At 62.3% G+C, this 53915-nt stretch carries 64 protein-coding genes (1 of these 64 running past the window's edge); 10 read left to right on the top strand and 54 right to left on the bottom strand.

The annotated features are described in order from the left end of the window. The 7 genes from eno to AC0L2Z_RS21985 form a co-directional block, all read right to left on the bottom strand. Positions 1-1055, bottom strand: the 5' portion of a protein-coding gene (gene eno, locus AC0L2Z_RS22015; RefSeq protein ID WP_023799239.1) for a phosphopyruvate hydratase. The gene continues 220 nt to the left of window position 1, outside the view; only the first 1055 of its 1275 coding nucleotides appear in the window; the start codon lies at positions 1053-1055; its stop codon lies beyond the left edge, outside the window. Between the two features lie 403 nt (positions 1056-1458). Continuing rightward, on the bottom strand, positions 1459-1824 hold the full coding sequence (locus AC0L2Z_RS22010) for a PRC-barrel domain-containing protein (RefSeq protein ID WP_023799241.1): 366 nt from the start codon (positions 1822-1824) through the stop codon (positions 1459-1461). 97 nt (positions 1825-1921) lie between these two features. Next, the gene (locus tag AC0L2Z_RS22005; protein ID WP_023799242.1) at positions 1922-2125 is read right to left on the bottom strand and encodes a dodecin family protein; all 204 of its coding nucleotides are present in this window, start codon (positions 2123-2125) and stop codon (positions 1922-1924) included. A 101-nt stretch (positions 2126-2226) separates the two neighbouring features. After that, complete coding sequence (gene kdsA / locus AC0L2Z_RS22000; protein ID WP_473629288.1) at positions 2227-3057, bottom strand: 3-deoxy-8-phosphooctulonate synthase; 831 nt, start codon at positions 3055-3057, stop codon at positions 2227-2229. Continuing rightward, a complete protein-coding gene (locus tag AC0L2Z_RS21995; RefSeq protein ID WP_473629287.1) occupies positions 3054-3965 on the bottom strand; it encodes a VOC family protein in 912 nt (303 codons plus the stop codon). The genes kdsA and AC0L2Z_RS21995 overlap by 4 nt, the downstream gene beginning before the upstream one ends. A 210-nt stretch (positions 3966-4175) precedes the next feature. Further along, positions 4176-4466: a Dabb family protein gene (locus tag AC0L2Z_RS21990; RefSeq protein WP_473629286.1), complete on the bottom strand. Its 291-nt coding sequence runs from the start codon at positions 4464-4466 to the stop codon at positions 4176-4178. A 105-nt stretch (positions 4467-4571) separates the two neighbouring features. Next, positions 4572-4706: a hypothetical protein gene (locus AC0L2Z_RS21985; RefSeq protein WP_023799246.1), complete on the bottom strand. Its 135-nt coding sequence runs from the start codon at positions 4704-4706 to the stop codon at positions 4572-4574. 237 nt (positions 4707-4943) lie between these two features. Between AC0L2Z_RS21985 and AC0L2Z_RS21980 the strand changes: the two genes are divergently transcribed. Beyond that, the gene (locus AC0L2Z_RS21980; protein ID WP_473629285.1) at positions 4944-6200 is read left to right on the top strand and encodes a class I SAM-dependent methyltransferase; all 1257 of its coding nucleotides are present in this window, start codon (positions 4944-4946) and stop codon (positions 6198-6200) included. Between the two features lie 207 nt (positions 6201-6407). Here AC0L2Z_RS21980 and AC0L2Z_RS21975 read toward each other — a convergent pair whose 3' ends face one another. Beyond that, complete coding sequence (locus AC0L2Z_RS21975) at positions 6408-7673, bottom strand: NAD(P)/FAD-dependent oxidoreductase (protein WP_473629284.1); 1266 nt, start codon at positions 7671-7673, stop codon at positions 6408-6410. A 225-nt stretch (positions 7674-7898) separates the two neighbouring features. Between AC0L2Z_RS21975 and AC0L2Z_RS21970 the strand changes: the two genes are divergently transcribed. Further along, positions 7899-8558, top strand: a complete 660-nt coding sequence (locus AC0L2Z_RS21970; RefSeq protein ID WP_473629283.1) for a 5-formyltetrahydrofolate cyclo-ligase — start codon at positions 7899-7901, stop codon at positions 8556-8558. Here the strand turns inward: AC0L2Z_RS21970 and AC0L2Z_RS21965 are convergent. Continuing rightward, on the bottom strand, positions 8555-9028 hold the full coding sequence (locus tag AC0L2Z_RS21965; RefSeq protein ID WP_023799250.1) for an Lrp/AsnC family transcriptional regulator: 474 nt from the start codon (positions 9026-9028) through the stop codon (positions 8555-8557). The two genes, AC0L2Z_RS21970 and AC0L2Z_RS21965, sit on opposite strands and share 4 nt — an antisense overlap. A 159-nt stretch (positions 9029-9187) precedes the next feature. Here AC0L2Z_RS21965 and ald point away from each other — a divergent pair, with 159 nt between their 5' ends. Beyond that, positions 9188-10303, top strand: a complete 1116-nt coding sequence (ald, locus tag AC0L2Z_RS21960; RefSeq protein ID WP_091591151.1) for an alanine dehydrogenase — start codon at positions 9188-9190, stop codon at positions 10301-10303. A 201-nt stretch (positions 10304-10504) separates the two neighbouring features. Continuing rightward, complete coding sequence (locus AC0L2Z_RS21955) at positions 10505-11806, top strand: outer membrane protein (protein ID WP_473629282.1); 1302 nt, start codon at positions 10505-10507, stop codon at positions 11804-11806. 229 nt (positions 11807-12035) lie between these two features. On the opposite strand, the gene AC0L2Z_RS21950 is transcribed toward AC0L2Z_RS21955, so the two are convergent. From AC0L2Z_RS21950 to AC0L2Z_RS21925, 6 genes are all read right to left on the bottom strand, one after another. Continuing rightward, the gene (locus AC0L2Z_RS21950; protein WP_473629281.1) at positions 12036-12503 is read right to left on the bottom strand and encodes a DUF1203 domain-containing protein; all 468 of its coding nucleotides are present in this window, start codon (positions 12501-12503) and stop codon (positions 12036-12038) included. 77 nt (positions 12504-12580) lie between these two features. Then, the gene (dapB, locus tag AC0L2Z_RS21945; protein WP_473629280.1) at positions 12581-13387 is read right to left on the bottom strand and encodes a 4-hydroxy-tetrahydrodipicolinate reductase; all 807 of its coding nucleotides are present in this window, start codon (positions 13385-13387) and stop codon (positions 12581-12583) included. A gap of 112 nt (positions 13388-13499) precedes the next feature. Then, positions 13500-14063 (bottom strand): GNAT family N-acetyltransferase, encoded by a 564-nt coding sequence (locus AC0L2Z_RS21940; RefSeq protein WP_473629279.1) that lies wholly within the window; start codon positions 14061-14063, stop codon positions 13500-13502. Between the two features lie 5 nt (positions 14064-14068). Continuing rightward, positions 14069-14920 (bottom strand): 3-mercaptopyruvate sulfurtransferase, encoded by an 852-nt coding sequence (gene sseA, locus AC0L2Z_RS21935; RefSeq protein ID WP_473629278.1) that lies wholly within the window; start codon positions 14918-14920, stop codon positions 14069-14071. Positions 14921-14971: 51 nt separating this feature from the next. Further along, positions 14972-15712 (bottom strand): alanyl-tRNA editing protein, encoded by a 741-nt coding sequence (locus AC0L2Z_RS21930; RefSeq protein ID WP_473629277.1) that lies wholly within the window; start codon positions 15710-15712, stop codon positions 14972-14974. Further along, a complete protein-coding gene (locus tag AC0L2Z_RS21925; protein WP_287067797.1) occupies positions 15712-16746 on the bottom strand; it encodes a cysteine synthase A in 1035 nt (344 codons plus the stop codon). The genes AC0L2Z_RS21930 and AC0L2Z_RS21925 overlap by 1 nt, the downstream gene beginning before the upstream one ends. Positions 16747-16960: 214 nt before the next feature. On the opposite strand from AC0L2Z_RS21925, the gene AC0L2Z_RS21920 reads away from it, so the two are divergent. Further along, entirely contained in the window at positions 16961-17782 is an 822-nt protein-coding gene (locus AC0L2Z_RS21920; RefSeq protein WP_473629276.1) for an SDR family oxidoreductase, read from the top strand. A gap of 96 nt (positions 17783-17878) precedes the next feature. Then, positions 17879-18853, top strand: a complete 975-nt coding sequence (locus AC0L2Z_RS21915; protein ID WP_473629275.1) for an alpha/beta hydrolase — start codon at positions 17879-17881, stop codon at positions 18851-18853. Between the two features lie 96 nt (positions 18854-18949). On the opposite strand, the gene AC0L2Z_RS21910 is transcribed toward AC0L2Z_RS21915, so the two are convergent. After that, positions 18950-20371: a DEAD/DEAH box helicase gene (locus AC0L2Z_RS21910; RefSeq protein ID WP_091591164.1), complete on the bottom strand. Its 1422-nt coding sequence runs from the start codon at positions 20369-20371 to the stop codon at positions 18950-18952. Positions 20372-21118: 747 nt separating this feature from the next. On the opposite strand from AC0L2Z_RS21910, the gene AC0L2Z_RS21905 reads away from it, so the two are divergent. Next, positions 21119-22651: an acyl-CoA carboxylase subunit beta gene (locus AC0L2Z_RS21905; RefSeq protein ID WP_473629274.1), complete on the top strand. Its 1533-nt coding sequence runs from the start codon at positions 21119-21121 to the stop codon at positions 22649-22651. Between the two features lie 35 nt (positions 22652-22686). Here the strand turns inward: AC0L2Z_RS21905 and AC0L2Z_RS21900 are convergent, their stop codons facing one another. Both AC0L2Z_RS21900 and AC0L2Z_RS21895 read right to left on the bottom strand, forming a co-directional pair. Then, positions 22687-24690 (bottom strand): hypothetical protein, encoded by a 2004-nt coding sequence (locus tag AC0L2Z_RS21900; protein WP_473629273.1) that lies wholly within the window; start codon positions 24688-24690, stop codon positions 22687-22689. Continuing rightward, positions 24687-26219 (bottom strand): NAD(P)H-hydrate dehydratase, encoded by a 1533-nt coding sequence (locus AC0L2Z_RS21895; protein ID WP_473629272.1) that lies wholly within the window; start codon positions 26217-26219, stop codon positions 24687-24689. The genes AC0L2Z_RS21900 and AC0L2Z_RS21895 overlap by 4 nt, the downstream gene beginning before the upstream one ends. 437 nt (positions 26220-26656) lie before the next feature. Between AC0L2Z_RS21895 and AC0L2Z_RS21890 the strand changes: the two genes are divergently transcribed. Both AC0L2Z_RS21890 and glnA read left to right on the top strand, forming a co-directional pair. Continuing rightward, positions 26657-26995 carry a P-II family nitrogen regulator gene (locus tag AC0L2Z_RS21890; protein WP_006205430.1) on the top strand — a complete coding sequence of 113 codons (339 nt, stop codon included), beginning with the start codon at positions 26657-26659 and terminating at the stop codon, positions 26993-26995. Positions 26996-27049: 54 nt separating this feature from the next. Continuing rightward, positions 27050-28459, top strand: coding sequence for a type I glutamate--ammonia ligase (gene glnA / locus AC0L2Z_RS21885; protein ID WP_023799265.1), 1410 nt, complete (start codon positions 27050-27052; stop codon positions 28457-28459). 168 nt (positions 28460-28627) lie between these two features. Here glnA and AC0L2Z_RS21880 read toward each other — a convergent pair whose 3' ends face one another. Then, complete coding sequence (locus tag AC0L2Z_RS21880) at positions 28628-29668, bottom strand: glutamine synthetase beta-grasp domain-containing protein (protein WP_473629271.1); 1041 nt, start codon at positions 29666-29668, stop codon at positions 28628-28630. A gap of 317 nt (positions 29669-29985) precedes the next feature. Here AC0L2Z_RS21880 and AC0L2Z_RS21875 point away from each other — a divergent pair, with 317 nt between their 5' ends. Beyond that, positions 29986-30180 (top strand): DUF2735 domain-containing protein, encoded by a 195-nt coding sequence (locus AC0L2Z_RS21875; RefSeq protein WP_473629270.1) that lies wholly within the window; start codon positions 29986-29988, stop codon positions 30178-30180. Between the two features lie 92 nt (positions 30181-30272). Here the strand turns inward: AC0L2Z_RS21875 and AC0L2Z_RS21870 are convergent, their stop codons facing one another. The 35 genes from AC0L2Z_RS21870 to AC0L2Z_RS21700 form a co-directional block, all read right to left on the bottom strand. Beyond that, a complete protein-coding gene (locus AC0L2Z_RS21870) occupies positions 30273-32162 on the bottom strand; it encodes an MFS transporter (protein ID WP_473629269.1) in 1890 nt (629 codons plus the stop codon). Between the two features lie 261 nt (positions 32163-32423). Continuing rightward, complete coding sequence (locus AC0L2Z_RS21865) at positions 32424-33215, bottom strand: ATP12 family chaperone protein (RefSeq protein WP_473629268.1); 792 nt, start codon at positions 33213-33215, stop codon at positions 32424-32426. Between the two features lie 11 nt (positions 33216-33226). Further along, positions 33227-34141, bottom strand: coding sequence for a DMT family transporter (locus AC0L2Z_RS21860; RefSeq protein ID WP_473629267.1), 915 nt, complete (start codon positions 34139-34141; stop codon positions 33227-33229). 11 nt (positions 34142-34152) lie between these two features. Next, the gene (locus AC0L2Z_RS21855) at positions 34153-35133 is read right to left on the bottom strand and encodes an RluA family pseudouridine synthase (RefSeq protein ID WP_091591186.1); all 981 of its coding nucleotides are present in this window, start codon (positions 35131-35133) and stop codon (positions 34153-34155) included. Positions 35134-35266: 133 nt separating this feature from the next. Continuing rightward, positions 35267-35644, bottom strand: coding sequence for a fluoride efflux transporter CrcB (gene crcB, locus AC0L2Z_RS21850; RefSeq protein ID WP_029352249.1), 378 nt, complete (start codon positions 35642-35644; stop codon positions 35267-35269). A 67-nt stretch (positions 35645-35711) separates the two neighbouring features. After that, positions 35712-37022: a replication-associated recombination protein A gene (locus tag AC0L2Z_RS21845; protein WP_473629266.1), complete on the bottom strand. Its 1311-nt coding sequence runs from the start codon at positions 37020-37022 to the stop codon at positions 35712-35714. A gap of 51 nt (positions 37023-37073) precedes the next feature. Then, complete coding sequence (locus tag AC0L2Z_RS21840) at positions 37074-38561, bottom strand: DegQ family serine endoprotease (protein ID WP_473629265.1); 1488 nt, start codon at positions 38559-38561, stop codon at positions 37074-37076. A gap of 195 nt (positions 38562-38756) precedes the next feature. Continuing rightward, complete coding sequence (gene rplQ, locus AC0L2Z_RS21835; RefSeq protein WP_023799277.1) at positions 38757-39188, bottom strand: 50S ribosomal protein L17; 432 nt, start codon at positions 39186-39188, stop codon at positions 38757-38759. A gap of 144 nt (positions 39189-39332) precedes the next feature. Continuing rightward, a complete protein-coding gene (locus AC0L2Z_RS21830) occupies positions 39333-40343 on the bottom strand; it encodes a DNA-directed RNA polymerase subunit alpha (protein ID WP_023799278.1) in 1011 nt (336 codons plus the stop codon). Between the two features lie 205 nt (positions 40344-40548). Next, positions 40549-40938 (bottom strand): 30S ribosomal protein S11, encoded by a 390-nt coding sequence (gene rpsK / locus AC0L2Z_RS21825; protein WP_023799279.1) that lies wholly within the window; start codon positions 40936-40938, stop codon positions 40549-40551. Between the two features lie 131 nt (positions 40939-41069). Then, entirely contained in the window at positions 41070-41438 is a 369-nt protein-coding gene (gene rpsM, locus AC0L2Z_RS21820; RefSeq protein WP_023799280.1) for a 30S ribosomal protein S13, read from the bottom strand. Positions 41439-41629: 191 nt separating this feature from the next. After that, positions 41630-42250, bottom strand: coding sequence for an adenylate kinase (locus AC0L2Z_RS21815; RefSeq protein WP_287176086.1), 621 nt, complete (start codon positions 42248-42250; stop codon positions 41630-41632). Continuing rightward, positions 42247-43587, bottom strand: a complete 1341-nt coding sequence (secY, locus tag AC0L2Z_RS21810; protein WP_023799282.1) for a preprotein translocase subunit SecY — start codon at positions 43585-43587, stop codon at positions 42247-42249. Before secY ends, AC0L2Z_RS21815 begins: the two co-directional genes overlap by 4 nt. 190 nt (positions 43588-43777) lie before the next feature. Continuing rightward, a complete protein-coding gene (gene rplO / locus AC0L2Z_RS21805; protein WP_027154037.1) occupies positions 43778-44251 on the bottom strand; it encodes a 50S ribosomal protein L15 in 474 nt (157 codons plus the stop codon). A gap of 22 nt (positions 44252-44273) precedes the next feature. Then, entirely contained in the window at positions 44274-44471 is a 198-nt protein-coding gene (rpmD, locus tag AC0L2Z_RS21800) for a 50S ribosomal protein L30 (RefSeq protein ID WP_006205449.1), read from the bottom strand. A 25-nt stretch (positions 44472-44496) separates the two neighbouring features. Next, the gene (gene rpsE / locus AC0L2Z_RS21795; RefSeq protein WP_006333394.1) at positions 44497-45060 is read right to left on the bottom strand and encodes a 30S ribosomal protein S5; all 564 of its coding nucleotides are present in this window, start codon (positions 45058-45060) and stop codon (positions 44497-44499) included. Between the two features lie 156 nt (positions 45061-45216). After that, positions 45217-45576 carry a 50S ribosomal protein L18 gene (rplR, locus tag AC0L2Z_RS21790; protein WP_023799284.1) on the bottom strand — a complete coding sequence of 120 codons (360 nt, stop codon included), beginning with the start codon at positions 45574-45576 and terminating at the stop codon, positions 45217-45219. A 192-nt stretch (positions 45577-45768) separates the two neighbouring features. Beyond that, positions 45769-46302: a 50S ribosomal protein L6 gene (rplF, locus tag AC0L2Z_RS21785; protein ID WP_023799285.1), complete on the bottom strand. Its 534-nt coding sequence runs from the start codon at positions 46300-46302 to the stop codon at positions 45769-45771. Positions 46303-46412: 110 nt separating this feature from the next. Next, on the bottom strand, positions 46413-46811 hold the full coding sequence (rpsH, locus tag AC0L2Z_RS21780; RefSeq protein ID WP_006205453.1) for a 30S ribosomal protein S8: 399 nt from the start codon (positions 46809-46811) through the stop codon (positions 46413-46415). A gap of 12 nt (positions 46812-46823) precedes the next feature. After that, positions 46824-47129 carry a 30S ribosomal protein S14 gene (rpsN, locus tag AC0L2Z_RS21775; RefSeq protein ID WP_023799286.1) on the bottom strand — a complete coding sequence of 102 codons (306 nt, stop codon included), beginning with the start codon at positions 47127-47129 and terminating at the stop codon, positions 46824-46826. Between the two features lie 27 nt (positions 47130-47156). After that, complete coding sequence (gene rplE / locus AC0L2Z_RS21770; RefSeq protein ID WP_023799287.1) at positions 47157-47735, bottom strand: 50S ribosomal protein L5; 579 nt, start codon at positions 47733-47735, stop codon at positions 47157-47159. Continuing rightward, positions 47728-48042: a 50S ribosomal protein L24 gene (gene rplX / locus AC0L2Z_RS21765; RefSeq protein WP_013531428.1), complete on the bottom strand. Its 315-nt coding sequence runs from the start codon at positions 48040-48042 to the stop codon at positions 47728-47730. The genes rplE and rplX overlap by 8 nt, the downstream gene beginning before the upstream one ends. Positions 48043-48054: 12 nt before the next feature. Further along, entirely contained in the window at positions 48055-48423 is a 369-nt protein-coding gene (rplN, locus tag AC0L2Z_RS21760) for a 50S ribosomal protein L14 (RefSeq protein ID WP_006205457.1), read from the bottom strand. A gap of 72 nt (positions 48424-48495) precedes the next feature. Then, complete coding sequence (gene rpsQ, locus AC0L2Z_RS21755) at positions 48496-48735, bottom strand: 30S ribosomal protein S17 (RefSeq protein ID WP_023799288.1); 240 nt, start codon at positions 48733-48735, stop codon at positions 48496-48498. An 11-nt stretch (positions 48736-48746) separates the two neighbouring features. Next, positions 48747-48947, bottom strand: coding sequence for a 50S ribosomal protein L29 (gene rpmC, locus AC0L2Z_RS21750; protein WP_023799289.1), 201 nt, complete (start codon positions 48945-48947; stop codon positions 48747-48749). A 12-nt stretch (positions 48948-48959) separates the two neighbouring features. Continuing rightward, positions 48960-49373 carry a 50S ribosomal protein L16 gene (gene rplP, locus AC0L2Z_RS21745; RefSeq protein ID WP_023799290.1) on the bottom strand — a complete coding sequence of 138 codons (414 nt, stop codon included), beginning with the start codon at positions 49371-49373 and terminating at the stop codon, positions 48960-48962. 27 nt (positions 49374-49400) lie between these two features. Further along, positions 49401-50126 carry a 30S ribosomal protein S3 gene (gene rpsC, locus AC0L2Z_RS21740; protein WP_091591196.1) on the bottom strand — a complete coding sequence of 242 codons (726 nt, stop codon included), beginning with the start codon at positions 50124-50126 and terminating at the stop codon, positions 49401-49403. Continuing rightward, positions 50126-50515, bottom strand: coding sequence for a 50S ribosomal protein L22 (gene rplV / locus AC0L2Z_RS21735; protein ID WP_023799292.1), 390 nt, complete (start codon positions 50513-50515; stop codon positions 50126-50128). The genes rpsC and rplV overlap by 1 nt, the downstream gene beginning before the upstream one ends. A 2-nt stretch (positions 50516-50517) precedes the next feature. Next, positions 50518-50796 carry a 30S ribosomal protein S19 gene (rpsS, locus tag AC0L2Z_RS21730; protein WP_006205463.1) on the bottom strand — a complete coding sequence of 93 codons (279 nt, stop codon included), beginning with the start codon at positions 50794-50796 and terminating at the stop codon, positions 50518-50520. Between the two features lie 16 nt (positions 50797-50812). Continuing rightward, positions 50813-51646: a 50S ribosomal protein L2 gene (gene rplB, locus AC0L2Z_RS21725; RefSeq protein WP_027154041.1), complete on the bottom strand. Its 834-nt coding sequence runs from the start codon at positions 51644-51646 to the stop codon at positions 50813-50815. 23 nt (positions 51647-51669) lie between these two features. Further along, on the bottom strand, positions 51670-51963 hold the full coding sequence (locus AC0L2Z_RS21720; RefSeq protein WP_010909275.1) for a 50S ribosomal protein L23: 294 nt from the start codon (positions 51961-51963) through the stop codon (positions 51670-51672). Then, complete coding sequence (gene rplD / locus AC0L2Z_RS21715) at positions 51960-52580, bottom strand: 50S ribosomal protein L4 (protein WP_027154042.1); 621 nt, start codon at positions 52578-52580, stop codon at positions 51960-51962. Before rplD ends, AC0L2Z_RS21720 begins: the two co-directional genes overlap by 4 nt. Continuing rightward, entirely contained in the window at positions 52580-53326 is a 747-nt protein-coding gene (gene rplC / locus AC0L2Z_RS21710) for a 50S ribosomal protein L3 (RefSeq protein ID WP_091591200.1), read from the bottom strand. The genes rplD and rplC overlap by 1 nt, the downstream gene beginning before the upstream one ends. A gap of 141 nt (positions 53327-53467) precedes the next feature. Further along, a complete protein-coding gene (gene rpsJ / locus AC0L2Z_RS21705) occupies positions 53468-53776 on the bottom strand; it encodes a 30S ribosomal protein S10 (protein ID WP_006205468.1) in 309 nt (102 codons plus the stop codon). 63 nt (positions 53777-53839) lie between these two features. Further along, a partial coding sequence (locus tag AC0L2Z_RS21700) for an EF-Tu C-terminal domain-related protein (RefSeq protein WP_454589835.1) occupies positions 53840-53915 on the bottom strand: 76 nt, incomplete at its 5' end.

Raw genomic sequence — 53915 nt, 5'->3', positions numbered from 1 at the left:
GTCTCGACGGCATCGAGCGTTTCGGTCAGTGAGCCGATCTGGTTGACCTTGACCAGGATAGAATTGGCGACGCCCATGCGGATACCGTCGCGCAGCCGGGCCGTATTGGTGACGAACAGATCGTCGCCGACCAGCTGGGTCTTGTTGCCAATGAGGTCGGTCAGCGTTTTCCAGCCGTCCCAGTCGTCTTCGGCCAGCCCATCCTCGATGGTGATAATCGGATAGTCCGCGGCGAGCTTGGCCAGATACTTGGCCTGGGTCTTCGGATCGCGGGTCTTTTTCTCGCCTTCATAGACGTAGTTGCCGTCCTTGAAGAATTCGGTCGCGGCGCAGTCGAGGCCGAGCGCAACCTCTTCGCCCGGCTTGAAGCCGGCCTTCTCGATCGATTCCATGATGAAATCGAGCGCTGCGGGCGCGCTTTTCAAGTTAGGAGCGAAGCCACCCTCGTCGCCGACATTGGTGTTGTGGCCGGCGTCCTTCAGCCGCTTCCTCAGCGTATGGAAAATTTCCGAACCCCAGCGCAAGCCGTCACGCAGTGTCGGCGCACCGATCGGCAGGATCATGAATTCCTGGAAATCGATCGGGTTGTCGGCATGGGCGCCACCGTTGATGATGTTCATCATCGGTACCGGAAGCACATGCGCCTTGGTGCCGCCGACATAGCGGTAGAGCGGCAGGCCAGCCGCTTCCGCCGCAGCCTTGGCCACCGCCAGCGACACGCCAAGGATCGCATTGGCGCCGAGGCGGCTCTTGTTGGGTGTGCCGTCGAGCTCGATCATGGTCTGGTCGATGTGGATCTGGTTCTCGGCTTCCATCCCGCCGATCGCCTCGAACAGCTCGCCATTGACGGCCTCTACCGCCCGCAGGACGCCCTTGCCGAGGTAGCGGGCGCCGCCGTCGCGCAGTTCGACCGCCTCATGCGCGCCGGTCGAGGCGCCGGAAGGCACCGCAGCGCGGCCCATCGAGCCGTCTTCGAGCACGACGTCGACCTCGACGGTCGGGTTTCCGCGGCTGTCCAGGATTTCGCGCCCGACAATGTCGATGATGGCAGTCATTGCGATGTCCCCGATTGATCTGACGAAGCGTCGCGCACGTCTTAGCCAAAGTGCCGCAAAACGCAATCGGGGCGTCCGCAAATAGTGCCGCCACTTCCGCCACATCGAATCACGAAGCACAAATTGCTGTCATCATAAGTCATGTCAGTCATAGGCCTTGGCGGCATGCGGCTTTCTGGTTTATGCTCACAGCTGCGCGGGGCGAAACAGGAGGAGTTTCGCCATGTCTCAGTTGAGCGGTATTGTGAGTTTGTTCCTGATCGCGGCGGCGTTTTTGACGTCGTGTGACACTCAGCAGCCTCAACAGGGCGCGGTAGAGTTGTCCACCCTTGCAGCGGAGTAGATATCCCAGAGAAAAGGCCCCCGGTTCAACCGGGGGCCTTTTGATTCCGGCAGAGCAAGATCAATGCCAATAAGGCTCGACCCTGTAGTAACTGTATGAAGCATCACGCGCGGCCTCGCCGTCGGCGCCCGTCAATTCGTTGATCGAATAGGCGGGAGCTGCCTTCAGTTGCTCCTTGGTGAACGGCACGACATAGCCGCCCTTGTTCTCGTCATAGTCGAGGCTCGCCCACGGAATGGCGTGGTATTTCTCGCCGATGCCGAGAAATCCGCCAAAGCCGATCACGGCAAACATGATTCCATTCGACAATTTGTCGAGCATGACATCCTCGATGTCGCCGATGTGCGTGCCTTCCGTGTTGTAGACGGAAGTGCCGATCACCCGCGAGGCAGCGATGGCTTCAGTGTGTCCTGTCTGGGTTGTCATGATGTGCTCCTCTTGTCGTTCACTTCAGCTTCGACAATGAGGAGAGGGCTGCGAAGGTTCCAGACTTTTATGGACGCGGTCATACGTACAGGGCTGATCACTCAGCGAGGATGAAGGTGACCTTCATGTTGACGCGGTAGGCGGAGATCGTGCCGTTCTCGACGACGACCTTCTGGTCCTGGATCCAGGCGCCTTCGACGTTCTTCAATGTCTTTGCGGCGCGGGCAATCCCCTGTTCGATGGCGTCCTGAAAGCTCTTATTCGACGATGATGTGATTTCGGTGACGCGGGCGACGGACATGGCTTCCTCCTCCAAGGCACTCGGTTGCCTGGGCAGCGTACAACTGGCGCCTGTTGATCACAAGTTTCGGGTCGGACTTAGGGCTGGGCCGCTGAACTTGCTCAGCCCTTGGCGACGCGATCGAATGCCATCAGCCTTTCAAGCAGCGCCCGAAGGTCCTTCAGCGGCACCATGTTGGGACCGTCGGAGGGGGCGTTGTCGGGATCCTGATGCGTCTCGATGAAGACGCCGGCGACACCGACCGCAACCGCGGCGCGCGCCAGCGTCTCGACGAAGCGCCGATCGCCGCCTGACGAGCCGCCCTGCCCGCCCGGCTGCTGCACCGAATGCGTGGCGTCGAAAATCACCGGCGCGCCGATCTCGGCCATGATCGGCAGGGCGCGCATATCGGACACCAGCGTGTTGTAGCCGAAGGACGCGCCGCGCTCGGTGACCAGCACATTGGCGTTGCCGGAACCGGTGACCTTGGCGACGACGTTCTTCATGTCCCACGGCGCGAGGAACTGGCCCTTCTTCACATTGACGACCTTGCCGGTTCTAGCCGCCGCGATCAGCAGATCGGTCTGGCGGCTGAGGAAAGCCGGAATCTGCAGGATATCGACATGCGGCGACACGAGCGCGCACTGTTCCTCGGTGTGGATATCGGTCAGGATCGGCAGCGAAAACGCCTTGCGCAAATCGTCGAAGACGGGCAGCGCCGCATCGAGCCCGGCGCCGCGCGTGCCGCCAAGCGAGGTGCGGTTGGCCTTGTCGTAACTGGTCTTGTAGACGAGGCCCAGCCCGAGCTTCTCGGTCAGTTCCTTCAGCGCGCCAGCCATGTCGAAGGCATGCTGCCGCGATTCAAGCTGGCACGGGCCGGCAATCAGCGACAGCGGCGCGGTGTTGCCGAAGACGACATTGCCGACGGTTACGGACGAATTGGGCTTGCTCATGCTTTCTCCTGGAAAACGAAGGCCGCACCCTGCCCGGATGTCGGCCACACGACAATATCATCGTCGCGTATGTCATGTTCTACGGAACTTGCTGCAAGCAGCTTGGCGACCGTGTCGGCGGAACCAACTGAAAAGACGATCGCCGCGAAGCGGAGTTCCGATGGCGCGCCGGCAGGTATGCCGAAGCGCGATTCGAAAGCGACGGGGTCAAGCAGGGTCAAGGTCGCGTTCGGCAGCTCAAACGCAGTGCTGCTCCCCGGCACGGTCGCCGGACTGTGCGTCGCGATCGAAATCAAACGGCGCTGTTCGGATGGCTCGGTGCTGACCGCCACGACCTCGACAATGCCGTTTGCGCCATTGGCCTGGACCTGCAACGCGCTGCGGTCCACTTTCGGCGCATTGATCCGCTCGCAGGCAAACAGGAATGCGTCCGTCGCCCCGGTGCCGGAGGCGAAGGCCAGTTTGAACGATGCCGTGTCGCTGCTTCCCGCCGCGTCGGTGAAGGCGCGCGAAAAGCTCAGCATGTCTCCAGCCGACAGGCCGGCTTCGACATAGCGTGCGTGGTCGGCATCCGCACTTTGGGTGCCCAGGACAAGGGCGGAAAATCCCTCATTGCCGCAGCTGTCGCGATAGGCGCGATCGCGCGCGACGAAGGCGTTATCGTCGGCGATCGCTTTCGCCGCCGCTTGCGCATTGCCCACTGCCAGCAACTCGAGATAGGTGCCGTCCTCAAGGAAGACGCAGCAGTTTTCCGTGCCGAAAGGATGGATGCCGGTCGGCGCCACGACAAAGCCAAGCGAAACCAGCCGCGCCCGTGCCACGTCGAGGCTCGCGGTCGGCAGCACAAGATGGTCAAGCGGACAGGGGCCGGGCGGATAAGCGCCGGGCGAATGAGGGCGTGCTGGCATCGTCTCGATCATGCCGGCGCGGTGTGCATCATTCCGGAAGTTGGTTCAAGAGCCCTCGCCTGACGCGCAGGGATTTCATATAGCGGCAGCGGTCGTCGCGATGGCTGTTCTTGGCCACGCTGCCTTGGCGACGCGCGAAAGCGGCAGGGCGCTGATCCGACCGAACCAACGGCCGCAGACGGGTGCGCTCCAGCTTCGATCAGTTTCACTTCAAGTCGCAGCCACAATGTCCGCCGAATAGCGCAATTCGCGCAGCGGTTTGACCTGGCTGGTCGTCTCGGCATAGAGCGGATGCGCCTTGTAGGCGGCCAGAGCGGCGGTGTCCTCGAACTCGGCATAAACGACCACGTCGATCTCGTCCGAAAGCGGGTCGACCTTGCTGTTGAGCGTCACCTCGAACCGACGGGAATGGGGAATGTTGCCCAGCGCCAGCAAGCCCGTCCGTACGGCCTCGACATCCTCTTTGTGCCGTGCGCTGAAGAAAACGATATGCCGGATCAACCCCAGCCTCCTCGATCGATGTGCAGCCATGTTTTGTGTGGGTGAGACGATCGCGTCAACCGGCAACGATGTCGCGGCAACGACGCGTTGGGCGGGGAGAGGAAACTACATCATGCTGGTGATGTAGCGCACGATGCGGTTTATCTCCCTGACCGTGGTGTCGAGATAGCTGCCCTGATTGTAGAGCCCGTCCCAGATCAGGAAGAACGTGACGGCGCAGATGACGATGACATAACGCATGGCTAAAACTACTGCATCCGGGTGGCTGCAACCATAGTGATTCCGGCGTTGATCAGCGCCCTCCCCAAAATCTTTCCATTGATCCGTGCTCGCTTGCCTTGGCTCTTGAAGTTCCCCTTGATGACGTGAAAGATTGCTGCGGGGATTCATCGGGAAGCGGCGCGCCCCGGCCATGAACTGCGAGAGAGTGGAAACCGGCCATTTTGCGCCCGCGCCGCAGAAGTCCGGGGGCGTGACATGGCTCACAAGGAAGACACAGGCGTTGCGTCGGGCGACGCGGTCAAGTTGGACGAATTCAATTTCGCCGAGACCGTCAAAGGCCTGCCGGCCAAGGCGCGCGTGGTGCTGTCGGCGGCGATGAACCTGCCGCGTGGCTCGCTCAAGGTGAGGATGCCGGACGGCCGCGCCGTCCTCGTCGGCGGCAAGGGCCCGGGTCCGGACGCCGAACTGGTGCTCAAGAACTGGCGCTTGCCCGGCCGTGCCTTCACCGGCGGCACCATCGGCATCGCCGAATCCTACATCGACGGCGATTGGGACAGTCCCGATGTGACCAGTTTCCTGGAACTGTTCGTAGTCAATTCAGAAATCGGAGAGCGCATCGCCGGCGGCGCCAGCTGGCTGATCAACGCCGTCCAGCGTGTCCGCCACTGGTTCAACCAAAACACCCGCACCGGCTCGAAGCGCAACATTTCGGCGCATTACGATCTCGGCAACGCCTTTTACAAGGAATGGCTGGATCCGAGCATGACCTATTCGTCGGCGCTCTATGCAGCTGGCGCCAACGATCTGGAAAGCGCGCAAGCCGCCAAATATCGCGCGCTGGCCAAGGACACGGGCATCGGCGCGAACGACCACGTGCTTGAAATCGGTTGCGGCTGGGGCGGCTTTGCCGAATTCGCGGCGCGCGAGATCGGCTGCCGCGTCACCGGGCTGACGATCAGCCGCGAGCAGCATGACTTCGCCAGAGCACGCGTCCAGAAGGCTGGATTTGCCGACAAGATCGACATCAAGCTGCAGGACTACCGCGACGAAACCGGTTCCTACGACCGCATCGCCTCGATCGAGATGTTCGAGGCGGTCGGCGAAAAGTACTGGCCCGTGTTTTTCGGCAAGATGAAGGATTGCCTGCGGCCTGGCGGTACCGCCGGCCTGCAGATCATCACCATCAACGAGAAAGCCTACGATACCTATCGCGCCCGGCCGGATTTCATCCAGCGTTACGTCTTCCCGGGCGGCATGCTGCCGACGCCGTCGATCCTGAAAACGCTCGGCAAAGACCATGGCCTTGCTCATCTGCGCGAGCGCATTTTCCCGGACGACTATGCCCGCACGCTCGCCGAATGGCGGCACCGTTTTTGTGGGTCATGGGAAAAGATCGTCCCGCTCGGTTTCGACGACCGCTTCAAGAAGCTCTGGGAGTTTTACCTGCATTATTGCGAAGCCGGCTTCCGCGCCAGCTACATCGATGTCCGCCAGGTGGTTTACAGGGCTTAGGGTGGCGACGACTAATTTCCGCATGGGATCAATTGGTTCTCCGTCGAACATCAAGTCGATGATGCGGTTCGAGCCGGCTGCTGTTCAACGGCGTGCCAGCCTTCAACAGCGTGCCAAGTCCTGACCGAAGCAGAGCTTCGCGCCTGAATCCGGTCGAGTCCATAAGGGAACAGATGACGTGCGGATGCATGTGCGCGGGGAGAGACGTCAGTTCCTGTCGTCGTCGCCTTGGGTGATCAGCCGCGCGCTGCGCTGCCCTGTCAGGTAGATCCATAGCCAGCTCAGCGAAACCGCAAGCCGGTTACGGAAGCCGATCAGGAAATAGATGTGCGCCAGGCCCCAAAGCCACCAGGCCAGCCGGCCGGTGAGCTTGATCCAGCCGAAATCGATCGCGGCGGCGCGCTTGCCGATCGTCGCCAGGTCGCCGTCATGCCTGTAGCGGAAAGGCCGCGGGGCTGCGTCGCCGGCAAGCCGGGCCTTGATCGTCGCGGCGACATGCCGGCCCTGCTGCTTGGCGGCGGGTGCTACGCCGGGCACCATGCGGCCATCCGGCCGCAGGACGTGTGCAGCGTCACCGACGACGAAAATTTCCGGGCTGCCCGGCACGGTCAGATCGGGCTCGACCAGCACCCTGCCCGCGCGGTCCGCTGCCGCCCCCAGCCATTCGGCGGCCGGCGAAGCGGCGACGCCTGCTGCCCACAGGATAGTCCTGGCCGGCAGATGCGTTTCACCGAAGACGACACCCTCCGCGTCGCAGCATGTCACGGGCCGACCGAGTTCGACCGTCACGCCAAGCCGCTCGAGCGCCTTGCTGGCATAGTCGGAGAGTTCAGGCGCGAAATTGGGAAGGATACGGTCACCGGCCTCAATCAGCACCACGCGCGTCTGCCGCGTATCGATGTTGCGGAACTCGCCGCGCAGCATCTCGTGCGCCAGTTCGACAATGGTGCCGGCCAGTTCCACGCCGGTCGGTCCGCCACCGACGATCGCCAGTGTCAGCAGCGCCTGGCGCCTGGCGGGATAGGTCTCCCGCTCGGCCTGCTCGAAGGCGAGCAGGATACGCCGTCGAATGGTGGTGGCGTCCTCCAACGTCTTCAGCCCCGGTGCGAAAGGCTCCCACTCGTCATGGCCGAAATAGGCGTGGCGGGCGCCGGTGGCCAGCAGCAGCGTGTCGTATCCAACTGCGCCGCCATCATCGAGCAGCACGTTTCTGCCGGCGCGGTCGACGCCGCTGACGGTGGCCAGCAGTGTCGTCACATCCTTGCGCTTGCGCAGGAGATGGCGGATCGGCCAGGCGACTTCCGAGGTCGCCAGCGCCGTGGTCGCCACCTGATAGAGCAGCGGCTGGAAAAGATGATGGTTGCGCTTGTCGATCATGGTGATGCGCACCGGCGCACCGTCAAGCGCGCGGGTGAATTCGAGACCCCCAAAGCCCGCTCCGACGACGACGACATGATGTCTGGTTTCGTTCAATTCATTCACTCCGGGAGCAGGTTGGCCGGGAGAGCAGGTGGGCCGGGAGGGCCGTTGGCCGCGAGAGCAGACTGGAGAGCAATTCGTCAAGGCTGATGTAGCTATTTTTGTGCACCGCAACAACATCCGACTTTGCCGACTGCCCGCCCTGAGATGTCGCTGTTGTACATGCCCCCATCCTGCCGCCGAGTATAATTTCATCGAAGCAGATGACAGGAGTGAAAGTTGGCTAGCGATCATGACGACGACGGTCCGGGGCAATATTCCTCGCCGCCTTGCTTCATGCACGAGCTCGACCCGGAATTCCGGCCGCCCCTATCCGACTGGAACGACGTGAAACGATGGCGCAAGGCCGAGCGCGAGCGGCTGATTGCGGCGCGCCTCGCTGTCCCGGCTGACGTGCGGACGGCAATGTCGCAGCGCATCGGCGAAAACCTCGACGCGGTGATCGGCGACATTGCCGGCCGCATGGTCAGCCTCTACTGGCCGTTCCGCGGCGAGCCGGATTTGCGGGCCTGGATAGCTTCCGTCAATGAGCGCGGCGGCCGTACCGCACTGCCTGTTGTCGTCGAAAAAGCCCGCCCGCTTATCTTTCGCGCCTACGCACCGGGCGACCGGCTTGAAAAGGGTGTCTGGAACATCCCGATCCCGGCTGGAGGCGATCCGGTGCTGCCCGACATCGTCATCTCGCCTGTCGTCGGCATCGATCCGAGACAGTATCGGCTGGGCTATGGCGGCGGCTTCTTCGACCGCACGCTGGCGGCGATGCCGTTCAAGCCGCTGGTCATCGGTGTCGGCTACGAACTGCAGCGCATCGCCACCATCTACCCGCAGCCGCATGACATCCCGATGGACCGGGTGGTAACGGAGGCTTTCAAAGCCTAGGCAAGTTCCGGCTTCATCCCGACCGCCGTCCGGTCGACGATCTCGCGCAAGGCGAACGACGAGTTGATCTTCGTCACATGCGGCATCGCCGACAGCCATTCCTTGTGGATGCGCTCATAGTCGACGAGGTCCTTTGCCGCGATGCGCAGGATATAATCGTATTCGCCCGACATCAGGTGGCAGGACAACACATTCGGGCAGCGCTTTATCGCCGCCTCGAAATCCGACAGTGTCTTCTCGAATTGCCCCGACAGCGATATATGCACGATCGCCGTCATCTGGTGGCCAAGCGCGGCATTGGAAAGCCGGGCGTGGTAGCCGCGGATGGTTCCGGATTTCTCCAGATTGTCCAGCCGCCGCGAGCAGGCCGACTGTGACAGGCCGACCTTCTCGGCAAGCGCCGCGTTGGGTATCCGCCCATCCCGTTGCAACGTTTCGAGGATGGCGATATCAATCCTGTCGAGCGGCATTTTTCGGGATTCCTGCGACAATCCAGCTGTTTTGCGCAACGATTATCGAACCGCACCGTCTTGCGCAAGCGTATTCGCAAACACCTACGCGACGATTCGTGGTTCACTGTCTCTCAACAGCGAACATGCCCCAAAAGGCTGGATCAGGAGGAGAAGAAGATGCGCGTCGGCTGCCCCCGGGAAATCAAGAACCACGAATACCGCGTCGGCCTGACGCCGGGATCGGTCCGCGAATATGTCGCGCATGGCCACGAAGTGCTGGTCGAGACCGGCGCCGGCGCCGGCATCGGCGCCGACGACAACGCCTATCGCGCCGCCGGCGCCACCATCGCCAAGACGGCCGCCGACGTGTTTGCCAAGTCCGACATGATCGTCAAGGTCAAGGAGCCGCAGCCCAACGAATGGGTCCAGCTCCGTGACGGCCAGATCCTCTACACCTATCTCCATCTCGCTCCGGATCCGGAGCAGACCAAGGGCCTGCTGGCCTCGGGCGTGACGGCCATCGCCTACGAGACGGTCACCGACGACCGCGGCGGCCTGCCGTTGCTGGCGCCGATGTCGGAAGTCGCGGGCCGCCTGTCGATCCAGGCGGGCGCCACCGCGCTGCAGAAGGCCAATGGCGGCCGCGGCGTTCTGCTCGGCGGCGTGCCCGGCGTGCTGCCTGGCAAGGTCACTGTGCTCGGCGGCGGCGTCGTCGGCCTGCATGCCGCACGGATGGCGGCCGGCCTTGGCGCCGACGTCACCATCATCGACCGCTCGATCCCGCGCCTGCGCCAGCTCGATGATATCTTCGGCGGCCGCGTCCACACCCGCTACTCGACGGTCGAGGCGCTGGAAGAGGAATGTTTTTCGGCCGACATCGTCGTCGGCGCCGTGCTGATCCCGGGTGCCGCCGCGCCAAAACTCGTTTCGCGCGAAATGCTGTCGGGAATGAAGAAAGGCTCGGTGCTGGTCGATGTTGCCATCGACCAGGGCGGCTGCTTCGAGACCTCGCACGCCACAACTCATGCCGACCCGACCTATGAGGTCGACGGCGTCGTTCACTATTGCGTCGCCAACATGCCGGGCGCGGTGCCGGTCACCTCGGCCCAGGCGTTGAACAACGCGACGCTGCATTACGGCCTGCAGCTTGCCGACAAAGGCCTGAAGGCGCTGGTCGACGATCATCATTTGCGCAACGGCCTCAATGTCCACAAGGGCAAGATCACCAACCGCGCGGTGGCCGAATCACTCGGCTATGAGTTGGTCGAGCCGAAGGCCGTTCTCGCCGCCTGAACCCGCCGCTGATTCTCTCCCGAAAGAGCCGCCGACGCCCCCGGCGGCTCTTTTTTTCCACAAGAAAATTTCACGGTTTGCGTTCAGCAGACCGGCTTTACCCGTTTTGCTTGCAATGTGTCATTCCTGTGGCTTTTTTGTTACATCCGCCGGCGTGGGCAGGTGCTAGACGGCTGACGGGTTTTTCAAAAGGCAGGGGCAATGACCAGCAAACGATTCGCAAAATCTCTTCTTCTTGGCGCAGTTTCCGTTCTGGCGCTTGGTTCGGCTTCTCATGCCGCCGACGCGCTTGTGCCGGTCGTCGAGACGTCGGCCTTCAACTGGAGTGGCATCTATGTTGGCTTTGGCGTCGGCGCCGGCGCCAATGTCCACGAGCTCAGCAGCGATTTCCTTCCCGGCTTCTCGTTGAACGGCATTGGTGGTGAAGGCGTATACGGTGAGTTGACCGTTGGCTACGACTATATGGTGTCGCCGCGCTTCCTGATCGGCGGACTCCTGGACGCCCATATTGGCAACATTGAAACCACGCTCGACGTAGCTGGACTAGAGGCTTCGGTCCGCGAGACTTACGGTTTCGACGCTGGTCTGCGGGCCGGTTACCTGTTCACGCCGAACACGCTGGGCTATGTGCTCGGCGGCTATTCCTGGCAGAAATACGAACTCGACACCAACGCTGGTATTGACCTGGATTGGGACCAGAGCGGTTACTTCGTCGGAGCCGGCGTTGAAACGGCCATCAACAGCAACTGGACCATCAAGACTGAGTATCGCTATACCCGCTTCGGTACCAATGATGATCTGCTTTCCGAGTTCGGTTTGCCGGATGGCGCCCTCAATATCGACACGTCGCGGCATACGTTCCAGGTCGGGGCCAACTATCGCTTTGGCGCCCAGAATGGCGGCGTCGCCTCTTTTGAAGCGCCTGCCTACAACTGGACCGGCTTCTACGTCGGCGGCGCCGCCGGCGCGGGTGCATCGGTGCATCAGATCGAGGTTCCGCCGCTTGGCGGGCTCGAGTTCAACGGGCTCGGCGGCGAAGGTGTGTTCGGCGAATTGAACGTCGGCTATGACCATGATTTCGGCAGCTGGGTCGCAGGTGTCATGGTGGATGCCCGCTACTCCGGCATGACTTCCGAGCTGGAAGTTCCAGGCGGATCGATCAATCTGGATACCGATTACGGCTTCGATGTGCTTGCCCGCGTCGGCATGAAAGTCAACGAATCGACACTTGCCTATGTGCTCGGCGGTTACAGCTGGCAGCATTTCGATCTGAATGCGTCCTCGCCCATCGGCGACATCCTCGATTGGGACTCCAGCGGCTTCTCGGTGGGTGGTGGTCTGGAAACGGCCATGTCCAGCAACGTGACCGTCGGCCTCGAGTACCGCTACTCGCAGTTCTCCGAGAAGGATTTCTCGTCGGAACTTGGGCTGCCGGACGACACTCTCACCTCCACGCCTTCGTTCCACACCGTTCGCATTGGTGCGAAGTACAAGTTCAACTAATTTTCGAGCCGTCCAGACAACAGTCAAAGCCCGTCGGTCATTCCGGCGGGCTTTTTCTTTCGGGTGACGAAATGAGCGGGACAATGCAGGCAGCAAAAAAGCGGAGCCAAAGCCCCGCTTCCTCTGATATCGAGATCTCCCGCCGGTTCATCCGCGGTCGGCAAATCGATCGACAATCATTCCATAACGCGACATTGCGACAGGCGCACGACAGCTGCGACCGATCCGGTCACGCGCGCTCGATCCGGCACTGATAGCAGTTGTTGCGTGCCGAGCGAACATGCACATAGGCGATATCGTCGCGCTCGAACAAACTCTCGGCCCGCGCCGCGATAGCGCCCGTCGGGATGACGCCGCCGCTGCCGTAGACGATGCGATCGTCGCTGCCGTAACCGCGCACGATGTAGTCGCTGCCTTCGAGAATTTCGGGAAGCGCCTCGGCCTCGGCAGCGCGCTCGCAAGGCTCGGCATGCAGGAAGATCGGACCCGTCTCGGCATAAGGCTGCAATTGCGGGAATGGCCGATAAGCCAGGACAAGGTACGCTTCTCCAGCGGCGACGTTCTTCAGGCAGTGGCGGCAAGGCACGCCGTCACCGTCGGATATTTTCCGCTCTGGGATCAGGCCATAGGCGTCCGGCCCGCCGCGCTGCAAAGCTCTGACGCCTTCCGTGGGTAAGGCCTTGAACTGGATGGCCATGGTGAAATCTCCGATGTCGTCGACCGGAAATTACGTCGCTGCGCCAGCGCTTCCCACCCGATTCCTGCCAATCTGGATCAGTCCATCAGCGCGTCGAGACCGCGCACCAGCCCTGTGATCTCCTGTACCCGCCGGATGGCGAGCAGCGTCCCGGCCACATAAGGGGCAGCGGACGAGCCGGCGTCGTGGCGGATGGTCAGCCGCTCGTCGGGCAGGCCGAACAGCGCTTCGCAGGACAGGATGTAGGAAGGCAGGCGAAGCGCATGCACCTGCACCCCCTCACCCGTGCCAACCGCCGCACCGCGCGTTCCCGGCACACCGGAGACCTCCGAGACCGGCCGCGCGGTCGAAGCCTTGCGGACATCGGCCAGCGCTTCGGCAAGCTCGCGCGCCGTGCCGGACGGCGCGTCGGGTTTCCTGGCGCTGGCATAGTCGATGACCTCGACATCCGGCACGTATTTCGCCGCCATCAGGGCAAACCGCTTCATCAGTGTGGCGGTGATCGAAAAATTGCCGGCGGCAATGACGCCGACACGATTGGCGCGGGCTGCAGCATCGATCTCGCCGAACTCGGCCGCACCCAGCCCCGAGGTGCCGATCACCACGTGCCGTCCGTTTTCGATGGCCAGCAGCGCATGGTCCTTCACGACATGCGGTTTGGTGTAGTCGACCAGCACGTCCGAGGGCACCTCCATTGCCTCGGCCAGCGAGGCGGCAACGATGATGCCGTTTGCCGACAGGCCGAGCAGCAGGCCTGAATCCTGCCCAGCGCCGCTGCGTGACACGGCCGCGGCCAGCGCCATGTCGCCTTGCGCCCCGATCGCCGGAACCAGTGCCTTGCCGACCCAGCCGGTCGCACCGGCCATCACCACCCGAATCGTCATTGATCCTCCCATCGCCATTTCGAGCGCCACGCGTTCCCTTGGATGCGTGGCGAACGCTCCAACAGTTTGTCTCCGAGCTGAATCATCGATGAAATTCAGTCTGCGGAGAAAATCATGGCCGCATGACGCTGGCCGCACGTTCGGCGAAGGTCATTGGATGCACCATCTCCTTCTTTTGCGCGACCGGTTCAAAGCCGAGCTTCTGGTAGAGCGGCAATGCCGCCGGATGGTCGAGTGTGCAGGTCTGCACCGTCACCCGCCTTGGTCCGTGCGACCAGGCGGCGTCGATCGCCGCACTCAGGAACCAGCGGCCGATGCCCTGGCCGGTGGCGTGCTCCATCATGCCGAAATAGGCAAGTTCCACTTCTCCCGGCAGATGCGGCTTCAGGTCGAAAAAGCCGGCCGGCGATCCGTCGAGATACAGCACCCTGATATCGCGGTCCTCGCGGTGGATCCCGGCAGAAAGCTCCTCGTCGCTCAGCCTCAGCACATTGACCCAGTGCCATTTGCGGCCCACCCGATCCATCAAATAGCGGTAGAAATGCAGCGGAATGTCCTTGGTTTTCAGCAATGCGATCTGGCGGTTGTACGGCAGCGGCGGCGAATAGGCCGGCGGCGCATGCATTTCGAGAAACGTCACCGTGACCTCGATGTCTTCAAGCGCGCCGTTTTCCATCACAGTCAGTCCTTGCCCGTCACGACGGGCGTATCGCCAAGCCCACCCCATTCGGTCCATGAACCGTCGTAGAGCCTGTTATCGGTGTGGCCTAGCGTCTCGAGCGCCAGCGTGATCGCCGCCGCCGTAACGCCTGAGCCGCAAGAGGTGACGACCGGCTTTGACAGGTCGATGCCGGCGTCCTCGATCACCTTGCGCAACCGGTCTTTCGACAGCAGCTCGCCATCCTCGGCAAGCGCCGAAAACGGCGCATTGCGGGCGCCGGGCATATGGCCCGAGCGGACGCCGGCGCGAGGCTCCGGCTCGGTACCGGCAAACCGGCCAGGCGAACGCGCGTCGGCGATCTGGCTTTCTCCGGTCTCGACGATCCGGCGCATGTCGGCCAGGCTGGCGACCCGAGCGGCATCGAAGTCGGCATGGAACACGCAAGGGGCGATCTTCGTCGGCTCCGCCGTCACCGGCCGTCCCTCCGCTTTCCAGCGATCGAAGCCGCCGTCCAATATGTAGACCTGGAACATCCCCATGACACGGAACATCCACCAGGCGCGCGGCGCCGAGAAGAAGCCCGGGCCGTCATAGACAACGATGGTGTCGTCGGCCGAAATGCCCATGGCGCCGACATATTTGGCGAAATGCTGCGGCGACGGCAGTGTGTGCGGCAGTGGGGAATCAGGATCCGAGATCGCATCGTGATCCAGGAAACGGGCGCCCGGAATGTGAGCTGCGTCATATTCGGCGCGCGCGTCGCGTTTCTGCGCCGGCAAATACCAGGACGCGTCGACGATGGTCAGGCCAGGCTCGCCGAGGCGCTTCTGCAACCAGTCAGCATCGACGGTGAAAGGGCTGTCTTCGGCCATTGTTCTTCTCCTGCCCGCCTTCGACAATCTGTTTATCAGGCCGGCTGTTTATCAGGCCGGCGGCATTGGTCCAAAGCGTATTCGGAAGCGCCGGTTCTCGCGACCCTTCTTCTCGATCTTGCCGATATGTATCTCGCCGACTTCTCCAGTGCTCTTCACATGAGTGCCGCCGCAAGGCTGGCTGTCGATCGAGGCGTTCTCGCCAATGCAGACCAAGCGGATCTTGCCCGTGCCGACCGGCGGCCGAACATTCTTCGATTTCACCAGTCCCGGATTGGCCGCCAACTCCTCGTCGGTGATCAGCCTGACAAAGACCGGGTGGTCGGCCCGCACCAATTCCATCAGCCGGGCCGTCACGTCTTCCCTGGTGAAGCCGGCATCCGGAATATCGAAATCGATACGGCTGTCGTCCTCGGAAACTGAGGCACCGGTGATCGGGAACTGGCAGACGACGGTAAGCAAGTGGCAGGCTGTGTGCATGCGCATCAGCAGATGCCGCCTCTCCCAATTGAGGGCAAGCTTTACCGGCTCGCCGACCTCAGGCACCGCCTGCTCAGGCGGCGGCACATGGATGATGTCATCCTTGGTCTCACCGGTGATGGTGGCGGCAACAGCGATCAGGCTGCCGTCGGCGCGTTCGAGGGTGCCCGTATCGCCAGGCTGCCCGCCCGACGTGGCATAGAAGATCGTCCGGTCCAGAATGATGCCGCCACGGTCGTTGACGGCGACAACCACGGCATCAGCCGTACTGAGATAGGGGTCGCGAAACAGGGCATCCGTCCTGTAAGCCATCACGCAACCTTTTCGAACGGCACCGAGATTGTGCTCGGCTGTTCCATCCAGCCCGGCACCGGCAGCTGCTTTTGACGCAGGAATTCCGGGTTGAACAATTTCGACTGATAGCGCGTACCGTAGTCGCAAAGCACGGTCACGATGGTGTGGCCGGGACCCATCTCACGTGCCAGCCGGATCGCGCCGGCAATGTTGATGCCGGTCGAGCCGCCGACGCACAGGCCTTCCTCCTGGATCAGGTCGAAGACGATCGGCAGCGCGTCCTCATCCGGGATCTGAAAGGAGAAATCCGGCGTGAACCCTTCCAGATTGGCGGTGACCCGCCCCTGCCCGATGCCTTCGGTGATCGAACTGCCTTCGGATTTCAGCTCGCCGCTGGTGTAGAAGCTATAGAGCGCCGCACCGAGCGGATCGGCGAGCGCGATCTTGACGTCCTTGCTCCTGGCCTTGAGCCCGAAGGCGACGCCGGCCAGTGTTCCGCCGGAGCCGACCGCCGAGACGAAACCGTCGACCTTGCCGCCGGTCTGGGCCCAGATTTCTTCCGCCGTGGTGCGGGTATGGCCATCACGGTTGGCGACGTTGTCGAACTGATTGGCCCAGATCGCGCCGTTCGGCTCGGACCGGGCCATCTGCTCGGCCAGACGGCCCGACAGTTTCACATAATTGTTGGGGTTCTTGTAGGGAACGGCAGGCACCTCGATCAGCTCGGCGCCGAGCAATCTGATCGTGTCCTTCTTCTCCTGGCTTTGCGTCTCCGGGATGACGATTACGGTGCGGTAGCCAAGCGCCTTGGCGACCAGCGTCAATCCGATGCCGGTGTTGCCGGCCGTCCCCTCGACAATCACCCCGCCCGGCCTCAAAAGTCCGCGCTGCTCGGCGTCGCGGATGATGAACAGCGCGGCACGGTCCTTGACCGACTGGCCCGGATTCATGAATTCGGCCTTGCCCAGGATCTCGCAGCCGGTTTCTTCCGAGGCTTTGTTGAGGCGGATCAGAGGCGTATTGCCGATCGCTTCGATCACAGAACGGGGCATGGAGATTCCTTTATGCTTGCGGCCGAACCCTAGAAACCCGAAGCTTGGGTTTCAAGGCAAGAATTTGCCTGGTCCAGCGGCATTTTCGGGCTGCAATTTCCTAAAACAGATGTTGCGTTGCGCCAATCATTGAAGCTCACCATTGAAAAGCGCTCTTTTCATCCGATTTCTTCACCGCTAGAGCACAGGCCAAGAAAAAGTCGCAGGGCATAGCATGACACTCTATCGGGCCGACCCGAAGCACGGCGTCGCCTGGATTACCGGCGGCAGCAGCGGCATCGGCCGTTCACTGGCCAAGGACCTTGCGGCGCAAGGCTATGTCGTCGCGGTGACGGCGCTCGACGACGATCCGATCGACACGCTTGTTGTCGAGACGGCGCAGATGCCGGGCCACGTCACGGCCTATCCTTGCGACGTCACCGACGAAGAACGCATGGCAAGGACAGTCGCGGCGATCGAGAAGGATCTCGGCCCGATCGTCTTGGCCGTGTTCAATGCCGGGAGCTATATTGCGACCGCCGGCGAAGACCTCACTGTCCGTGGATTTCGCCAGTCCTTCGATGTCAATTATTTCGGCATCATCAACGGCCTGGTGCCGGTCATCGAGCGCATGCGCGTCCGCGCGCGCGGCCATATCGTCCTGGTCGGTTCGGTCACCGCCTATTTCGGCTGGCCGACCACGGCCGCGTATGGCGGCACCAAGGCGGCGATCAATATCCTCGCCGAGTCGCTGAAGTACGATTTCGACAAGATGAACGTCCGCATCCAGGTGATAAACCCGGGCTTCGTCGACACCCCGCTGACCGAAAAGAATTTGCTGCCGATGCCCGGGCTGATGCCGGTCAATCGCGCCTCGCGCCGCATGGCGCGCGGCATCAAGTCCGGCGGCTTCGAAGTCACGTTCCCGTGGCGCTTGAGCTGGGGCCTGAAGCTGCTCAGAATCCTGCCGAGACCGTTCTGCCGATGGGTCATCAGCACCGCGACCCGCTGGAAGGCGCGTCCGCTTAATTTCGACCGCAAGGCGCCGAGCGAATAGACCGGTCATCAAAGTTGGCGATCCCGCCGCCGGCGGGACGTCGTTGCCTGTTTGCCATCGTGGCCATAGGTTGAGATTTATTGCATGGAGTCTGCGATGGGGCGACGGATCGTGCTTGCGGTATCGGGTCTCGCCGTCATTCTCGTCCTTGCCTACGTCTTCGGCCCGCGCGTCCAAGCCGATACCACGATCCGCTTCGATCCTTCCGTGATCGGCGATGACCCGCAAGCCTATCTGGCACGCAAGGAGGCGGCCGTACCTGATATCCACGACGGGCTGGAAAAGGAAATCATCTGGGCCAATCCGATGGTTCACGCCAGGACGCCGCTGTCGATCGTCTATATCCACGGCTTTTCGGCGTCGAAGGGCGAGGTTCGGCCGCTTCCCGACGAGGTGGCCGACCAGCTCGACGCCAATCTTTACTACACCCGTCTCACCGGCCACGGACAGGGCGGTGCCGCAATGGCCGACGGCAGCGTCAACGCCTGGATCAACGACTATGAGGAAGCGCTCGCCATCGGCCGAGCGATCGGCGACAAGGTGATCGTCATCGCCACCTCGACCGGCGGCTCGCTGGCAGCCTGGGCTGCGACGCAGCCTGGCGCATCCGACGGGGTGGCGGCAATAGCGTTCATCTCGCCGAATTTCGGCGTCAAGGCTTCCGGCGCCGAACTTCTGACCATGCCGTGGGGCCGAGAGATCGCCGAGCTGGTCGCCGGCAAGGAGCGCAGCTTCGTGCCACGCAATGCGCTGCACGAGAAATTCTGGACCTGGCGCTATCCGATCGCGGCGACCCTCCCGATGGTTGCGCTGACCGAGTTGGCCTATGGCGCGCCGGTGGAGAAGGCGACCATCCCTGCCCTCTTCATCTTTTCCGATTCGGACAGGATCGTGCGGCCGGACCGCACCCGCGACATCGCCGGGCGCTGGGGCGCGGCGCACGAACTGGTGCCGGTCGACGATACCGGAGATCGGGACAATCATGTCATCGCCGGAGACGCGTTGTCGCCAGCAACCACAGCTTTCCTCGCGCAGCGCATTATTGTGTGGGTACAGGCGGTGGTGAAGTAGATCTCAGGCGAAAAAGGCGACCGAAGCATCGCTCCGATCGCCTTTTTCAATTGTGAGCAGCCGACCCGACAGGCGCGGGCCGGATGCGCTATCCGATTACGCAGCCCGCGCTGCTGGCCGCTTGCCGCCGAAACGACGCTTGTTGTTGCCCTTGAACGCCTTGGCGCCCTCCGGCTTGCGTTCGCCGGCAAAGGCCGGCTTGTCGCCGAAGCGCTTGTTGCCGTTGTTGTGGCCGCCCGGCCGCCTGCCGTCGCGACGACCATTACGGTCGTTGGCCGGCTCGAAGCTGCGCTCGTTCTTTTCGGCAGGATTGCGCTGCGGGTCGGGACTTCCGAGATGGTCGGCAACGATTGGCAGCTTGGTGCGGATGATGCGCTCGACCTGACGCAGCTTGCTGTTCTCGGACGGGTCGCAAAGCGTGATGGCGATGCCGTCCATGCCGTTACGGCCGGTGCGGCCGATGCGGTGGACATAGCTCTCCGCCTCGTCCGGCAGGTCGAAATTCACCACATGGCTGATGCCGGGCACGTCGATGCCGCGCGCCGCGATATCGGTCGCCACAAGAATGCGCACCGAACCCTCGCGGAAATCGTTCAGCGCCTTCTGGCGGGCGTTCTGCGACTTGTTGCCGTGGATGACGGCGGCCTTGAAGCCATCGCGCTCGAGATCCTTGGTCACCCTGTCGGCGCCATGCTTGGTGCGCGAAAAGATGATGACCGACTTCATCGCCTCGTCGGCGAGCATCGTCGCCAGAACCTGGCGCTTTTGCTTGGTGCGGGCAAAGACGACGCCCTGTACGATCTCGGCCGCCGCAGTGCTGTGAGGCGCCACTTCGACGCGGATCGGGTTCTTCAGCAGGCCTTTCGCCAGTTCGGCGATTTCGGCCGGCATGGTCGCCGAGAACAGCACCGTCTGACGGTCCGGCGCGGTCGCCCTGGCGATGCGCTTGACGTCGTTGATGAAGCCCATGTCGAGCATGCGGTCGCCCTCGTCGAGCACCAGCCATTTGGTGTCGGCAAGCACGAGGTCGCCCTCACGCACCAGATCGGTCAGCCGGCCGGGCGTGGCGATCAAGATGTCGACGCCGGGAGCGATCTTCTTCACCTGGCTGAAGCGCGAGACGCCGCCAAGCACGAGTGCTGTCGAGACATGCGCGCCCTTGGCGAGCAGCTTGATCATCTCTTCGATCTGCACGGCGAGCTCACGCGTCGGCGCCAGGATCAGCGCACGAGCGGTCTTCGGCCGGCGCTTGGTGCCGAGCGCGATGATCTTCGAAAGGATCGGCAGCGCGAACGCCGCGGTCTTGCCCGAACCGGTCTGGGCGATGCCGAAAATGTCACGGCCTTCCAGCTGCGGCGGGATCGCCTGGGCCTGGATCGGCTTCGGATCGGTGAAGCCTGCGCCATGGGTGGCCTTGAGCAGCGCGCCCGTAATTCCAAGTGCTGCGAAACCCGAAAGCTCGCCAGTGTTCTTACCGGTCAGATTGTCGTTACCGGTCAAAGTGTTTTCGTTGTTCAAAATATTTCTTCTTTCACGCGGCTCCTGGCCGCAAACATCGATGGCGGCAGGGCGCAACCTGCCGTCGAAAAACTGTCATGAAACGACAAGGCGGGCGGACGTTATCGTCCGCACGGCTGCGCTGTCGTGCCCGCAGGCATCATGCCACGGGGCTTTTTCGCCGCCTTGCCGATATGCCGGAAAGAGGGAAAACAGACGCAACCAGTCTCATTCGTCGAGAAGGCCGGATAGGTCCCGGCCCAAGCGCCTATGCCGCCGCATATGGCCCAGTTCGCCGCGAAATGCAAGGGCCGTCATGTTGCAGCGCAGCAAAAACAGCCACGACGAGCAGCCGTGAAGGTCTGCTCAAACTTCTCCCGGCCATTCCCTCGCCCCATGCTGGACGAACAGAACTCTATTTGAATGTCTTTCATCCGATACGCAGGCGATTGGCCAAATTCTATCCACGCCTTCGCCATCCTAGCTAGGATGACGAAGTGGAGGAATGCTTCGGCTAATCTCAAACGTTTGCACTGACATCGGCCCGTTTGCGGCGGGCGCTGCCCCAGCGAGCGAAACGGGGGAGCATGGAAAGCGAGAGCGGTTGGTAAGCCGCACCTAACAGACGGCCAGCTATGCCCGCCAGCGTATCGAGATCGGCGGCGAAAGCACGCCAGCGTTGCGAAAACAAAGCAGGCCGAAAAGCGGCGCTTGCGCTCGCTTACCGCGATGATTACCACAAATCAGCTTCTATTTGGGGACCGAGCGATGAAGGACGTGCTGAAGGAACTCGAGCGCCGCCGCGCCATGGCGCGCATGGGCGGCGGCAAGTCCCGTATCGACGCTCAGCACAAGAAGGGCAAACTCACCGCGCGCGAACGCATCGACGTCTTTCTCGACGAAGGCTCGTTCGAGGAGTTCGACATGTATGTCGAGCATCGCTCGACCGATTTCGGCATGGAGAAGACCAAGATCGCCGGCGACGGCGTCGTCACCGGTTGGGGCACCGTCAATGGCCGGCCGGTCTATGTCTTTGCCAAGGACTTTACCGTGTTCGGCGGCTCGCTGTCCGAGGCCCACGCCGAAAAGGTGGTCAAGGTGCAGGAGATGGCGCTGCGCAACCGCGCGCCGATCATCGGCCTCTACGACGCCGGCGGCGCCCGCATCCAGGAAGGCGTGGCAGCACTTGGCGGCTATGCCGAGATATTCCAGCGCAATGTGCTCGCCTCCGGCGTCATCCCGCAGATTTCAGTGATCATGGGCCCTTGCGCCGGCGGCGACGTCTATTCGCCGGCGATGACCGACTTCATCTTCATGGTGCGCGGCACCTCCTATATGTTCGTCACCGGGCCGGACGTGGTGAAGACCGTCACCAACGAGACGGTAACCGCCGAGAGCCTCGGCGGCGCCTTGGTCCACACGACGAAGTCGTCGATCGCCGATGGCGCTTACGACAATGACGTCGAGGCGCTGCTGCAGATGCGCCGGCTGGTCGATCTGCTGCCTGCCTCCAACACGGCTGAAATCCCCGAGATCGAATGTTATCAGTCGGTCACCGATGACGATCTGTCGCTCGACCGACTGATCCCCGATAACGCCAATAAACCTTACGACATCAAGGAGTTGATCCTTAAAGTTGCCGATGAGGGTGACTTCTTCGAGATCCAGCAGGATTTTGCAAAAAACATCGTAACCGGCTTCGGGCGCGTCGAAGGGCGCACGGTCGGCTTCGTCGCCAACCAGCCGATGGTGCTGGCCGGCGTGCTCGATTCGGACGCCAGCCGCAAAGCGGCGCGGTTCGTACGCTTCTGCGACTGTTTTTCGATTCCGATCGTCACCTTCGTCGACGTTCCAGGGTTCCTGCCCGGCACCGCGCAGGAATATGGCGGGCTGATCAAGCACGGCGCCAAGCTCTTGTTCGCCTATGCCGAAGCGACCGTCCCGAAGATCACCGTCATCACACGAAAAGCCTATGGCGGCGCTTATGACGTGATGGCGTCGAAGCATCTGCGCGGCGACATGAACTATGCCTGGCCGACGGCTCAAATCGCAGTGATGGGCGCCAGGGGCGCGGTCGAGATCATCTATCGCAAGGACATCGGCGATGCTGAGAAGATCGCAGCACATACAAAGGCTTACGAGGATCGCTTCCTGTCGCCCTTCGTCGCCGCCGAGCGCGGCTATGTCGACGAGGTGATCATGCCGCATTCGACCCGCCGCCGCATTGCGCGTGCGCTGCGCATGCTGCGCAACAAGGACATGCAAAACCCCTGGAAGAAGCACGACAACATTCCGTTGTGAGGCGCTGATGTCGCGAAAGCGACCACAGCAAAAGCTCACTCCGCTTCCGCGGCGCCGAACCCTGCGCCCATCGTCGCGCGGACGGCGCCCGACCACGGCGTGGCATGATTGTCGATGCGCATCTGGAAGATAAAATAGGTCGGCGAGCAGAAGCCGACACCTTTCACCTTGCCGATACCAGGCGTGTCGGGCGGCAGCGATTGGCACATGTAATCTTCGCGGCAGAAATGATCGGCCGAGCAAGCCGGCCGGTTGCCGCGATTGACGGCGCCGCCCAAGCACTGGTCGAAATTATTGGTCGCCACGCAGATGTCGAATTTTTTACCGCCGACCAGCCCGCAGATCTCGTTCGGCATCGGCTTGCCCGGCTTGAAGCCGGCAAAGGCACGGTCCTTGTCATGGCATCCGCGATAGGCGATGCCGGCCGGCACACCGATCTTCGGCGGCCGGCAGGTGTAGGCGGTGCGCGACATGTCGGTGGCGAAGGCGGCGAACTGGCCGGTAATGCTGTAGCGGTCATTGAAAGGCTGCGTGCCGTTGCTGGCGATCGAGCCGGTCAGGCATGGATGGCCGGAAAACATCTTTTCGCTGTCCTTGGGCAGCAGGCATTGCGCCAGTTTCGTCCGCACCCCCGATGCCGTCGCCAGCGCCGTGCAGACGGTGCCGCCGCCGCATTGCCAGGTCGTGCCGAAGCGGGCCGCATCCTCCGGCATCAAACACGGCATCGCCATCTCGGCCGGTGCGTAAGCGACCTCGCGGGCGTCTTTCCATGCGGCCGGCGGCGCGAAGGACAGCGGGCGGAGGCGGTTCGGCTCCTTGCCGTCGGCGGTCGCACGCAGCCAGGCTTCGCGCCGCGGCATCTCGGCATGAAGATGCGGCGAGATGCCGACCTCGATGCGGTTCAGCGGCGATGTCGTCTTGTCGTCGAGGCCGATGAAATGGAAACCGGCGGTCGAACCAGCCTGATGACAACCCTGGCAGGCGCCATTGTCGAGCCGCTCGACCAGCGCTTCCGGCGTGCGCAGCAGCTTCAGCGCGGAATAGTCCAGCCCGGAAAAATCCGAGGGCTGGAACAGCGGCGTGAACGGGTGATTGGCCTGCCTTGCGCTGCCGAAAGTCGACCACGAGACGACTTTCTTGGCCAGGAATTCATCCGGGATTTCGTAGACGCCGAGATCGACCGCCGCGAGATTGGCGCTGATATAGTCGGCAAGTTTTGCTTTCAGCGCGGCGTCGTCGGCAAGCCGCGCTAGGTCGGGCGTGTTTTCCAGCGGCTTTTCGCTGACCGTCTTTCCATCGACGCCAAAAATCCGCATGAGGTAGGCAGCCTGGCCGCCGAATTCGGTCTCCTGGCCGGAGGGAAAGCGCACCATTTGTGCGTTGAGCTCGAGCTGCTTGAAGCTCAGCCCGGCCCTTTCAAGCGGCCCGCCGATGAGCCAGCCGATATCGACGGTCTCGTCGAGCTGCGGCGTCCAGCGTCCGGCAACGCCGACGCAGCCGCCATCGGCGTCCGGCGCGGCGCTATAGATGGCATTGAAATTGAACGGCAAGCGTGAGGCCAGAACCTTGCCGTTTTTCTTGAAGCTGTAGGCAAGGCGGTAGATGAAACGGACCTCGCCGCAGCCCCCATCGCCTCCTATTTCGGCGAAATCACGCCGATCGAGCCGGTTGACGACACCGACCAGCCGAAAGCGCGCGGCGTCGGTCTTCAGCCAGCGCATGTCGATGATGCGGCCGACATTGCCGTCGGTGACTTCGTAGAGCGACCGCCCGCCAGCCTTCATCTCGGCGCGCAGCGCGGCGACATCGCCGGCAATCGTTTCGATGATCCGATGATAGGCCGGCGCCCTGTCGTAGAGCGTCTTCAGGTCGCCCTTGCCGTCGATATCGAAAATGCCGGCGAAATCAAAACCCCTGGTGTCGAGAGCGGCCAGCACGGCCGGATCGTCGACGATCATCACCGGACCTTCGGCGCGCGCCAGGCTGGCCAAGAAAAAATTGGCGAGAATCACGGCGATCAGGGCGAGCCGACGGTTCATTCAGCGGTCATCCTGTTGCGATTTTCGGCAAGCTCGCGCAGCACCGGCACCAGCGCCAGCGGCAAGTCTTCAGCGATCAGCCCAGGTCCGAAACGGCTGCCGGCCTCAGCATGAATCCAGGCCGCCGCGCAGGCGGCTTCGAAAGCCGGCATGCCTTGTGCCAGGAGGCCGGCGATGATGCCCGACAGCACGTCGCCCGAACCGGCGGTGGCCAGCCATGGCGCGCCGTTGCCGTTGATCGCCGCCCTGCCATCGGGCGCCGCGATCACCGTGTCCGCGCCCTTGTAGACGACGATGGCGCCGGCGCGCGCGGCGGCAGTGCGCGCCTTGGCCAGCTTGGACAGGGTCTTGTCTCCGGCGATGTCCGCAAACAGCCTGGCGAATTCGCCCTCATGCGGCGTCAGCACCAATGCTGGCGCGTTCGGGCGACGGGCGGCGACGAACAGAACGTCGGGCTTATCGCGAAACGCGGTGATGCCATCGGCATCGAGCACCAGCCCGTCGACCTTGCCGTCTTGCCGGTCTCCGGCGGCCAGCACGCCGAGGGCAAAATCGCGTGTTTTTTCGCCGACGCCAAATCCGGGTCCGAGGACGAACGCCGATGGCCGGCGGCCGTCGATGAATTCCTGCACGTCCGCGATGCTGTCGGCCTTTTTCAGCATGATCGAAGTCAGATGCGCGGCATTCACCTGCACGGCGTTCGCCGGCGACAGCACGGTCACCGCCCCTGCCCCGCTTCTGGCCGCGGCAAGCGCCGATAGCCGTGCGGCACCCGTCGCCGATGGCCCGCCGGAAAAGACGCCGACATGGCCGCGCCTGTATTTATGCGCGTCGACGGCTGGGATCGGGAAATTTTCGAGCCAAAGCGGCGGGATGTTCTCGAAGGTGAGCGGTTCAAGCTGCGCAACGATATCGTCGCTAATGCCGATGTCGGCAAGCACCAGCTCGCCGCACATCCCGCGCCCCGGCAACAGCAGATGGCCGGGCTTTTTTCGCGCGAATGTTACCGTGAATTGGGCGCGGAATGCCTGGCCGAGAATCTGGCCACTGTCGCCTGACACGCCTGAGGGCAGATCGACCGCGACGACAGGCAGGTTCAGTTCTGTCGCGATCTCGACCGCCCTGGCGGCATCACCGGACAGCGGCTTGGACAGCCCCGCCCCATAAAGTGCATCGACCAGGATCGAACCTTTATCGGCAGCAAATTCCGACAGCGGCCGTGGACTGACCCGGCATTCCGACGCGGCGAGCGCCGCGTCGCTGCCGGCTTTGGGCGAGCCGGATGCCCACAGCAACACGTCGACGGCGCTGTCCCTTAGAATGCGGGCGACGACATAGCCATCGCCGCCATTGTTGCCAGGCCCGCACAGCACGTGGACGCGCCTGGCAGCCGGAAAATGGGCGAGCACCACCGCAGCGACTGCGCCACCTGCATTGCGCATCAGGACAATGCCGTCGAATGGTCCGGCGGAAATCGTCAGCCGGTCGGCCTCAGCCATTTCGGCCGGAGACAGAATTTCATTGCTCATGGATGCCGATCCGCATTGGCTCAAGCCGATCCTGTGGTCAAACCCCTATCCTTGTGGTCAAACCCCGATCCCTGTGGTCAAACCCCGATCCCTGTGGTCAAACATTGTCCAGTTTTCGGTTCGAAGCAAACGGCGATGAAATGGCACGATCTGTAAGCACATCGTTAGGGACAATGGCGTCCTCGAAGCACAATTGCCCGCGAAATGCTCTATCTGCCCAATTATTGTGCGGACGGTAGCGTCGACAATGTGTAGGTTCCCAGTATCCATGACGCAGCCAATGCAGCGAATGACGCGAATTTAGCCCTCAACGCGGCATGGCATCGAAATCGCGTGATACCGCTTCGAATCCCCTCAAATTGGCACAGTTCGTGCTTGAAAGAGGCGCAAGCGGGGCTCACAACCCGTCTTTTTTGACAGTGGAGGCCACTTTTTACATGAAAAAGATCGAAGCGATCATCAAGCCGTTCAAGTTAGACGAAGTGAAGGAAGCGCTTCAGGAGGCCGGGCTGCAGGGCATCACCGTAACGGAGGCCAAGGGTTTTGGCCGGCAGAAGGGCCATACTGAACTCTATCGCGGCGCTGAATATGTCGTGGATTTTCTGCCCAAGGTGAAGATCGAGGTCGTGCTCGGCGACGACGCGGTCGAAGGCGCGATCGAAGCCATTCGCAAGGCGGCCCAGACCGGCCGCATCGGCGACGGCAAGATCTTCGTCTCCAACATCGAGGAAGTCGTGCGCATCCGCACCGGCGAAACAGGGATGGACGCGGTCTGAGGATTCTGATTTCAGATCATCTCCTCGAAACGTCATCAGACAGGGAAACATGACATGACGACAGCCAAAGACATCATGAAGCAGATCAAGGACAACGACGTGAAATTCGTTGACCTGCGCTTCACAGATCCGAAGGGCAAGCTGCAGCACGTGACGATGGATGTCGTTGAGGTCGAGGAAGACATGTTTGCCGACGGCGTTATGTTCGACGGGTCCTCCATCGCCGGCTGGAAGGCGATCAACGAGTCCGACATGGTGCTGATGCCCGACACCGAGACGGTGCATATGGACCCGTTCTTCGCGCAGTCTACCATGGTCATCCTGTGCGATATCCTCGATCCGATCTCCGGAGAATCCTACAACCGCGACCCGCGCGGCACCGCCAAGAAAGCTGAAGCCTATATGAAGGCGGAAGGCATCGGCGATCAGATCTTCGTCGGCCCGGAAGCCGAGTTCTTCGTGTTCGACGACGTCAAGTACAAGGCCGATCCGTACAACACCGGCTTCAAGCTCGACTCCACCGAATTGCCGTCCAACGACGACACTGACTACGAGACCGGCAATCTGGGCCACCGCCCGCGCATCAAGGGCGGCTATTTCCCGGTGCCGCCGATCGACTCGGCGCAGGACATGCGCTCCGAAATGCTGACCGTGCTCGCCGAAATGGGCGTGCGTGTCGAAAAGCACCACCACGAAGTGGCCGCTGCCCAGCACGAGCTCGGCATCAAGTTCGACACGCTGGTCCGCAACGCCGACAAGATGCTGATCTACAAGTATGTCGTGCACCAGGTCGCCAACGCCTACGGCAAGACGGCCACCTTCATGCCGAAGCCGGTCTTCGGCGACAACGGCTCGGGCATGCACGTCCACCAGTCGATCTGGAAGGGCGGCAAGCCGACCTTCGCCGGCAATGAATATGCCGGCCTCTCGGAGAGCTGCCTGTTCTACATCGGCGGCATCATCAAGCATGCCAAGGCCATCAATGCCTTCACCAACCCGCTAACCAACTCCTACAAGCGCCTGGTGCCGGGCTATGAAGCGCCGGTGCTGCTCGCCTATTCGGCCCGCAACCGCTCTGCCTCCTGCCGCATTCCATTCGGCTCGTCGCCGAAGTCCAAGCGCGTCGAGGTCCGCTTCCCCGATCCGGGCGCCAACCCCTACCTCGCCTTTGCCGCCATGCTGATGGCCGGGCTCGACGGCATCAAGAACAAGATCCACCCGGGACAGCCGATGGACAAGGATCTCTACGACCTGCCGCCTAAGGAACTGAAGAAGATCCCGACCGTCTGTGGTTCGCTGCGCGAAGCGCTGCAGAGCCTCGACAAGGACCGCGGCTTCCTGAAGGCCGGCGGCGTCTTCGACGACGACCAGATCGACAGCTACATCGAGCTCAAGATGGCCGAAGTGATGCGCTTCGAAATGACCCCGCACCCGGTCGAGTATGACATGTATTACTCGGTCTGAGCGGACGAGCTAAGCGACAAACAAAACCCCGCCGGAGCGATCCGGCGGGGTTTTTGTTTGGGATGGCGAACACTCAATCCAGCAGTTGGTGTTGTCGCCCTGACAAAAGGCCGACGCGACGGAGAGCAGTCACGGCGCAGACACTCAGTTCCGCGCCGTGACGCGTGCTCAAGCGGCAGCCGAAACCTCGGCGCTGGTCGGGACGGAGGCGATCGTCTTCAGGATCTGCGAAGCGATCTGGTAGGGGTCGCCCTGCGAGTTCGGGCGGCGATCCTCGAGATAGCCCTTGTAGCCATTGTTGATGAAGGAATGCGGCACGCGGATCGAGGCGCCGCGGTCGGCGATGCCATAGCTGAACCTGTTCCATGGCGCGGTCTCATGCTTGCCGGTCAGACGCTTGTCGTTGTCCGGCCCGTAGACGGCGATGTGATCCATCAGGTTCTTGTCGAAGGCGGCCATCAGCGCCTCGAAATAGTCCTTGCCGCCGACTTCGCGCATATAAGCGGTCGAGAAGTTGGCGTGCATGCCGGAACCATTCCAGTCGGTGTCGCCGAGCGGCTTGCAGTGGTATTCGATATCGATGCCGTATTTCTCGGTGAGGCGCTGCATCAGGTAGCGGGCCATCCACATCTGGTCGGCGGCCTTTTTCGAGCCCTTGCCGAAGATTTGGAACTCCCATTGGCCCTTGGCCACCTCGGCGTTGATGCCTTCATGGTTGATGCCGGCGGCAAGGCAGAGGTTGAGATGCTCCTCGACGATCTGCCTGGCGACGCTGCCGACGTTGCTGTAGCCGACGCCGGTGTAGTACGGGCCTTGCGGCGCGGGGTAGCCGCTCTCGGGGAAGCCGAGCGGGCGGCCATCCTTGTAGAAGAAATACTCCTGCTCGAAGCCGAACCAGGCGCCCTCGTCGTCGAGGATGGTGGCGCGCTTGTTGGATGCATGCGGCGTCACGCCGTCCGGCATCATGACTTCGCACATGACGAGCACGCCATTGCTGCGCGCGGGGTCGGGATAGATGGCGACCGGCTTCAGCACGCAGTCGGACGAGTGGCCTTCGGCCTGCATGGTCGAGGAACCGTCGAAGCCCCACAACGGAAGCTGGTCGAGCGTCGGGAATTCGGCATATTCCTTGATCTGCGTCTTTCCACGAAGGTTGGGAACCGGGGTGTATCCATCGAGCCAAATGTACTCGAGCTTGTATTTCGTCATTCTAGCCTCTCGTTGCTTTGATCACCGAACCTTGGACGGCGCCGGCATGCCAGCCACCCTGCAGCCGACCTGCCGGATTATCAGAAAGCAATTCGTGTGCCATTTTCACCGGCCAAGGATGCGACAAAACTGACGCCGCATCCCGACAAATCCGCTGCCGCGTAATCGCAATGCGTCCGGATCAATCACAAGCATGTTCTGCATAAATAACAGGCAGATACTGATCTTTTTATAATCATATTGCCTAACCGGATTGCAGAACCTATCTTCGGGAAAGATTGAATCGGCAAGGCTCTGCAGAAGAAGGGAGACCGACAATGGAAATCACTCCTACCCGTCAGTCGGCCAAAATCCTGATGTTCCCGGTGGCAGCGCGCGCTTCTGCCTCAAATTTAAGCGGAAAGGCTAAGTTCGCGGCAGAACTTGCTTCATTGCGCAACCGTACGGATTTCGGAAACGGCTGGTATCACGAAGCGGCCATCGAGGAAGAAAAACAGGACCGGAAGAGCTAAACCATTCCTCCGCATCGCTTTTGACGAATTGCAAAGCAAAGCCCGGCGCGATCACTCGCGCCGGGCTTTTCATTTTTGCTGTCAGGCGAGGATCAGGTCTTGGCGTGCAAGTCCGTTCCCAGCGTATCCCTAACAAAGATCGTACCGATGATCAGCGACATCGCCGCGATCACCACCGGATACCAGAGGCCGTAATAGATATCGCCGCTGTAGGCGCTGAGCGCGAACACCGTCGCCGGCAGCAGGCCGCCGAACCAGCCATTGCCGATGTGATAGGGCAACGACATGCCGGTATAGCGGATGCGGGTCGGGAACATTTCGACCAGGATCGCGGCGATCGGTCCGTAGACCATGGTCACGTAAATGACCAGGATGAACAGGACGCCGATGACCTTTGCCCAGCTGACCTGTTCAGGGTCGGCAAACATCGCAAAGGCGCCTGCCGCCGGGACGCTGTAGACCGTGATCTCGGGCGCTCCCGCCGCGGCCTCAACGGCCGTCAGCAGCTTGTCCTTGATCGCCTTGTCGGCCGCAACCGTCGTCTTGTCGCCGGCGCGGATTGCGGCGGCGTCGAGCTTCAGCTCCGGATTGGCCGCGACGAAGGCTTCAAGCTTCTGGTCTGCGACCTTGGCCGCACCACGCTTCAACGGATAGCCGCCGTCCCGCAAGGCAATGTTGATTGCCTTCTTGAACGCGGCATCGCTTGAAGTTGCCTTGTCTGCGGCTGCCACGGCGTCATAGGACGCCACCGTTGCGGTGCCGATCTTGACACTGGCCGCGGTCCCCGGCGCCGCCGTGGTGACGATGTCATAGGGCACCGAGCTCTTGGCAAGGAAATCCGTCGCAATATCGCACGACGTCAGAGGCTTGCGCGTTCCGGTCGGATTGAACTGGAACTTGCAGTCGCCAGGCGCAGCGGTGATCGTGGCACGGGTGTTTTGCTGCGCGGTGGCGAGCGCCGGGTTGGCTGCCCAGGTCAGCGCCTTGAACAGCGGGAAGGTGGTGACGATCGCCAGCGCCAGGCCAGCCATGATGATCGGCTTGCGGCCGATCTTGTCGGAGAGCCAGCCGAACACGACGAAGAAGATCGTGCCGAGCGCCAGCGCGATGGCGATCATGATGTTGACCGACTGGCCGTCGACCTTGAGCACGTTCTGCAGGAAAAACAGCGCGTAGAATTGGCCGTTGTACCAAACCACGGCCTGGCCGGCAGTAAGGCCGAAAAGCGCCAAAATGGCGATCTTGGCATTCTTCCACTGTCCGAAGGCTTCTGTAAGCGGCGCCTTGGAGCCCTTGCCCTCATCCTTCATGCGCTGGAAGGTCGGCGATTCAGCAAGCGACAGGCGAATCCAGACCGATATGCCGAGCAGAATGGCTGAGAGCAGGAATGGAACGCGCCAGCCCCAGGCCTCGAAATCCTCCTTGCTCAGCGAATTTTGCACGATAAGGATGACGACCAGCGACAGGAACAGGCCAAGTGTCGCCGTCGTCTGGATCCACGATGTGTAGAAGCCGCGGCGGTCGTCTGGCGCATGCTCGGCCACATAGGTCGCCGCACCGCCATATTCACCGCCGAGCGCCAGGCCCTGCAGCATGCGCAGCGCAATCAGGATAATGGGTGCTGCAATGCCCCAGCTTGCCGAACCAGGCAGCAGGCCGACCAGGAAAGTCGACAGGCCCATGATCATGATGGTGACGAGAAAGGTGTATTTGCGACCTACGAGATCACCGATGCGGCCAAACACCAGCGCGCCGAACGGGCGCACGAGGAAGCCAGCGGCGAAAACCAGCAGCGTAAAGATGTTGCGCGTCGCTTCCGGATACGAGTTGAAGAATGTCGAGCCGATCGCCGCCGCCAATGCGCCGTAGAGATAGAAATCGTACCATTCGAAAACGGTGCCGAGCGAGGAAGCGAAGATGACCTTCTTCTCTTCCCGCGTCATTCCGCGGCTTGCTCTGCCGGCGGTCGCTGCCATTGCCATGAATTCGTCCTCCCGTGACATCTCGCTGTGCTTGATGCTGCGCGGTGTCGCCTCTGGACACGAACTCGGGCAGCCATCGCCGCGAGAAGTGACAGAAAGCGCCGCCCAGAGGCAGCCCGTCTTTGGGATTATGACTTTGGTCCAATGCATCGGCCCGAACATCGGAATCGATGTTCGGAAAGCACGATGCATAGTGCGCCCGACTGGACGCGCGTCGCTCTGATGGGCAAGACGAAACGAATTGAGGGGGGGCGATTGCCGTCAGCCCTTGAGCGCCTCGAGGAGACCGACGGCGGCCATCATGTCGCGCTTGCGGTGGGCACGGCGGGCGACGGCTTCCGCGTCATGGCCCCAGTGCTCGGCCTGCCAGTCCTCGTCGACATGGCCGGCGGCCCAGGCTGCCTCGCCGTCGATCTCGCCGAAATCGACGGCCAGCGCCAGCAGTGCCGATCCCGTCAGCGACGTCATGACGTGGATGGCGGCAAGCCGGAGCGCGTCGGCACGCTGGGCAAGATGAACGCCGAGCACCGCGATGCTCTCGCGCGGCTGCTCGACATGGATCACCCCTTCGGCGAGGTGAAACCGGGCGCCGAGCGCGCTCCGCGCCCAATCGATGACGGGATCCCAATATTCGTTCTGCCGATCGACGAGCCGTTGGGGGGCGCCGGCGCGATAGCAGAGCAGGTCTGACGAGGCAAAGCGCAGGATGTCTTCCAAAACCGCCTGCGGGTCGCTGGCAACGCCGTCGATGGCCGTGTTGACCAGACGCATGACCGGCATCGTCATCGGGTCGATCGTCTCGCCTTGCGCAGCGAACTCGCCGGCGACCAGAGCGGCGGCTTTTTCGGTCGGCAGGATCAGAAGCGCTTTGCCCGGCGTGCGGACCGGCTTGCCATCGAGATGAACCGCAAAACCAGCTTCGGCCGGTGCGACCGAGACGGTTTGGTAGAAGCGTTTCGGCAGATGCGTCTTCATCTGGATCTGGGCACGGCGTACCGGATCCGGATCGGAAAGCTGCTTTCCCGCTTCGAGGTCGTTGAGAATATCGCGCATGCCGGAGCCTTTCATCCGGGGATCTGTTTTCGGGCCGGCCGATTCACAATGATCAGACCGGCTGCGATGAGGCCGAGTGCCAGGAAAATACGGATGGTCAGCGGCTCGTTCAAGAAGATGGCGCCGCACAGAACGCCGAACACCGGCGAAAGAAAGGTGAAGCTCGACAGGCCCGATGCCGGATAGCGCCGCAGCAGCCAGAACCAGAGCACATAGGTGAAGGCGACGATGTAGACCGCCTGGAAAAGCAAGGCCAAGGTCGGCAAAGCGGCGAAGTCGCGGACGGGCGGCCCGGCGAATGGCAGCACCAAGGCGCCGACCATCGCAGCGCCGGCCAGTTGGTAGAGCAGCAACTTCTCGGCGCTCGTTTCCGCCAATTTCGTCCGCTTGATGACGATGTAGGTCAAGGCCCACAAAATGCCGGCGCCGAGACTGAGCAGATCACCAATCAGGGTCGCACCGTTACCGGCGCTCAACTGGTCGGAGAACACCGCGACCAGGCCGGCGAAAGCGAGCAGAAGGCCGACGAGCCGGCGCGCGGTGATGCGTTCGTTCAGCAGGAAATGCCCGCCGACCAGCACCCAGAACGGCATGGTGTTGACCAGCAAGGTGTTGCGCGCGACGGTCGTCTGTTCGAGCCCGACATAGAGAAACAGGAACTCGAGACCAAAAAGCGCGCCTGCCAGAATGCCGGCGACAAGGGTTCCGTCGCGGGTAAAAAGCGCAATGCCGCGCCAGCGGCACCAGACGAGAACGCACAGCCCGCCGATGACCGACCGCGCGATCGACAGGAAAACGGGATCGTAGCCGGCATAGGAGATCTTGGCGGCGACGTAGTTCAGCCCCCAGGAAAAGGTCAGTCCGACCATGATGGCGGCGGCGGCCATGTCGACCCTGTCGCGGCGGTCGAGCGTATCGGTGGCCATGCCCACTGGACCTAGTCCTCCGCGCTGGCGTCGTCGAAGCCGATCAGGTTCCAGCTCTGGCGCATATGCGGCGGCATCGGTGCGGTGACGTCGATAAAACCCTTGTCGGGATGCGGGATGACGATGCGGCGCGCGTGCAGATGCAAGCGGTTCTGCATGCCGCCGGGAAAATCCCAATTGGTGTCGGCCTCGAAATATTTGGGATCGCCGATGATCGGGCAGCCGATGTGAGCGGCATGGACGCGAAGCTGGTGGGTGCGGCCGGTATAAGGCTCCATCTCCAGCCAGGACAGGGTCTGCGCCGCCTGCTCGACGATCCGGTAATAAGACACCGCGTGGTCGGCGCCCTTTTCGCCATGCTTGGCGACGCGCACGCGGTCGCCGTCGGGCGTCGGTTCCTTGATCAGCCAAGTCGAGATCTTGTCCTCGCGCTTCGGCGGCACGCCCTTGACCAGCGCCCAATAGGTCTTCTTGGTCTCACGCGCCCGGAACGCCTCGGCAAGCTTCATGGCGGCGAGCCTGGTGCGGGCGACGACCAGCACGCCTGACGTGTCGCGGTCGAGCCGGTGCACCAGACGCGGTTTCTCGCCCTTCTGGCTGCGCCAGGCTTCCAGCATGTCGTCGACATTGCGGGTGACGCCTGAGCCACCCTGGACGGCGAGGCCGGCCGGCTTGTTGAAGACAAACACTTTCGGATCTTCATGGATCAGCATCTTGGCCAGAACGTCGGCGTCGCCCTGGTTGCGGATCGAGTGACCGGTGAGCGGGCTCTCGCCCTTCTTGTCCACTTCGAGCGGTGGGATGCGAACCGTCTGGCCCGGCTCGACGCGGGTATCGGCCTTAACCCTGCCGCCATCGACGCGGATCTGGCCGGAGCGCAGCAACTTTTGCAGATGGCCGAAGCCAAGGCCCGGAAAATGGGTCTTGAACCAGCGGTCGAGCCGCATGCCCGCCTCGCCGGCCTCCACCGTGATCTGTTCTACGCCTGCCATTGTCTCGTTTTTACCCGTTTCCAGCGCATGACCTGAAATCGCTCTTCGGAAAGGGTCATGCGCAAATCAAAAAGCTGCAGCGTCCTTGGCGCGCCCTGAGGGGCACGCGGCGCTGCAAGCGGGGGCAATAGCATTAAGGCAGGCTTCTTGCGAGCCAAAGACCCAGAAACAGGGCAATGATCGCGCCAATGAGGCTGGCAAGGGCGTATCCGAACGCCGGCAGCGTCGCGCCGCGCTCCCACAGCGTCGCGAAATCGAGCGAAAAGGCGGAGAACGTGGTGAAGCCGCCGAGGATGCCGGTGGCGACGAACAGCCGAAGCTCGTTCGATCCGCCGTAGCGCCGCGCCAGGGTCGTGATGAACAGGCCCATGGCAAAGGAGCCGACAATGTTGATCGCCATCGTGCCCCAGGGAAAACTCGGGCCGACAAGACGCAATGCGACGAAGTTGGCGACGTGCCGGAGCCCGGCACCAATAGCGCCGCCCGCGGCAACGAGGAGGAGATTGATCATCGCCGTTTACTGCCCTTACAGGGTGGCTCGGTCAATCCCTGCCCCTGAGCGGGAAAGTAGCGCGAGCCTACTTTTTCCGCTCGCCGCGCAGCTTCGCCCAATAGTCGAGCCGCTTCCTGATATCACGCTCGAAACCGCGCTCCGGCGGATCATAGAATTTATGGCGGCCCATCTTTTCCGGAAAATAATCCTGTCCGGAAAAAGCGTCCGGCTCGTCATGGTCGTAACGGTAGCCGGCGCCGTAATCTTCTTCCTTCATCAGCTTGGTCGGCGCGTTGAGGATGTGTTTGGGCGGCAGCAATGAGCCGAACTCCTTAGCCGCCTGTGTGGCGGCCTTGAAGGCGGTGTAGACGGCGTTGGATTTGGGCGCGCTGGCGAGATAGACCGTGGCCTCGGCGAAGGCGAGTTCGCCCTCTGGCGAGCCCAGATAGTCGTAGGCATCCTTGGCGGCATTGGCGACGACCAGCGCCTGCGGGTCTGCCAGCCCGATATCCTCCATCGCCATGCGCACCAGGCGGCGGCCGAGATAGAGCGGATCCTCGCCGGCGTCGAACATGCGGGCGAGATAATAGAGGGCGGCGTCGGGGTCGGAGCCGCGCACCGATTTGTGCAACGCCGAGATCAGATTGTAATGGCCGTCCTGGCCCTTGTCGTAGATCGGCGCGCGGCGCTGGACGATGCGCTGCAGGCCCTCGGCGCCGAACACCTCGCCTGACTTGGCGGCGCGCCAGACCTCTTCTGCCAGCGTCAGCGCCGCACGACCATCGCCATCGCTCATGCGGACGAGCATCGCCCTCGCCTCGTCGTCGAGCGGCAGCGCCCTGCCCTCGGTCTCCTCGGCACGGGCCAGCAGTTTTGCGATGCTGTCCTCACCGAGCGAATGGAAGACCAGCACGCGGGCGCGGGATAGAAGCGCGGCATTCAGTTCGAATGAGGGGTTTTCGGTGGTGGCGCCAACCAACACGACGGTGCCGTCTTCCATGACAGGCAGAAAACTGTCCTGCTGGGCGCGGTTGAAGCGATGGATCTCGTCGACGAAGAGCAGCGTCTGACGGCCGTTGGTGCGGCGCAGCCTCGCCGCCTCGAACACTTTCTTCAGGTCGGCGACTCCGGAAAACACCGCCGATATCTGTTGGAACGCAAGGCTGGTTTCGCCGGCAAGCAGCCGCGCGACCGTGGTCTTGCCCGTCCCGGGCGGCCCCCAGAAGATCATCGAGCCGAGCGAGCCGGAGCCGATCAGCCGCGTCAGCGCGCCGTCGGGTCCGGTCAGATGCTCCTGGCCGACGACCTCGCTGAGGTTCTGCGGGCGCAGCCGGTCGGCCAGCGGCCTGCCGGGCGGCGCCTTTTCCGGTTCATCGACACTGAACAGATCGGCCATGCACGTCTTTTCGTTGGAGCGCGATCTCGTCCGAAGGATCGACGCTCGGGCTCAGTAACGCAACACCTGGCGCAGTATCTGCCCGCCGCGCTCGACGGTAAAGCGCCACCAGCGCGTCTCCTGCATGGCTGCCTGCTCCAGAGTCGCCGCGGTATCGATGGTCAAGCCGTTGACCTCGCGAACGATGTCGCCCGGCTGGAAGCCGAAACCGGCTGCGGGCGAACCGCGATTGATGTCGATCACCGTAACACCCTTGACGTCCGTGCGAATGCCGAGCCGCTGGGCGAGCCGCGGCGACAGTTCCGCAACCTTGGCACCGGAGAACGGGCTGCGACCGCGCAGCGTCACTTCCGCGAGTTTCGCACCTTCCGGCGCACGCTCCAGCGCGATGTCCATCGCCGCTTGCTGGCCTTTGCTCAGAACGGCGAAGCTGGCATTGGTGCCGATCGACAGCGTCGCCATCCGGTAATCCAGCGCCTCGATGCTCTCGACCGGCGTGCCATTGAGCGACAGCACGACGTCACCGGCCTTGAGCCCCGCCTTCGCCGCCGGCCCGGCTTCGTCGATGGACGAAACCAGTGCCCCGGTCGGCGTCTCGAGACCGAGCGATTCGGCGATTTGCGGCGTCACGCGCTCGAATTCGGCGCCGATATAGGGCCGCTCGAAGAAGTCGCGCCCGGCCTTGGCCGCATCGGCAAACGCGCGAACCATATTGGAGGGAATAGCAAAGCCGATGCCGATCGAGCCACCGCTGCGGCTGTAGATCGCCGTGTTGATGCCGACCAATTGGCCACCCATGTTGATCAGCGCACCGCCGGAATTGCCGGGATTGATCGCAGCGTCGGTCTGGATGAAGAAACTGGAATCGGAAACGCCGATGTGGCTGCGGGCAAGTGCCGAAACGATGCCGCTGGTGGTGGTCTGGCCGACACCGAAGGGGTTGCCGATGGCCAACAACAGGTCGCCGACCTCGAGAGCGTCGGAATCGCCGATGGCGACGACCGGAAATGGCTTGTCGGCGGAGATCTTGAGCACGGCGAGGTCAAGCGTCTCGTCCTTGAGCAGCACCTTGCTGTCGAATTCACGCCCGTCCGCGGTGGCGACCTTGACCTGGTCGGCGTCCTTGATGACGTGGAAATTGGTGACCACTATGCCTGTCGGGTCGACCAGCACGCCGGAGCCGAGCGAAGACTGCGCACGCGGCTGCGAACGGCCGAAGAACTCTTCGAAGAACGGATCGCCGTCGAAGGGCGACCTCAGCCTGGCCGTTTGCGAGGCATAGACATTGACCACGGCCGGCGCCGTCTGCTTGACCAGCGGCGCAAACGACAGTTGCATCTCCTCGCGGCCGAACGGCACGCGCTTGTCTGGACCGGAGGTGGCATTTTCGCCTTCGGCGCCGCGCAACATGTCGGTCAGCACGTCGGACAGACCGGGATTGGCCTTGGTGTCCTGAGCCAGCGCCTGCCTGGCGGCCGGCGCGACTGCCGCCGCCATCAAGGCGCAGAGCAGAACAAGGGACAGCCGTTTTACGCGCATTCCGAATCCTCCGGGGTCGGGCGCCATTGTCCCGACGATTGTGCAAAATGAAAGGCTAAGTCGATGTAATCGAATTATTCTCGAGGAAAAGACATGGGCTTAAGTCAAGACAGTCCCCGCAATGCTCCCTACCGCTGCCAGAATGCACAAAAGGGCCCGCAGGCCCTTTTGAACTCCTTGAGGGAAAACCGAAGCTTATGCGGCTGCGGCTTCCTCGTCGGTGCCTTCTGCCTCGATGCGGGCACGGTCGCCGGCGCCCTTGGCCGAGGTGTCGCGATCGACGAACTCGATGACCGCCATGGCGGCATTGTCGCCGTGGCGGAAGCCCGCCTTCATGATGCGCAGATAGCCGCCGTTGCGGGTGGCGTAGCGCGGCGCGATCGTGTCGAACAGGCGCTTGACGACGCCTTCATTGCCGATCTGGGCAATCACCTGGCGGCGGGCATGCAGGTCGCCGCGCTTGCCGAGCGTCACCAGCTTCTCGACGATCGGACGCAGATCCTTCGCCTTCGGCAAGGTGGTGAGGATCTGCTCATGCTCGATGAGCGACACGGCAAGATTGGCAAACATCGACTTGCGGTGGCTTATGCTGCGGGCGAACCGGCGGCCTTTAAATCCGTGGCGCATGGCTCTTCTCCTGGTGTTGTGGGCGGTTGGCCCGGCTGTTTCGTTTTGTGAATGGTCAATAGTGAATGGTGAATGGAAGGGCTCTACCTCTCCGAAGTCGCCGACCGACGACCATTCACCATTTCACCATTCTCAATTCACCGGTCAGTATTGATCTTCGTAACGCTTGGCGAGGTCTTCGATGTTTTCCGGCGGCCAATCCGGCACTTCCATGCCGAGGTGCAGGCCCATCGCCGCCAGGACTTCCTTGATCTCGTTCAGCGACTTGCGGCCGAAGTTCGGGGTGCGCAGCATCTCGGCTTCGGTCTTCTGGATCAAGTCGCCGATATAGACGATGTTGTCGTTCTTCAGGCAGTTGGCCGAACGCACCGAAAGCTCGAGTTCGTCGACCTTCTTGAGCAGCGCCGGGTTGAAGGCAAGCTCGGTCACCTGCTCGGCGGCGACTTCCTTCTGCGGCTCGTCGAAATTGACGAACAGGCCAAGCTGGTCCTGCAGGATGCGGGCGGCGAAAGCCACCGCGTCCTCGCCCGAGATCGAACCGTCGGTGTCGATCGTCATGGTCAGCTTGTCGTAGTCGAGAACCTGGCCCTCGCGGGTGTTCTCGACCTTGTAGGAGACCTTCTTGACCGGCGAGTAGAGGCTGTCGACCGGGATGAGGCCGATCGGCGCGTCTTCGGCGCGATTGCGGTCGGCCGGAACGTAGCCCTTGCCGGTATCGACGGTGAACTCCATGCGGATTTCTGCGCCCTCGTCCAGCGTGCAGATGACGTGGTCGGGATTGAGGATCTCGACGTCGCCGACCGTCTGGATGTCGCCGGCCAGAACAGCGCCCGGTCCCTGCTTGCGCACGACCATGCGCTTGGGGCCGTCGCCTTCCATGCGGATGGCGATTTCCTTGATATTCAAGACGATATCGGTCACGTCCTCGCGCACGCCGGCGATGGACGAGAATTCATGCAGAACGCCGTCGATCTGCACGGCGGTCACCGCCGCGCCACGCAGCGAAGACAGAAGCACGCGACGCAGCGCGTTGCCGAGGGTCAGGCCAAAGCCGCGCTCGAGCGGCTCGGCGACCAGCGTGGTCAGCGTCTTCTTCTTCGAAGAGAACTCGATCTTGTTCGGCTTGATCAGTTCCTGCCAATTTTTCTGGATCATGATGCTTTCCTTCCGTTGACCCGCCACCATCCAATCGTGGCGGGCGACCTGGAATGCCGTGGAGGAACGCTCCTGGCGTTCGCGCGGCGTTCGGTAATTTTTTCCCTAAAGCGCGTAGCGCTTCAGGTCTCTGTTCTTACGCCTGTCGTTGCCCCAAACCGCTGCGCTCTCGGTTCAGGCCCGAGGCAATGCTTGGGCGACAATCTTAGACGCGGCGCTTCTTGCGCGGGCGGCAGCCATTGTGCGGGATCGGCGTCACATCACGGATCGAGGTGATGGTGAAGCCGGCTGCCTGCAATGCGCGCAGCGCCGATTCACGACCCGAGCCCGGTCCGCAGACCTCGACCTCAAGCATGCGCATGCCGTGTTCCTGGGCCTTCTTGGCAACGTCCTCGGCAGCCATCTGGGCAGCGAACGGGGTCGACTTGCGAGATCCCTTGAAGCCCTGGGCTCCCGCCGACGACCAGGCAATCGAATTGCCCTGCGCGTCGGTGATGGTGATCATCGTGTTGTTGAAGGTCGAGTTGACGTGGGCAACGCCCGACGAGATATTCTTGCGTTCGCGACGGCGAACACGTGTGGCTTCCTTGGCCATGATGGTCCTTTCAGTTGATCTCTACACCGCCGTAATGCCAGCGGCTCCACCAGGGAGAAGGCAGTAGGGGAGTACGGCAGTATGTCTGCCGATCCTATTGCCTTACTGCCCTACTCCCGTACTGCCCTAAATTACTTCTTCTTGCCGGCGATCGACTTGGCCGGACCCTTGCGGGTGCGCGCATTGGTATGCGTGCGCTGGCCGCGAACCGGCAGCGAGCGGCGATGACGCAGGCCGCGATAGCAGCCGAGGTCCATGAGCCGCTTGATGTTCATCGACACTTCGCGGCGCAGATCGCCCTCGACCTGGTAGTCACGGTCGATCGTCTCGCGGATCTGCAGCACTTCCGCGTCGGTCAGCTGGTTGACGCGGCGCTCGGCCGGGATGCCGACCTTGTCAACGATCTCCTGGGCGAAGCTCTTGCCAATGCCGTGAATGTACTGAAGCGCAATGACGACGCGCTTGTTGGTCGGAATGTTGACGCCGGCTATACGAGCCATGTTCTTCTCTTCTCCATGTGGGCCGGACAAGCCGGCGCGGTCAAAGTTGCCCCGCGTCCGGTGGAGGCCGGCCCATGCGGGAGTTTCCAGTTCAAAGCGGCTGCCTTGCCCTTGCGGGCAAGCAAGCCTCATGCCTGATAGGAAGACGGGCCGCCATACCCCAGCGAACCGCTCCAGTCAAGCGCAATCGTTTATTTTCCGTTCGCAGACCGTTGCGCCGCCGCTGGGGTCGCAGCCGTGAGCACCGCTTCGATCTGCCGCGTCACCGCATCGATGTCGGCCATGCCGTCGACACCTCTCAGCTTGCCCTTGGCATAGTAATAGCCGATCAGCGGCGACGTCTTCTTGTAGTACTCCTTCAGGCGCTCTTCGAACACCGCCGGATTGTCGTCCTTCCGTACCGGCAGACCCGCGGCCTTGGCCTCTTCGGCGCGCTTGCCGATTCGGCCAACCAGCGCCTTGTCGTCGACGACAAGTTCGATGACGGCGTCGAGAGTGAGGCGGCGAGCCGAGAGCATCGATTCAACCGCGTCCGCTTGCACCAGGGTTCGCGGATATCCGTCAAGGATGAATCCCCTTGCGCAATCGGCCTGATCGATACGCTCGGCGACGATAGCGTTGACAATGGCGTCGGAAACCAGTTCGCCAGCGTCCATCACCGCCTTGGCCCTTTTGCCGACTTCGGTGCCGGCCTGGACAGCAGCGCGCAGCATATCGCCCGTCGAGAGTTGGGGAATGCCGTATTTTTCTACCAGTCTTTGTGCTTGTGTCCCCTTGCCCGCCCCTGGCGGCCCAAGCAATATCAACCTCATCTGGCTTTCTTCCCCCCGCGCAACTTCGACTTCTTGATCAGGCCCTCATACTGGTGCGCGATCAGGTGACCCTGAATTTGCGCCACCGTGTCGAGCGTTACACTGACCACGATCAGAAGCGATGTGCCACCGAGGTAGAATGGTACGCCAGTCGCTGAAATCAGGAACTCGGGCAGCAGACACACCAGCACCAGATAGATGGCGCCGACGACAGTTATGCGGGTAAGGACATAATCGATGTAATCGGCGGTGCGCTCGCCCGGACGGTAGCCCGGAATGAAACCCGAATGCTTCTTGAGCTGGTCGGCGGTGTCCTTCGGGTTGAAGACGATCGCCGTATAGAAGAAGGCGAAAAACACGATCATCGCCGCATAAAACGCCATGTAGAGCGGCTGGCCATGACCAAGTGCCGCCAGGACGGTGCTGGCCCAGGCTGGCATGTTGGTCGTCTGCGAGAAGCCGGCGACCGTCGCCGGCAGCAACAGCAGCGAAGAGGCGAAGATCGGCGGAATGACGCCGGCCGTGTTGAGCTTGAGCGGCAGGTGCGAGGTGTCGCCCTGGAACATGCGGTTGCCGACCTGGCGCTTGGGATACTGGATCAGCAAGCGCCGCTGGGCGCGCTCGAAGAACACGATCAGCGCGATGACGACGACGGCAAGAACGATGATCGCCAGGATCAGGCCGGTCGACAGCGCGCCGGTACGGCCAAGTTCCAGCGTACCGGAGATGGCTTGCGGCAGGCCAGCGACGATGCCGGCAAAGATGATCAGCGAAATGCCGTTGCCGATGCCGCGGGCGGTGATCTGCTCGCCGAGCCACATCAGGAACATGGTGCCGCCGACCAGCGTGATGACGGTCGAGATGCGGAAGAACATGCCGGGATCGCTGACGATGCCGCTGCCGCCTTCCAGGCCGACCGCAATGCCGTAGGCCTGGACCAGCGCCAAAAGCACGGTGCCGTAGCGGGTATACTGGTTGATGACCTTGCGGCCCTGCTCGCCTTCCTTCTTCAGCGACTCCAGTGACGGGATGACGGAGGTCATCAGCTGCATGATGATGGAAGCGGAGATATAGGGCATGATGCCGAGGGCAAAGATCGCCATGCGCTCGACGGCGCCACCGGCGAACATGTTGAACATGCCAAGCACGCCCTTGCTCTGCGACGAGAAGGCCTGGGCGAAAGCGTCGGGATTGATGCCGGGCAGCGGGATATAGGTGCCGAGGCGGTAGACGAGCAGCGCGCCAACGGTGAACCAGATGCGCTTCTTCAGATCCTCCGCCTTGGCGAAGGCCGAGAAATTCAGATTCGAGGCTAGTTGTTCAGCAGCCGAAGCCATGCCTGATTCTCCGCTTGGTCACGCTCGATGGCCCGCAACTCAGGCGGCGCGTGTCACCGAAGCTCACGAGATAAGCTCCGGACTGCAAACATGCAAGCGGCCGCGTTGACGCGGCCGCCATATTGATCGGATCAAAGCGCAATCAAAAGCGAAACGTGTCCCGCTCTGCCGATCGCGCTTCAACTCGCCGTTACTCGGCTGCTGCCTTTTCCGGCAGCTTCACCGAACCGCCGGCCTTTTCGATCTTCTCGATGGCAGCCTTGGAGGCGCCGGCCACGTCGAAGGCAAGCTTCGACTTGATCTCGCCGTCGGAGAGGATGCGCACGCCGTCCTTGACGCGGCGGATGACGCCGGCCGCGACCAGCGCTTCGGCGGTCACGGTCGTCTTGGCGTCGAGCTTCTTGGCATCGAGCGCAGCCTGGATGCGGGCCAGCGACACGACGGCAAAGCTCTTGGCGAAGATGTTGTTGAAGCCACGCTTCGGCAAGCGCCGGTAGAGCGGCATCTGGCCACCCTCGAAGCCGTTGACGGCGACGCCGGAGCGCGCCTTCTGGCCCTTGACGCCGCGACCGGCGGTCTTGCCCGAGCCGGAGCCGATGCCGCGGCCGAGACGCTTCCTGGAATGCGTCGCGCCGTCCTTGTCACGCAGATCGTTGAGTTTCATCTGAGTTCTCCTGCGCTCTGGTTCAGCCCTCGTCCACGACGCGGACGAGATGCTGGACGGCAGCGATCATGCCGCGCACGGAGGGGGTGTCCTCCAGCGTGCGCTGCTTGTGCATCTTGTTGAGGCCGAGGCCGACCAGCGTCGCGCGCTGCTCCTTCGGCCGGCGGATCGGCGAACCGATCTGCTCGACGGTGATGGTCTTGGTTGCTTTCTTGGCCATGGTCAATATCCCTGGTCAGCGTCGACTATTCTTCGGCCGCAACGGCGGTGCCGCGGCGGGCCTGAAGGGTCGAATACTTGATGCCGCGCGCGGCAGCCACATCCTTGGGATGCATCTGGCTCTTCAGCGCGTCGAAGGTGGCGCGAACCATGTTGTAGGGGTTCGACGAACCCATCGACTTGGCGACCACGTCATGCATGCCGAGCGTCTCGAAGACGGCGCGCATCGGGCCGCCGGCGATGATGCCGGTACCCTGCTTGGCAGCGCGCAGCAGAACGCGTCCGGCGCCCCAGCGTCCTTCGACGTCGTGATGCAGCGTACGGCCCGAGCGCAGCGGCACGAAGATCATGTCGCGCTTGGCCGATTCGGTCGCCTTGCGGATCGCCTCCGGCACTTCGCGCGCCTTGCCATGACCGAAGCCGACGCGGCCCTTCTGGTCGCCAACGACGACGAGTGCTGCAAAGCCGAAGCGCCGGCCGCCCTTGACGACCTTGGCGACGCGGTTGATGTGGACGAGCTTGTCCACCATGCCGTCGTCGCGCTCTTCGCGATCACGGCCGCGGCCGCCATCCCTACGTTCCTGTGCCATATCCTGTTCCTTGTTTTTTTCCGGAAGCACGGTTGAAGATGATATCCGGTTCCCTCTGTGGGTTGCCGGGAGCGAAAATCATTTTTCCCTTCGCATGATCTTATCCGAAAAGTCTGCAACTTATTGCTGCGCTGACCTCCGGTTCAGGATCATGCTTTAGAAGCTCAAGCCACCTTCACGGGCGGCCTCGGCCAGCGCCTTGACGCGGCCGTGATAGATGTACGGTCCGCGGTCGAAGACGACTTCCTTGACGCCGGCCTTCGAAGCGCGCTCGGCAATCAGCTTGCCGATTGCCACAGCGGCGGCAGTGTCGGCACCGGTCTTGAGCGAACCCTTGAGGTCCTTCTCCAGCGTCGAGGCGGCAGCGATGGTGTGGCCCTTGGCGTCGTCGATGACCTGGACGTAGATGTTCTTCGACGTGCGGTGGACCGACAGACGCGGACGCTCGCCAGCGACCTTCTTGATCTGGCGGCGGACGCGCTGAGCGCGGCGTTGGGTGGAGTCTTTCGAGCCCATGATATCAGTTCCTTGCCTTCAAAAAACGGGGGCAACCCTGTGCGGTAGGACAAGCCTCCCGCGACCGCTCCCCGCGGCGTTGATTTGCAGTGCATGGTGAATGGAAAAATGGTGAAAGGTAGAAACCAGGTGCCGTCCGGCTCCTGCCCATCCTACTGCCATTTTACCATTCACCATCCACCATTGACGAAATTACTTCTTCTTGCCTTCCTTGCGGACGATCTTCTCGCCAGCGTAACGAACGCCCTTGCCCTTGTACGGCTCAGGACCGCGATATTCGCGGATCTCGGCAGCGACCTGACCGACCTTCTGCTTGTCGATGCCGGTCACGGTGATTTCCGTCGGCTTCGGCACGGTGATGGTGATGTCCTGCGGCGTTTCGTAGACGACGTCATGGCTGAAGCCGAGCGCCAGCTGCAGGTTCTTGCCCTGCATGGCGGCGCGATAGCCAACGCCGGTGATCTCGAGCTTCTTTTCGAAACCGTCCTTGACGCCCTGCAGGATGTTGACGATCTGCGTGCGCGACATGCCCCATTTGGAACGGGCGGTCTTGGTCTGGTCGCGTGGCTGGACAGCGATCTCGCTGCCTTCCATCTTGACCAGCACTTCGTCGTTGACCACGAACTTCAGCTCACCCTTGGGGCCCTTCGCCGTGACGGTCTGGCCGTCGACGGTCGCGGTCACGCCCTGCGGCAGCGAAACGGGTTTCTTTCCAATACGAGACATTTTGTTGTCCTCGTCACTTCTCTTGTTTCAGGTCTCTGTTTCGAGCGTGATCTTGTCCGAATCCGGGTTCCACGTTCACTGCGTGGTTCGGTTCGGGATCGCGCTACAGATCAGAAGATCTGGCAGAGGATTTCCCCGCCGACATTCTGTTCACGCGCTTCGTGGTCGGCCATCACGCCCTTCGGCGTCGAAAGGATGGCGATGCCGAGGCCGTTGGCGACGTGCGGGATCGACTTCGCCGAAACGTAAACGCGACGGCCCGGCTTCGAGACGCGGGCGATTTCGCGCACCACCGGCGCACCGTCGAAATACTTCAGCTCGATCTCGATTTCGGACTTGCCGTTGTCGAAGTCGGTCTGGCTGTAGTCGCGGATATAGCCTTCCGCCTTCAGCACGTCGAGGACGCGGGTGCGCAGGCGCGAGGCCGGCGTCGAAACGCTCGACTTCTTGCGGCCATAGGCGTTGCGGATGCGGGTCAGCATATCGCCGAGAGGATCGCTCAATGACATGTTATGTCCTCCTTACCAGCTCGACTTGACCAGGCCCGGGATCTGGCCGTTATTGCCGAGATCACGAAGCGCGATGCGCGATACTTTGAGCTTGCGATAATAGGCACGCGGACGCCCGGTGACTTCGCAGCGGTTGCGGATGCGGATCTTGGCCGAGTTGCGCGGCAGTGCCGCAAGCTTCAGCTGAGCGCGGAAGCGCTCTTCCATCGGCTTGGACTGATCCATGATGATCGCCTTGAGGACCTTACGCTTGGCAGCGTACTGGTCCACAAGCTTGCGGCGCCTGTTGTTCTTCTCGACTGAGCTGGTCTTTGCCATTTCAGATTTTTCCTTTTCTCGCTGCCGTTACTGGCGGAAGGGGAAGTTGAAGGCCTTGAGCAATGCCCTGGCTTCGTCGTCCGTCTTCGCAGTCGTACAAACGATGACGTCCATGCCCCAGATCTGATCAACCTTGTCGTAGTTGATCTCCGGGAACACGATGTGTTCCTTGATGCCCATGGCATAGTTGCCACGGCCATCGAAGCTCTTCGGATTGAGCCCGCGGAAGTCGCGGACGCGCGGCAGCGCGATGTTCACGAGGCGGTCGAGGAACTCGTACATGCGTTCCTTGCGCAGCGTGACCTTGGCGCCGATCGGCATCTTTTCGCGGACCTTGAAGCCGGCGATCGAGTTGCGCGCATGGGTGACGACGGCCTTCTGGCCGGCGATCAGCGCCAGATCTTCCGCTGCGATCGAAGGCTTCTTCGAGTCGCCGGTCGCCTCGCCGACGCCCATGTTCAGCACGATCTTGTCGATGCGCGGAACCTGCATCTCGTTCTCGTAGCCGAACTGCTCCTGCAGCGCCTTGCGGATGGTCTCGTTGTAGACCTGCTTGAGGCGCGGCGTGTTCTGGGCAGTCGCCTGCTTGGTTTGAGCCTTAGCCATTGATGACTTCTCCCGAGCGCTTGGCGACGCGCACCTTCTTGCCGTCCTTCTGGAAGATAAAGCCGACACGGGTCGGCTTGCCATCCTTGGGGTCGGCCAGCGCGATGTTCGACAGCTGGATCGGCGCTTCCTTGGTGATGATCCCGCCCTCTTGGGACTGGGACTGCTTCTGGTGACGACGGATCATGTTGACGCCGCGCACCAGCGCGGTGTCTTCCTTCGGCTGTACCGAGAGGACTTCGCCCGAACGGCCCTTGTCCTTGCCGGCCAGCACGACGACCTTGTCGCCTTTTCTAATCTTCTGCATTGGTCCGGCTCCTTACAGCACTTCAGGCGCGAGCGAGATGATCTTCATGTGGTTCTTGGCGCGGAGTTCGCGCGGAACCGGTCCGAAGATACGCGTGCCGATCGGCTCTTTCTTGTTGTCGACGAGAACGGCCGCGTTCTTGTCGAAACGGATCACGCTGCCGTCCGGGCGGCGGATGTCCTTGGCCGTGCGAACCACGACCGCCTTCATCACATCGCCCTTCTTGACGCGGCCGCGCGGGATGGCTTCCTTGATCGACACCACGATGATGTCGCCCACGGAAGCGTATTTCCGCTTCGAGCCGCCCAGCACCTTGATGCACATGACACGACGGGCGCCGGAATTATCCGCGACGTCGAGGTTTGTTTGCATCTGAATCATGACTGGCCGCCTTCTTCTCTTCTAGCGGGACGGGCGCAAAGCCCCTCCCCGGTCTGTCCAAAATTCGTTGTTTTACGCCTGGTCCGAAGACACGACGGTCCAGCGCTTGTCCTTGGAAATCGGCTTCGATTCCTGGATGAACACCTGATCGCCGACCTTGTGGGCGTTGTTCTCGTCGTGCGCCTTGTACTTCTTGGTCATGCGCACGGTCTTCTTCATCACGGGATGCGTGAAGCGCCGTTCGACCTTGACGACAACCGTCTTCTCGTTTTTGTCGCTGACGACGGTGCCCTGCAGAATGCGCTTTGGCATGGTTTTCGTCCTTAAGCCTTCTTAGCCGCGGATTTTTCCGCAGCGATGGTCTTGATACGCGCAATGTCCTTGCGGACCTGCCTCACGCGCGCGGTCTTCTCGAGCTGGCCGGTGGCCTTCTGGAAGCGCAGGTTGAACTGCTCCTTCTTCAGGCTGGCCAATTCGTCGGTCAGCTGGTCCTGGGTCTTGGTCCGGATGTCTTCGGCTTTCATGATCAGCCCGTCCTATTCTGCGATGCGCTGTACGAAGCGCGTCCTGACCGAGAGCTTGGCCGCGCCGAGACGCAGCGCCTCACGGGCGGTTTCCTCATTGACGCCGTCGATCTCGAACATGATGCGACCAGGCTTGACGCGCGCCGCCCAATAATCGACCGCGCCCTTACCCTTGCCCATGCGGACTTCGGTCGGCTTCGACGTCACCGGCACGTCCGGGAAGATACGGATCCAGACGCGGCCGGCGCGCTTCATCTCGCGGGTAATCGCGCGGCGGGCCGCCTCGATCTCACGCGCGGTGACGCGGTTCGGCTCAAGCGCCTTCAGCCCGAAACCGCCGAAATCCAGATTGGTGCCACCCTTGGCGGCACCATGGATACGACCCTTGAACTGCTTGCGGAACTTTGTGCGCTTTGGCTGCAGCATCGTTCTAACTCCAAATTCTCAACTGTCTCAGGCGTTTTCGCGACGGCGACCGCGTTCGCGCTCACCACCACCGCCATGCGCATGATCGCCCTCGGTGGCGCGCCGCTCCGAAGCCATCGGGTCGTGCTCGAGGATTTCGCCCTTGAACACCCAGACCTTGACACCGCAGATGCCGTAGGCGGTGTGTGCTTCGGCCGTGCCGTAGTCGACATCGGCGCGCAGCGTATGCAGCGGCACGCGACCTTCGCGATACCATTCCATGCGCGCGATCTCGGCGCCGCCGAGACGGCCGGCGCAGTTGATGCGGATGCCTTCGGCACCAAGGCGCATCGCCGACTGCACGGCGCGCTTCATGGCGCGGCGGAACGCGATACGGCGCTCGAGCTGCTGGGCGATCGACTGGGCGACCAACGTCGCGTCGATCTCGGGCTTACGCACTTCGACGATGTTCAAATGCGTCTCGGACTTCGTCATCTCCATCAGCTTCCTGCGAAGCTTCTCGATGTCGGCGCCCTTCTTGCCGATGATCAGGCCCGGACGCGCCGCATGGATGGTGACGCGGCACTTCTTGTGCGGACGCTCGATCACGACCTTCGAAATCGCAGCCTGCTTGAGTTCCTTCTCAAGATAGTTGCGGATCTTGATGTCCTCGTGCAGCAGCTTGCCGTACTCGCCGGTGTTGGCGAACCAGCGCGAATCCCAGGTGCGGTTGATGCCGAGACGCAGACCGATCGGATTGATTTTCTGGCCCATTATGCGGCCTCCACTTTTTCTTCGACTTCACGAACGACGATCGTGAGGTGCGAGAACGGCTTCTCGATACGGCTGGCGCGGCCACGGCCACGGGCATGGAACCGCTTCATGACGATCGACTTGCCGACATAGGCTTCCGCCACGATCAGCGCATCGACGTCGAGGTCGTGGTTGTTTTCCGCGTTGGCGATCGCCGATTCCAGCGTCTTCTTGACCGTGCCGGAAATCCGCTTGGCCGAGAATTCGAGATCGGAGAGCGCTGTCGCGACCTTCTTGCCGCGGATCAGCGCGGCAACCAGGTTCAGCTTCTGCGGGCTGATACGGATCGTGCGCAACACGGCGCGCGCTTCGTTGTCAGCAAGCCTGCGCGGAGCTTTGGCCTTGCCCATGATTATTTCCTCTTCGCCTTCTTATCCGCGCCGTGACCGTAATAGGTCCGGGTCGGAGCGAATTCACCGAACTTGTGGCCGACCATGTCCTCGTTCACCGAAACGGGAACGTGCTTCTGGCCGTTGTAGACACCGAAGGTGAAGCCGACGAACTGCGGCAGGATGGTGGAGCGACGGCTCCACATCTTGATCACCTCATTGCGACCACCTTCACGAACCTTGTCCACCTTCTTGAGAAGGTAGCCGTCGATGAAGGGGCCTTTCCAAATCGAACGAGTCACTTGGCGTTACCTCTTCTTAGCTCTTGCGCTGATGGCGCGAGCGCAGGATGAACTTGTCGGTCGCCTTATTGGACCGCGTCTTCTTGCCCTTGGTCGGCTTGCCCCAAGGCGAAACCGGATGGCGGCCACCCGAGGTGCGGCCTTCGCCGCCGCCGTGCGGATGGTCGACCGGGTTCATGGTCACGCCGCGGTTGTGCGGACGTTTTCCCCGCCACACCGTGCGGCCTGCCTTGCCGTCATTGATGTTGCCGTGGTCCGGGTTGGACACGGCGCCGACAGTGGCCATGCACGAGCCGTGGACGACACGCTGCTCGCCGGAGTTGAGGCGCAGGATCGCCATGCCCTGGTCACGGCCGACGAGCTGGGCATAACCGCCAGCCGAACGGGCAACCTGGGCGCCCTTGCCCGGCTTCAGCTCGATGTTGTGGACGATCGTGCCGACCGGCATCGAGGCCAGCGGCATCGCATTGCCCGGCTTCACGTCGACCGCTTCGCCGGCCACGATCTTGTCGCCGGCAGCAAGGCGCTGCGGAGCGATGATGTAGGACAGCTCGCCATCGTCATACTTGATCAGCGCGATGAAGGCGCTGCGGTTCGGATCGTATTCGATACGCTCGACCGTGCCGACAATGTCGAACTTGCGGCGCTTGAAGTCGATGATGCGGTACGTACGCTTGTGACCGCCGCCGATGAAGCGGGCCGTGATGCGGCCGTAATTGTTGCGGCCGCCCGATTTGGTCAGGCCCTGGGTCAGGCCCTTGACGGGCTTGCCCTTGTAGAGGCCCGAGCGGTCGACGATGACCAGCTGGCGGGTGCTCGGCGTTATCGGGTTGAATTTTTTCAGTGCCATGTCTGTTGTCCTCGCGGTCTTGCTCAGAGACCCGTCGCGACGTCGATCGACTGGCCGTCGGCCAGCGTCACAATCGCCTTCTTGACGTCGCTCTGGCGGCCGATCGTGCCGCGGAAGCGCTTGATCTTGCCCTTGCGGACAAGCGTGTTCACGGCCATCACCTTGACGCCGAACAGCGCTTCGACGGCAGCCTTGATTTCCGGCTTCGACGCCTTCTTGGCGACGTTGAAGACGACCTGGTTCTGCTCGGAAGCCATGGTCGACTTTTCGGTGATCGCCGGCGAGACGATCACGTCGTAGTGACGAAGGTCGGTCATTTGAAGCGCTCCTCGAGAGCCTCGACGGCGGCCTTCGAAAGGACCAGCGTGCCGCGGCGCAGAATGTCGTAGACGTTGATGCCCTGGATGGGCAGCACGTCGATGTTCGGGATGTTCGTCGCCGCCAGCTTGAAATTCTTGTCGAGCTCGGCACCGCCGATCAGCAGGGCGTTGGACAGGCCCAGCGTCGCGAAATTCGCGATCAGCGCCTTGGTCTTGGCCTCGGTCAGCATCAGCTCATCGATGATGATGAGCGAGGCGCTCTTGGCCTTGGCCGAGAGAGCATGCTTGAGGCCCAGCGCACGCACCTTCTTCGGCAAATCGTGCTCGTGGCTGCGGACGACCGGGCCGTGGGCCTTGCCGCCGCCGCGGAACTGCGGAGCGCGTGCCGAATGGTGACGGGCGCGGCCCGTCCCCTTCTGCTTGTACATCTTGGCGCCGGTGCGGGCGATCTCGGCGCGACCCTTGGTCTTGTGCGTGCCCTGCTGCTTCTTGGCAAGCTGCCAGCGCACGACGCGCTGCAGGATGTCCTCGCGCGGATCAAGGCCGAAAATCTCCTCGGAGAGTTTCACCTTGCCGGCGTCCTTGCCGCCAAGCGTTGTGATCTTGAGGTCCATTATTCCGCTCCCTCTGTGGCCGGGGCATCTACTGTGGCCGGGGCATCGTTCTTGGCGCCATCATTGGTTGCAATGGCGCGGATTGCGGCGGGCTTCGGCGCATTGGCCGGCAGCGCAACCTTGGCTGCGTCACGGACCAGGATCCAGGCGCCCTTCGAACCGGGAACCGCGCCGCGGATCAGGATCAGACCGCGATCGGCATCGGTCGAGACGACCTCGACATTCTGCGTGGTGACGCGGGTGTCACCCATGTGGCCGGCCATATGCTTGCCCTTGAACACCTTGCCCGGGTCCTGGCGCTGGCCGGTCGAGCCGTGCGTACGGTGCGAGACCGAGTTGCCGTGGGTCGCGCGGCCGCCGCCCATGTGGTGCCGCTTGATGACGCCCTGGAAACCCTTGCCGATCGTGGTTCCCGTCACATCGACCTTCTGGCCGACGACGAAATGATCGACGGTGATCTCGGCGCCGACATCGATCATGTTGTCGGCGGAGACGCGGAACTCGGCAACCTTGGCCTTCGGCTCGACGGAAGCGGTCGCGAAATGGCCGCGCATCGCCTTCGACGTGTTCTTCACCTTGGCAAGGCCAACGCCGAGCTGGACGGCGGTATAGCCGTTCTTCTCCTGCGTGCGCTGCGCCACGACCTGGCAGTTCTCCATCTGGAGAACGGTGACGGGAACATGTTCCCCGGCATCGTTGTAGATGCGGGTCATTCCCACCTTCTTTGCAATCACACCTGAACGCATCGGTTCATTCCTTTAGAGTTCCCTGTCGGGGCTGTCGCCCCTCCACGCCTCTTGTTCCTTCAGAGTTCCCTGTCGGGGCTTGTCGCCCCTCCACGCCTCTTGTTCCTTCAGAGTTCCGGGTCGCCCCGCCGCTCTGGTTCCTTAGAGCTTGATCTCAACGTCGACACCGGCGGCAAGATCGAGCTTCATCAAAGCGTCGACCGTCTGCGGGGTCGGATCGACGATGTCGAGCAGACGCTTGTGCGTGCGCATCTCGAACTGCTCGCGGCTCTTCTTGTCGACGTGAGGCGACCGGTTGACCGTGAACTTTTCGATCCGCGTCGGCAGCGGAATGGGGCCGCGGACGTTGGCGCCGGTACGCTTGGCCGTCGACACGATTTCCCGCGTCGAGGCGTCAAGCACCCGGTGATCAAACGCCTTCAGGCGGATGCGGATATTCTGTCCGTTCATGCGTCACTTCCTTGTTCTGGCGCGGCGCGGGCAGCGCCCGCGACAGATCGGTTTAAGTCCAAATTACTCTTTGATGGTGACGACGATGCCGGCACCGACGGTGCGGCCGCCTTCACGGATGGCGAAGCGCAGCTTCTCT

The sequence above is a fragment of the Mesorhizobium sp. WSM4850 genome (assembly GCF_055811735.1).
This window is presented reverse-complemented; position numbering and strand designations above follow the sequence as displayed.

Excerpts from the sequence above, each read along its gene's own strand:
- AC0L2Z_RS21870 (WP_473629269.1), bottom strand. The coding sequence starts at position 32,162 with ATGGCAATGGCAGCGACCGCCGGCAGAGCAAGCCGCGGAATGACGCGG.
- AC0L2Z_RS22005 (WP_023799242.1), bottom strand. The coding sequence starts at position 2,125 with ATGTCCGTCGCCCGCGTCACCGAAATCACATCATCGTCGAATAAGAGC.
- AC0L2Z_RS21995 (WP_473629287.1), bottom strand. The coding sequence starts at position 3,965 with ATGCCAGCACGCCCTCATTCGCCCGGCGCTTATCCGCCCGGCCCCTGT.
- AC0L2Z_RS21905 (WP_473629274.1), top strand. The coding sequence starts at position 21,119 with ATGAAGGACGTGCTGAAGGAACTCGAGCGCCGCCGCGCCATGGCGCGC.
- rpsQ (WP_023799288.1), bottom strand. The coding sequence starts at position 48,735 with ATGCCAAAGCGCATTCTGCAGGGCACCGTCGTCAGCGACAAAAACGAG.
- rpmD (WP_006205449.1), bottom strand. The coding sequence starts at position 44,471 with ATGGCCAAGAAAGCAACCAAGACCATCACCGTCGAGCAGATCGGTTCG.
- AC0L2Z_RS21865 (WP_473629268.1), bottom strand. The coding sequence starts at position 33,215 with ATGCGCGATATTCTCAACGACCTCGAAGCGGGAAAGCAGCTTTCCGAT.
- AC0L2Z_RS21930 (WP_473629277.1), bottom strand. The coding sequence starts at position 15,712 with ATGGCTTACAGGACGGATGCCCTGTTTCGCGACCCCTATCTCAGTACG.
- kdsA (WP_473629288.1), bottom strand. The coding sequence starts at position 3,057 with ATGAGCAAGCCCAATTCGTCCGTAACCGTCGGCAATGTCGTCTTCGGC.
- AC0L2Z_RS21830 (WP_023799278.1), bottom strand. The coding sequence starts at position 40,343 with ATGATCCAGAAAAATTGGCAGGAACTGATCAAGCCGAACAAGATCGAG.
- rpsK (WP_023799279.1), bottom strand. The coding sequence starts at position 40,938 with ATGGCCAAGGAAGCCACACGTGTTCGCCGTCGCGAACGCAAGAATATC.
- rpsC (WP_091591196.1), bottom strand. The coding sequence starts at position 50,126 with ATGGGCCAGAAAATCAATCCGATCGGTCTGCGTCTCGGCATCAACCGC.
- AC0L2Z_RS22010 (WP_023799241.1), bottom strand. The coding sequence starts at position 1,824 with ATGACAACCCAGACAGGACACACTGAAGCCATCGCTGCCTCGCGGGTG.
- AC0L2Z_RS21875 (WP_473629270.1), top strand. The coding sequence starts at position 29,986 with ATGGAAATCACTCCTACCCGTCAGTCGGCCAAAATCCTGATGTTCCCG.
- AC0L2Z_RS21940 (WP_473629279.1), bottom strand. The coding sequence starts at position 14,063 with ATGGAAAACGGCGCGCTTGAAGACATCGAGGTCACGGTGACGTTTCTC.
- glnA (WP_023799265.1), top strand. The coding sequence starts at position 27,050 with ATGACGACAGCCAAAGACATCATGAAGCAGATCAAGGACAACGACGTG.
- rplF (WP_023799285.1), bottom strand. The coding sequence starts at position 46,302 with ATGTCTCGTATTGGAAAGAAACCCGTTTCGCTGCCGCAGGGCGTGACC.
- rplD (WP_027154042.1), bottom strand. The coding sequence starts at position 52,580 with ATGGACCTCAAGATCACAACGCTTGGCGGCAAGGACGCCGGCAAGGTG.
- rpsM (WP_023799280.1), bottom strand. The coding sequence starts at position 41,438 with ATGGCTCGTATAGCCGGCGTCAACATTCCGACCAACAAGCGCGTCGTC.
- AC0L2Z_RS21815 (WP_287176086.1), bottom strand. The coding sequence starts at position 42,250 with ATGAGGTTGATATTGCTTGGGCCGCCAGGGGCGGGCAAGGGGACACAA.
- rplP (WP_023799290.1), bottom strand. The coding sequence starts at position 49,373 with ATGCTGCAGCCAAAGCGCACAAAGTTCCGCAAGCAGTTCAAGGGTCGT.
- rpsN (WP_023799286.1), bottom strand. The coding sequence starts at position 47,129 with ATGGCAAAGACCAGCTCAGTCGAGAAGAACAACAGGCGCCGCAAGCTT.
- AC0L2Z_RS21855 (WP_091591186.1), bottom strand. The coding sequence starts at position 35,133 with ATGGCAGGCGTAGAACAGATCACGGTGGAGGCCGGCGAGGCGGGCATG.
- rplB (WP_027154041.1), bottom strand. The coding sequence starts at position 51,646 with ATGGCACTGAAAAAATTCAACCCGATAACGCCGAGCACCCGCCAGCTG.
- AC0L2Z_RS21845 (WP_473629266.1), bottom strand. The coding sequence starts at position 37,022 with ATGGCCGATCTGTTCAGTGTCGATGAACCGGAAAAGGCGCCGCCCGGC.
- AC0L2Z_RS21920 (WP_473629276.1), top strand. The coding sequence starts at position 16,961 with ATGACACTCTATCGGGCCGACCCGAAGCACGGCGTCGCCTGGATTACC.
- rpmC (WP_023799289.1), bottom strand. The coding sequence starts at position 48,947 with ATGAAAGCCGAAGACATCCGGACCAAGACCCAGGACCAGCTGACCGAC.
- secY (WP_023799282.1), bottom strand. The coding sequence starts at position 43,587 with ATGGCTTCGGCTGCTGAACAACTAGCCTCGAATCTGAATTTCTCGGCC.
- crcB (WP_029352249.1), bottom strand. The coding sequence starts at position 35,644 with ATGATCAATCTCCTCCTCGTTGCCGCGGGCGGCGCTATTGGTGCCGGG.
- rplV (WP_023799292.1), bottom strand. The coding sequence starts at position 50,515 with ATGGGCAAGGCCAAAGCTCCGCGCAGGCTTGCTGACAACGAAGCGCGC.
- rplX (WP_013531428.1), bottom strand. The coding sequence starts at position 48,042 with ATGCAGAAGATTAGAAAAGGCGACAAGGTCGTCGTGCTGGCCGGCAAG.
- ald (WP_091591151.1), top strand. The coding sequence starts at position 9,188 with ATGCGCGTCGGCTGCCCCCGGGAAATCAAGAACCACGAATACCGCGTC.
- AC0L2Z_RS21840 (WP_473629265.1), bottom strand. The coding sequence starts at position 38,561 with ATGCGCGTAAAACGGCTGTCCCTTGTTCTGCTCTGCGCCTTGATGGCG.
- AC0L2Z_RS21720 (WP_010909275.1), bottom strand. The coding sequence starts at position 51,963 with ATGACCGACCTTCGTCACTACGACGTGATCGTCTCGCCGGCGATCACC.
- rplQ (WP_023799277.1), bottom strand. The coding sequence starts at position 39,188 with ATGCGCCACGGATTTAAAGGCCGCCGGTTCGCCCGCAGCATAAGCCAC.
- AC0L2Z_RS21985 (WP_023799246.1), bottom strand. The coding sequence starts at position 4,706 with ATGCGTTATGTCATCGTCATCTGCGCCGTCACGTTCTTCCTGATCTGG.
- rplR (WP_023799284.1), bottom strand. The coding sequence starts at position 45,576 with ATGGGCTCGAAAGACTCCACCCAACGCCGCGCTCAGCGCGTCCGCCGC.
- AC0L2Z_RS21895 (WP_473629272.1), bottom strand. The coding sequence starts at position 26,219 with ATGAGCAATGAAATTCTGTCTCCGGCCGAAATGGCTGAGGCCGACCGG.
- AC0L2Z_RS21980 (WP_473629285.1), top strand. The coding sequence starts at position 4,944 with ATGGCTCACAAGGAAGACACAGGCGTTGCGTCGGGCGACGCGGTCAAG.
- AC0L2Z_RS21955 (WP_473629282.1), top strand. The coding sequence starts at position 10,505 with ATGACCAGCAAACGATTCGCAAAATCTCTTCTTCTTGGCGCAGTTTCC.
- AC0L2Z_RS21950 (WP_473629281.1), bottom strand. The coding sequence starts at position 12,503 with ATGGCCATCCAGTTCAAGGCCTTACCCACGGAAGGCGTCAGAGCTTTG.
- AC0L2Z_RS21880 (WP_473629271.1), bottom strand. The coding sequence starts at position 29,668 with ATGACGAAATACAAGCTCGAGTACATTTGGCTCGATGGATACACCCCG.
- rplC (WP_091591200.1), bottom strand. The coding sequence starts at position 53,326 with ATGCGTTCAGGTGTGATTGCAAAGAAGGTGGGAATGACCCGCATCTAC.
- rpsE (WP_006333394.1), bottom strand. The coding sequence starts at position 45,060 with ATGGCACAGGAACGTAGGGATGGCGGCCGCGGCCGTGATCGCGAAGAG.
- sseA (WP_473629278.1), bottom strand. The coding sequence starts at position 14,920 with ATGGCCGAAGACAGCCCTTTCACCGTCGATGCTGACTGGTTGCAGAAG.
- rplO (WP_027154037.1), bottom strand. The coding sequence starts at position 44,251 with ATGAAACTCAACGATCTGCGTGACAAGGACGGCGCGACGCATTCCAGG.
- rpsJ (WP_006205468.1), bottom strand. The coding sequence starts at position 53,776 with ATGAACGGACAGAATATCCGCATCCGCCTGAAGGCGTTTGATCACCGG.
- rplE (WP_023799287.1), bottom strand. The coding sequence starts at position 47,735 with ATGGCTAAGGCTCAAACCAAGCAGGCGACTGCCCAGAACACGCCGCGC.
- AC0L2Z_RS21965 (WP_023799250.1), bottom strand. The coding sequence starts at position 9,028 with ATGCCGCTCGACAGGATTGATATCGCCATCCTCGAAACGTTGCAACGG.
- AC0L2Z_RS21915 (WP_473629275.1), top strand. The coding sequence starts at position 17,879 with ATGGGGCGACGGATCGTGCTTGCGGTATCGGGTCTCGCCGTCATTCTC.
- AC0L2Z_RS21925 (WP_287067797.1), bottom strand. The coding sequence starts at position 16,746 with ATGCCCCGTTCTGTGATCGAAGCGATCGGCAATACGCCTCTGATCCGC.
- rplN (WP_006205457.1), bottom strand. The coding sequence starts at position 48,423 with ATGATTCAGATGCAAACAAACCTCGACGTCGCGGATAATTCCGGCGCC.
- AC0L2Z_RS21900 (WP_473629273.1), bottom strand. The coding sequence starts at position 24,690 with ATGAACCGTCGGCTCGCCCTGATCGCCGTGATTCTCGCCAATTTTTTC.
- AC0L2Z_RS21890 (WP_006205430.1), top strand. The coding sequence starts at position 26,657 with ATGAAAAAGATCGAAGCGATCATCAAGCCGTTCAAGTTAGACGAAGTG.
- AC0L2Z_RS21860 (WP_473629267.1), bottom strand. The coding sequence starts at position 34,141 with ATGGCCACCGATACGCTCGACCGCCGCGACAGGGTCGACATGGCCGCC.
- dapB (WP_473629280.1), bottom strand. The coding sequence starts at position 13,387 with ATGACGATTCGGGTGGTGATGGCCGGTGCGACCGGCTGGGTCGGCAAG.
- rpsH (WP_006205453.1), bottom strand. The coding sequence starts at position 46,811 with ATGTCATTGAGCGATCCTCTCGGCGATATGCTGACCCGCATCCGCAAC.